Below are 55670 nucleotides of genomic sequence, written 5' to 3'. Positions count from 1 at the left end.
GGCGACCTTCCTGCTGGCGGCCTGGGTGCTGCTGGCCGGCGTCCGCGACATCCTCGACAAGACCCGCAACAAGGGCCTGATCAAGGGCCTGCAGAGCCTGACCCGCAGCTATTGGGGCATGCAGCTGGCGCACCTGGGTATCGCGGTCTGCGCCCTGGGCGTGGTGCTGTCGAGCCAGGAGAGCGCCGAGCGTGACCTGCGCATGGCGCCGGGCGAGTCCATGGAACTGGGCGGCTATCACTTCATCTTCGAAGGCGCCAAGCATGTCGAGGGGCCGAACTTCACCTCGGACAGAGGCACGATCCGGGTCATTGAAAACGGCAAGGAAGTGGCGTTGCTGCACCCGGAGAAACGCTTGTACACCGTGCAGCAATCGATGATGACCGAAGCCGGGATCGACGCCGGTTTCACCCGTGACCTCTACGTCGCCCTCGGCGAGCCGCTGGAAAACGGCGCCTGGGCGGTGCGGGTGCACGTCAAGCCGTTCGTCCGCTGGATCTGGTTCGGCGGCCTGCTGACCGCCTTGGGCGGTGCCCTGGCGGCGCTGGACCGGCGTTATCGGGTCAAGGTGAAAAGCCGCGTGCGTGAAGCACTGGGCCTGAGTGGAGCGACGGCATGAAGCGTTGGTTGATGGTATTGCCGCTGGCGGCGTTTCTGCTGATGGCTGTATTCCTTTATCGTGGTTTGTACCTGGATCCCTCCGAGCTGCCGTCGGCGATGATCGGCAAGCCGTTCCCGGCGTTCGCGTTGCCCAGCGTGCAGGGTGACAAGCAACTGAGCGTGGCCGACCTGCAAGGCAAGCCGGCGCTGGTGAATGTCTGGGGCACCTGGTGCATTTCCTGCCGGGTCGAGCACCCGGTGCTGAACAAACTGGCCCAGCAGGGCGTGCTGATCTATGGCGTCAACTACAAGGATGACAATGCCGAGGCATTGAAGTGGCTGAAGGATTTCCATAATCCCTACCAGCTGAATATCCGTGACGATCAAGGCTCCCTGGGCCTGGACCTGGGGGTGTATGGTGCGCCGGAGACCTTCTTCATCGATGCCAAGGGCGTGATTCGCCACAAGTACGTCGGGGTCATCGACGAGACGGTCTGGCGCGAGCAACTGGCGAGTGTGTATCAGTCGCTGGTGGACGAGGCCCGGCCATGAAGCGCTGGTTAGCCGCGGTCGCCCTGGGCCTGGCCGGCATGGCCCATGCCGCCATCGACACCTATGAGTTCGCCAACGACGCCGAGCGTGAACGCTTTCGCGACCTGACCAAGGAACTGCGCTGCCCCAAGTGCCAGAACCAGGACATCGCCGATTCCAATGCGCCGATTGCCGCTGACCTGCGCCGGGAGATTTTCCGCATGCTCGGCGAGGGCAAGGACAATCAGCAGATCATCGATTTCATGGTCGATCGTTATGGCGACTTCGTGCGCTACAAGCCGGCCCTGAGCGGCAAGACCGCCTTGCTCTGGTTCGGCCCGGCCGGCCTGCTGCTGGGTGGCTTCGGCGTGATTGCGCTGATCATCCGCCGCCGTCGTGTCGAGGGCGCCGCCGCCCCGGACGCGCTTTCCGCCGAGGAGCGCCAGCGCCTCGACCACCTGCTGGATAAGAAAACCGAATGATTGATTTCTGGCTCGCTACAGGTCTGTTGTTACTGATTGCCCTGAGTTTCCTGTTGATCCCGATCCTGCGCGAGCGTCGCGTGCAGCGCGAGGAAGACCGCACCGCATTGAACGTCGCGCTCTACCAGGAGCGTGTCGCCGAGTTGCAGGCGCAACAGGTTGAAGGCGTGCTCAGCGCCGAACAGATGGACAGCGGTCGGGCGGAAGCGGCCCGCGAGCTGCTGGCCGATACCGAAGGTGTAGCGCCGGCTCGCGTCTCGCGGCTGGGCAAGCCGCTGCCGCTGCTGGCGGCGTTGCTGGTGCCGGTGCTGGGCCTGGTGCTGTATTTGCATTTTGGTGCCAGCGACAAGGTCGAGTTGACCCGTGAATTCGCCCAGGCACCGCAATCCGTGGAAGAGATGACCCGGCGCCTGGAACGGGCGGTGGCGGCCCAGCCGGACTCCGCCGAGGGCCTGTATTTCCTCGGGCGGGCCTATATGGCCCAGGATCGCGCGGCCGATGCGGCGAAGGCTTTCGAGCGGGCGGTCAAGGTGGCCGGACGCCAGCCGGAGTTGCTCGGGCAGTGGGCTCAGGCGCAGTACTTTGCCGACGGCAAGCGCTGGTCGCCGCAGGTCCAGGCGCTGACCGACGAAGCCCTCAAGATCGACCCGAAGGAAGTCACCAGCCTCGGGCTGTTGGGGATCGCGGCGTTTGAAGGGGAACGTTACCAGGAGGCCATCGACTACTGGAAGCGCCTGTTGGTGCAATTGCCGCCGGACGACAACTCCCGGGCGGCGTTGCAGGGCGGTATCGACCGCGCCAGTGAAAAGCTGGTGGCGAGCGGTGGCAAGGTCAAGGTCGCCGAGGTGCCTGTGGTCAAGGCCGCGCTGTTGAAAGTGCGGGTGGATCTGGCGGCGGAGCTGAAAGCCAAGGTCCAGCCGGGCGACAGTGTCTTCATCTTTGCCCGGGCCACCCAGGGGCCGCCCGCGCCGCTGGCGGCCAAGCGCCTGACTGTCGCCGACCTGCCGGCCACCGTCGAACTGGGGGATGCGGACGCAATGATGCCGCAATTGAAACTGTCGAACTTTCCTGAAGTCCAACTGGTTGCACGGGTATCCCGCGCCGGCCAACCGACGGCGGGCGAGTGGATCGGGCGCAGCCGGCCGTTGGCCAGCAGCACCGCCGCGCAACAGAACCTGACCATCGACAGCCCGGACAAATAGAGAATTCGCCATGACCGCCATCGCTCGCTTCACCCTGTTAACGCTGGTCCTGGGGTTGAGCGCTTGTGCGGTGCATCGCCCGCCGCCGGAGGGGCCGACGATCCCGCCTGCCGGTCCGACGACCCAACCTTATCCATCGGGTACGCCGGGCAGGCCGATCCCACCGAGCAAACCACGTCCGAGCTTCTCGCCGACTTTTGCCCCACCGCCGGGTGGTAACAGTCATTGGGACGGGCAGATGGGCGTCTATGTCCTCGACAATCAGTCCAACACCTTTTATCGCCAGCGCACCTACTACCGCTGGAGCAACGGCTGGAGCCGCGCCATCAGCCCCAACGGGCCCTGGGAGGACACCGATATCCATGGCGTGCCGCCGGGGTTGAGCAAGCAGTTCGGGCAGTGAGTGAGAACGGTTTATCTCCCATCCAAGGAACCTGGTACCCCATGAATTCGATTTTCGGCAAGTTGGCCCGCCGTAGTGCGTTGGCCTCGGCGATGAGCCTGGCGGTATTGATCTCTGCTGGCCTTGCCCAGGCCGCCGATGCCCCGGCCCAGCGGGTGGCGGTGCGCGGTGAAATCACGGCGCTCGACGGCGATGCCCTCAAGGTCCATACCATTGGCAATGAAGATGTCACGGTAGGCCTGAGCAAGGACACCCAGGTACGCGCTGTGACCCTCGCCAAGCTCTCGGATATCAAACCCGGCAGCTACATCGGCACGGCAGCGATGCCTGGCCCGGATGGCACGCTGACGGCGATGGAAGTGCATGTATTCCCGCCGGAGCTGGCCGGTACCGGGGACGGTCACCGGCCATTCGATCTGGCGCAGGGCAGCACCATGACCAATGGCCGGGTGGGTGAGTTGAAGGTCGCCAATGGGCGGACCCTGACCCTGAGCTACAAAGGCGGGGAGAAGAAGGTCGTGGTGCCGGACGATGTGCCCGTGGTCAATCTGCTGCCAGGCGATCGCAGCTTGCTCAAGCCGGGGGTGAAGGTGGTGCTGTTTGCCCAGCAGGGCGCGGATGGCAAGTTGACAGCGGCGGGGATTTCGGCAGGCAAGGATGGGCTCAAGCCGCCGATGTAGCGGCCGTTCCATTGTCTCGAACACACCGCCCCCCCTGTAGGAGCCGGCAAGCCGGCTCCTACAGGGGGGGCGGTGTGTTCAATGCCGCGTGGTATCAGTTACTTGCCGTTGTAGATCTGATCGAACACGCCACCATCATTGAAGTGGGTCTTTTGCACTGTGCGCCAGTCTCCGAAGGTCTTTTCCACCGAGAGGAAGTCGACTTTCGGGAAGCGGTCGGTGAACTTGGCCAGCACCTGCGGATCACGCGGGCGCAGGTAGTTGTTGGCGGCGATTTCCTGGCCTTCCGGCGACCACAGGTACTTCAGGTATTCCTCGGCCGCCGCGCGGCTGCCTTTCTTGTCGACCACCTTGTCGACCACGCTCACCGGTGGCTCGGCCTCGGCGGACACGCTCGGATAGACCACTTCGAACTGGTCGCGGCCGAACTCGCGGGCAATCATTTCCGCTTCGTTCTCGAAGGTCACCAGCACGTCGCCGATCTGGTTGGTCATGAAGGTGGTGGTTGCCGCGCGACCGCCGGTATCGAGCACCGGGGCCTGCTTGAACAGCTTGCCGACAAACTCCTTGGCCTTGTTCTCGTCACCGCCGTTCTTCAGTACATAGCCCCAGGCCGACAGGTAGGTATAGCGGCCGTTACCCGAAGTCTTGGGGTTCGGCACGATTACCTGGACACCGTCCTTGAGCAGGTCCGGCCAGTCTTTCAGGGCCTTGGGGTTGCCCTTGCGGACGATGAACACGGTGGCGGAAGTGAACGGTGCGCTGTTGTTCGGCAGGCGCGTGACCCAGTTGTCCGGCACCAGCTTGCCGTTGTCCACCAGGGCGTTGATGTCGGTGGCCATGTTCATGGTGATCACGTCCGCCGGCAGGCCGTCGATGACCGAGCGCGCCTGTTTGCTGGAGCCGCCGAAGGACATCTGCAAGGTGATGTTTTCATTGTGTTCGGCCTGCCAGTGCTTCTGGAACGCCGCGTTGTAGTCCTTGTAGAAGTCACGCATCACGTCGTAGGAAACGTTCAGCAAGGTCGGTGCGGCCTGGGCCAGGCTGGCAAAGGCCAAGCCAGCGGCCAAAAGTGAGGCGCCAAAGAGTTTTTTCACTGCGCAGTCCTTGTTTCAGCTGAGAGAGGGGCAATTTGCCAGCAACTATAACGGCGCTGACATAGTCATTTAAAGATTAAAAAATACTTTGCTTATTCTATTTTATTGTATAGAGCATTGCCGCAGCGAGAGCAGAAAGAGGCTTCCGGCTCGTGGCTGTTTTTCCCGCAGACCGGGCAGTCGTGCTTGTGCGAGTCACCGCGCATGGCGCTGGCCAATTCGGCGGTGAAGATCCCGGTGGGCACGGCGATAATCGAGTAACCGGTGATCATCACCAGGGATGAAATTACCTGGCCCAGCACGGTCTTGGGCACGATATCGCCATAACCCACGGTGGTGAGGGTAACGATAGCCCAGTAGATCCCCTTGGGAATGCTGGTAAAGCCATGTTCCGGGCCTTCGACCACGTACATCAGGGTGCCGAACACGATCACCAGGGTGCAGACGCTGAGCAGGAATACCAGGATCTTCTGCTTGCTGCCGCGCAGGGCGTCGAGCAGGTAATGCGCCTGTTTCAGGTATGGGCCGAGCTTGAGTACCCGGAAGATCCGCAGCATGCGGATGATGCGGATGATCAGCAGGTACTGGGCGTCGCTGTAGTAGAGCGCGAGGATCCCCGGCACGATGGCCAGCAGGTCCACCAGCCCGTAGAAGCTGAAGGCATAGCGCAGCGGCCGTGGCGAGCAGTACAGGCGCAGCAGGTACTCGATGGCGAAGATGACGGTGAAGCCCCATTCGATATAGGCCAGGGCGTCGGCGAAGGTCTGGTGGAAACTCTCGATGCTGTCGAGGATCACGATCACCAGGCTGGCGAGGATGATCAACAGGAGGATTTTGTCGAAGCGCCTGCCGGCGATGGTGTCGGTCTGGAAAACCATGACGTAGAGCCGCTGGCGCCAGTCGTTGTTGCTGTTCATGAGGTGTTGCCCAAGCTTATGGATGCGGGAAGCGTGGGGGATTGCCGGTCAATGCGCAAGCCGGGGGGCTTTGGCGGGAGCATTGGGTGCACTTCCACAGGGCTTTGCGGCGTTTTCAGGATTCCGTTTCCTTTGCCGGCCAGCATTGGGTTTGCTGTCTGCTGTTGCTTGTCTGGTGCAAGACACGGGCCCCGGCCTGAACCAGCCAGGAGGCGAGGATAAAGGGCGCGGTCAGCGGCGCCAGGCCGAGGGCGGAAAAACCGGGTGTCAGCAGGCTCGCCAGGAGTATGCCGATCAGCGCGGGCCAGGGTGTTCGCTGCCGTTGGCTCAGGGCGAGGGCGACCAGCGCCGGGTTGTAGCCGGCCAGTCCGAGCTGGGTGTGGGACGCCGGATCGTGCAGGAGGGTCAAGGCCAGTCCGACGGTGCTGCCGAGGAGCGCCCAGAAGGCGGCGCGGCGATTGGCGAGCAGCAGTCCGATGAGGATCGACAAGGCCGCCAGGGGCTGGTCGAGGAACATGATCTGGCCCAGGCTGATAAAGACGGCGTTGGCGTAGGCAATGGTGTTATCGAGGGCGGGTGGCAGGCTGTTCGGTTGGGCGACGGTTATGCAGGCCAGCAGCAACCAGCCCAGGCCGACGAAGGGCGCGGTGTAGGCGGGCAGGCTCTGGGCGTCGCCGGCATGTTTGAGCCATTGCCGGACCAGGATCGCGCTCAGGCCGGAGGCGGCGATGATCAGCGGCGGGAGCCATGTCGACCAGGGCAATTGCTGGCTGAGCAGCAGGCCCAGCAGCACGCCGTTGTAGCTGTAGAGACCGGCCTGGCGTTCGGCCTTGGGGTAGTCGCGACGTTGGGCGGTGAGCAGGCCGGCAAGACCGCCGAGCAGCGCGCCGCCGAGCAGGGCCGGTGCGCTCAGGAGTATCGCCAGCAGGCAGCACAGGCCGCAGAGCGGATGGCACTGCAGGAATATCTGGCTGAAGCCGTTGAGCAGGGCGGTTGCCCAGTCCGGGCAGTGGGGTGTGTTGGGCGTCTTCGGCATGCTGATGTGTCAGGGGGATTCTTTGGGGGCGCAAGACCGCTTTCGCGAGCAAGCTCTGCTCCTACAGGATCTGCGCTCGACGCAACATTCTGGGAGCCGGCTTGCCGGCGATGGCGACCGAGCAGGCAATGCACGGCTCACGGGCCTCAGCGCGGCAAGCTCGCTCCTACAGTTGAGCGCGTGCAGCCGGGAGGGGGCTAGCGCTCGCGAATCGAGAAATTCGCCATATGCTCCAGGCCCTTGATCAGCGCCGAATGGTCCCACTGGCTGCCGCCGATGGCCGCGCAAGTGTTGAACACCTGCTGGGCATTCGCGGTGTTGGGCAGGTTGATATTCAACTCGCGGGCACCGGCCAGGGCCAGATTCAGGTCCTTCTGGTGCAGGCTGATGCGGAAGCCCGGGTCGAAGGTACCCTTGATCATGCGCTCGCCATGCACTTCGAGGATCTTCGACGAGGCAAAGCCGCCCATCAGGGCCTCACGTACCTTGGCCGGGTCGGCGCCGTTCTTCGCGGCGAACAACAGCGCTTCGGCCACTGCCTGGATATTCAGGGCGACGATGATCTGGTTCGCCACCTTGGCGGTCTGGCCGTCACCGTTGCCGCCCACCAGGGTGATGTTCTTGCCCATGTGCTGGAACAGCGGCAGGGCGCGGGCGAAGGCCTGGGCGTCGCCGCCGACCATGATGCTCAGGGTCGCGGCCTTGGCGCCGACTTCACCGCCGGACACCGGGGCGTCGAGGTACTGCGCGCCCTGCTCGTTGATCCTGGCCGCGAACGCCTTGGTGGCAGTGGGCGAGATCGAACTCATATCGATGACGATTTTGCCCGGACCGACGCCGGCGGCAATCCCGTCGGCACGCAACAGCACGTCTTCGACCTGCGGCGTGTCCGGCACCATGACGATGATGAACTCGGCTTCCCGGGCCACTTCCTTCGGGCTCGCCAGAGCTACCGCGCCGGCATTGATCAGGTCGACCGGGGCGGCGTCGTGGTGGTTGGACAGGAACAGGCTGTGACCTGCCTTTTGCAGATTGGCGGCCATGGGATGGCCCATGATGCCGGTGCCGATAAAACCGATTTTAGCCATGATAAGGTCCTCTTTTTCTTATATCGCGTTATGGGTTTTCAGCCAGCCCAGCCCGGCTTCGGTGCTGGTCAGCGGCTTGTATTCGCAGCCGACCCAGCCCTGGTAACCGATGCGCTCCAGGTGCTCGAACAGGAACCGGTAGTTGATTTCCCCGGTTCCCGGTTCATGCCGCCCGGGGTTGTCGGCCAGTTGCACATGGTTGATCTCGGCCAGGTGCTCGGACAGGCGCCGCGCCAGGTCACCTTCCATGATCTGCATGTGGTAGATGTCGTATTGCAGGAACAGGTTGGCGCTGCCCACCTGATGGCGGATCGACAGGGCCTGTGCCGTGGTGTTCAGGTAGAAGCCGGGGATGTCGCGGGTGTTGATCGCTTCCATCACCAGGCGGATGCCGACGGCTTCAAGCTTGTCGGCGGCATACTTGAGGTTGGCGACGAAGGTCTTTTCCAGCACAGCCTCGTCGACGCCCCGGGGGCGGATGCCGGCCAGGCAGTTGAGCTGGGTATTGCCCAGCACCTGTGCATAGGCGATGGCCAGGTCGACCCCGGCGCGGAACTCCTCGACCCGCTCCGGGTGGCAGGCAATCCCGCGTTCGCCCTTGGCCCAGTCGCCGGCCGGCAGGTTGAACAGCACCTGGGTCAGGCCATGGCTGTCGAGTTGTGCCTTGATCTCGGCTGAGCTGAAGTCGTAGGGGAACAGGTACTCCACACCGCTGAAACCGGCAGCGGCGGCGGCCTTGAAACGGGCCAGGAACTCCTGTTCGGTGAACAGCATGGACAGGTTGGCGGCAAAGCGTGGCATGGTGATCTCCTTGCGAATCGATACAAAGCATTTGGGCAGACCGCGGGCGCAACGCGTGCTCTCGGGAGGAGATCACCAGCGCCCGCGGATCGTGTTTATGCCCGGATGGATCAGTCGAGCAGCGCAATCGCCGTCGGCGCATCGTTGCCGACCAGCGCCAGGTCCTCGAACTCGTTGATAGCGTTGATCTCGGTGCCCATGGAGATATTGGTCACCCGCTCGAGGATGATCTCGACAATCACCGGCACCCTGAACTCCTCGATCATGGCCTGGGCCTGACGCAGCGCGCCCTGGATCTGCTCCGGCTCGAACACCCGCAGGGCCTTGCAACCCAGGCCCTCGGCGACGGCCACGTGGTCCACGCCATAGCCGTTGAGCTCGGGAGCATTGAGATTGTCGAAGGACAGCTGCACGCAGTAGTCCATGTCGAAGCCACGCTGGGCCTGGCGGATCAACCCCAGGTAGGAGTTGTTCACCACCACATGGATATACGGCAGCTTGAACTGCGCGCCCACCGCCAGTTCCTCGATCATGAACTGGAAGTCATAGTCGCCGGACAGTGCCACCACCTTGCGGTTCGGGTCGGCCTTGACCACCCCCAGAGCGGCCGGAATGGTCCAGCCCAGGGGGCCGGCCTGGCCGCAGTTGATCCAGTGCCGTGGCTTGTAGACGTGGAGGAATTGCGCGCCGGCAATCTGCGACAGGCCGATGGTGCTGACATAGCAGGTGTCCTTGCCGAATACCTGGTTCATCTCTTCATAGACGCGCTGGGGCTTGACCGGCACGTTGTCGAAGTGGGTCTTGCGCTGCAGGCTGGCCTTGCGTTGTTGGCAATCGTTCAGCCAGGCACTGCGATCCTTGAGCTTGCCGGCGGCCTGCCATTCATGGGCCACTTCGATAAACATGCTCAGGGCCGCGGCGGCGTCGGAAACGATGCCCAGGTCCGGGGTGAATACGCGGCCGATCTGGGTCGGTTCGATGTCCACGTGAATGAACTTGCGCCCTTCGGTGTAGACCTCGACGGAACCGGTGTGCCGGTTGGCCCAGCGGTTGCCGAGGCCCAGCACCACATCGGATTTGAGCAGCGTGGCGTTGCCGTAGCGGTGGGAGGTTTGCAGCCCGACCATGCCGACCATCAGCGGGTGATCGTCGGGAATCGTGCCCCAGCCCATCAGGGTCGGGATCACCGGAATGCCGGTCAGTTCGGCGAACTCCACCAGCAACGCGCTGGCATCGGCATTGATGATGCCGCCACCGGCCACCAGCAACGGACGTTCGGCCTGGTCGAGCAGGGCCAGCGCCTTCTCGACCTGGATGCGCGTGGCGCCTGGCTTGGCCAGGGGCAGCGGTTGGTAGGCGTCGATATCGAATTCGATCTGGGCCATCTGCACATCGAACGGCAGGTCGATCAGCACCGGGCCGGGACGACCGGAGCGCATCTCATAAAAGGCTTTCTGGAAAGCGTAGGGCACCTGGCCGGGTTCGAGCACGGTGGTCGCCCACTTGGTCACCGGCTTGACGATGTTGGTGATGTCCACGGCCTGGAAGTCTTCCTTGTGCAACCGCGCCCGCGGTGCCTGGCCGGTGATGCAGAGGATCGGGATCGAGTCGGCGCTGGCGCTGTACAGGCCGGTGACCATGTCGGTGCCGGCCGGGCCCGAAGTGCCGATGCACACGCCGATATTGCCGGCCTTGGTACGGGTATAGCCCTCGGCCATGTGCGAGGCGCCTTCGACGTGGCGAGCAAGGACGTGATCGATACCGCCGAGCTTTTGCAACGCGCTGTACAGCGGGTTGATCGCGGCACCGGGAATGCCGAAGGCGGTGTCCACCCCTTCGCGGCGCATCACCAGGACGGCAGCTTCGATTGCTCTCATTTTGCTCATTGTTTTGTGCCTCTTGCGTTTTGTAATTGTATACAAGTTGCTGTGTGGCGAGTTTATTCACGCCGGACGACGCTGGTCAATGCCTTTTCTAAAATGATTGTCAGATTGGTTCTGAGGCCGTTTGTCGGAGATTTTGGTGATTGTTGTTGTGTTTTTGTATACAAAAATATTTAACATTGTGTTCTATTTGTTTGGTCGGACGCCTTCGGAAACGGAGCGTAACGGCTCTCCCTCACTCGATAAGGACGGCACCATGAGCGCTTTAACCTTGAACGTCGCAGTCAACCTGGCCAGCCAGGCGATTTCCGCCGGCCGAGCCATTTCGGCGGCACCGCTGACCATTGCGGTGCTGGATGGCGGTGGTCACCTGGTGACACTGCAACGCGAGGACGGGGCGAGCCTGTTGCGCCCGCAGATCGCCATCGGCAAGGCCTGGGGCGCGATCGCCCTGGGCAAGGGCTCGCGCTTGCTGGCGCTGGACGCGCAGCAACGGCCGGCGTTCGTGGCGGCGTTGAACAGCCTGGGGCAGGGCTGCGTGGTGCCAGCGCCGGGTGGGGTGTTGATTCGTGATCAGGAGGGGCGGGTGATCGGCGCCATCGGGATCACCGGGGATACTTCGGATATCGACGAGCAGTGCGCGATCAGTGCGGTCGAGGCGTTGGGGCTCGTGGCGGACGCCGGGGTGTCAGTCGGATAGGCGGCGATTGCACTGACGCCTTCGCGGGCAAGCTCCGCTCCCACAGTAATTCGCCTCGAACCTCAACTTTGTGTGCGACCGAGAACCTGTGGGAGCGGAGCTTGTCGGGTCGCCGCACCGCCGCGAATGTCGCGAAGCGGTCTATCGATCCGGCTCACAACCTTTGAGCACCAGGCGCACGATGGTCTGCGCCGCCGCCTCATAGTCGGCGTCTTCCAGCTTGGCCTTGCCGGTGATCGAGGAGATCTGCCAGTCGAAATCGGCATAGGTCTGGGTCGCGGCCCAGATGCTGAACATCAGGTGATGGGGATCGAGCGGGGCGATCAGGCCGCGGTCGATCCAGGTCTGGATGCAGGCGATATTGTGCCGGGCCTGGGCGTTGAGCTGTTCCACCTGCTCGGGACTCAGGTGCGGCGCGCCGTGCATGATTTCACTGGCGAAGACCTTGGAGGCGAACGGCAGGTCGCGGGAGATACGGATCTTCGAACGGATATAGCCGGCCAGTACCTCGGCGGGCACGCCCGCCGGGTTGAACGGCGTCGAGGCCCGGAGGATCGGCTCGATAATGCTTTCCAGCACCTCGCGGTAGAGGTTGTCCTTGGATTTGAAGTAGTAGTAGACGTTGGGCTTGGGCAGGCCGGCCTTGGCCGCGATATCGCTGGTTTTGGTGGCGGCGAAGCCCTTGTCGGCGAACTCTTCGCTGGCGGCGCGCAGGATCAGTTCTCGGTTGCGTTCGCGGATGGTGCTCATAAACCAGGTTTTTCCTTGCCGGCCCGGGCGGTTGGGCATGGTAGCACCGGGGTTGCGCAAGGCTCAAGAATGGCCCTTCCACACGTCTGAATGAGCAAAGTCGGTCAGGCCCTTGAGCCCTGCGCTGTCCTCTCGGCCGCCATCGTCGGCAAGCCGGCTCCTACAGGGGATTTGAGCATGACCACGAAATGTGGTGGTGCGCACAACTGTATGAGCCGGCTTGCCGGCGATAGCGCTCGACCCGGCGCCACAGGACTTACGGCAGCATCAGAAGTGGTACTTGATCAACAGGCTCGCGGTGTCCTGGTTGGTCTTGAACTCCCCGCTGCTCTCAAGGCCGTACTTGTTCTTCCAGTAGTCGTACTCGATCCCTACGTACAACTGCTTCTCGCCCCAATGCAGGGCCTTGCCCAGGTCGTACTTGATCTGTGGGTTGAAGTGCAGGTTGGCGTGGTAGGTCCCCCGGGCATTGCGGTCGTTGTCCACCACCCAGTCCATATAGCCGTCGATCAGCACATCGGAGCCGCCCACCGGCAAGGTATAGGACCACACCGGGGTGATCTGCCAGATATTGCTGCCCGGGCGGTTGCTGTCGGTATGGCGCTGGTAGAAGTTCAACTGGAAGTAGTCGAACCCGGGGACGTCCAGGTCGAAGCCGGGGCCGAACAGGTAGGCGTTGGTATCACCTTCGCCGAACTCGTAGGTCATGGCCAGCAGCACGTCCTTGACCGGGCCGAAGGCGAACGAACGGTCGAAGATCTTGCCCATGGACAGGCGCGGGGTGAACTCGCCGTAGTAGGTGTTCGGGCCGAGGCGGGTATCGGCCTTGCCGTTGTAGAAGATCCGGTCGAGGAAGAAGAAGTTGTCGCCGTACTTCCAGGCGTCGGCGTGCTCGAAGGTGACGGTCTGCTGGATCTGCGGGTTGACGGTGAAATTCTTGCCGTACAGGTAGGTCAGGCTGTTGTTCTGCCATTGCAGCAGGTCGCCTGCGCAGGCGGCTCCCGTGCCCAGCAGGGTGGCGGACAATATCAGGCTCGTACAAGTGCGCTTCATGGGTGTGTTCCCTAAGGTCAGTGGTTCGACGAATCCGTCGTTCGGCACTCCGGGTCTGGCGCCGTTTTTCGTTGTTGGCCACCACCGGCTCGCCAGCCGGCCTGCTCCTGGCAAGGGCTGGATCAAGGCAAAAAGAGTCAAAGGCTCCTCGTCCGGCTGTCCGTGAGACAGTCGAGCACGGGGGGCTTCGATGGGCCTTGGGGGTGTCCCGCGCCGGGATAGGCCGGCGCTTGGCTCAGGTGTCGGTGGCGATGGCTGATTCGAGCGGATTCGAGCGGGCGCGCAGCATACTGGCTCGCGCCCAAGGGCTCAAGCACCCCGTGCCAGAGCGCTCGGATCCGCCGGCAAGGGGGTCAGTGCGGCTGCACATGTCCGCTGAGTGCCGCCCGTTCGGCGCCCCCCAGCACGTTGAACAGCAGGTTCAGCGACACCGCGCTCAAGGTCGCCATGGCGATGCCGCTGTGGGTGATCGGGCCCATCCACAGTGGCAGGTGGGCGAAGAACTCCGGTCGCACCACGGGGGATCAGGCCCATGCCGATGCTCACCGCCACCAGCAACTGGTTGCGCCGGTCGGCGATGTCGGCTTCCTGGAGGATCTTGATCCCGGTGGCGGCGACCATGCCGAACATGGCGATGGCCGCGCCGCCCAGCACCGCCGGTGGAATCGAGGCGACCAGGTACGCGGCCTTGGGCAGCAGGCTGAGGACGATCAGGAAGATCCCGGCGACGACGGTCACCGAGCGGCAGCGCACGCCGGTCATCTGCACCAGGCCGATGTTCTGGGCGAAGGAGGAGTGGGTGAAGGTGTTGAAGAAGCCGGCGAGGAACGACGCGCCGGCGTCGCAGAGCAAGCCGCGCCGGAGCATGCGCGGGGTGACATGCTGGCCGGTGATCTTGCCCAGGGCGAGGAACATCCCGGTGGACTCGACGAAGATGATCACCACCACCAGGCACATGGACAGGATCGGTGCCAGGTGAAACTGCGGCAGGCCGAAATGCAGCGGCGTGACCACTTTCAGCCAGGGTGCCTGGGCCAGGCCGCTGAGGTCGACCATGCCGATGGCGCCGGACAGTACATAGCCCAGGAGCATGCCGATCAGTACCGAGATATTCACCCAGAAACCGCGCATGAAGCGGTTGATCAGCAGGATGGTGAGCAGCACCAACGCGGCCACCGTGAGGTAGAGCGGCGAGCCGAATTGGCTCGCGGCACTGCCGCCGCCGGCCCAGTTCACCGCGACCGGGAACAGCGAGAGGCCGATGGCGGTAATCACGGTGCCGGTGACCAGGGGCGGAAAGAAACGCACGATCCTGGACATGAACGGAGCGATCAGCAGGCCGAAGAAACCGGCGGCGATGGTCGCGCCGAAGATCCCGGGCAGGCCGATGCCGGGCATCCCGGCCATGGCCACCATGCTGCCGACGGCGGCGAAACTGGCGCCCATCATGACCGGCATGCGGATGCCCATGGGGCCGATACCGAGGGATTGCACTACGGTGGCGATACCGGCCACCAACAGGTCGGCGTTGATCAGAAAGGCGATTTCCTCACGACCCAGGCCAGCGGCCTGTCCGATGATCAGCGGTACGGCGACGGCGCCGCCATACATCAGCAGAACGTGTTGCAGGCCGACCAGGATCAACTGCAACAGGGGCAGGCGCTGGATAGCGGGTGCGGCGGGGATGCGCGGTTCGGATAACTCGGACATGCAACACCTCGGATCTTTTTTATTCTTGTGGTTTTAGCGCTGTGTGGTTGTGCACAGCGTTTTTGAAGCGGTTGCAGCGCTGTGGCGAACGCGGTCCCCTGTGGCGAGTGGGCTTGCCCACGTTGGGGCGCGAAGCGGCCCTGAAACCGATAAACGCGTGACTTCAGCCAGAGCGCAATGATCGGTTTTACGGCTGCTGCGCAGCCGAACGTGGGCAAGCCCACTCGCCACAGGCGGTCCACTTTCTAGCGATGTTCAGTTGGTGCGCGCCCCCTGGTTGATCCAGGCGGCGATCAGGTCACGCTCCTGCTGGGTCATCTGGGTGATGTTGCCCAGTGGCATGATCTGGGTGGTGATCGCCTGGGCCTGGATACGCGGGGCCAGTTGCTGGATCTGCTGCGCGGTATCGAAGATCACCCCCGCCGGCGCCGAACTGAACAGCGGGCTGCTGGGCTGGGCCGAATGGCACACCGCGCAACGTTCCTGGATCACGCTGTGAACCTTGTCGAAGCTGACGTCGGCGGCACTCGTTGTGGCCGCTGCCGTGGGCGCAGGCGCTGGAGCCGAAGCCGGAACGGGGGCAGCGGTCGGTTCGGTGGTCACGGCGGGCGCTGCGGGTACTGTTGGCTTGCCACCCAGCGCGGTTTCCGGCAGCGGCTGGTATTCGATCGGCACCGGGGCCTTGGCCACCGGCGGTGCGCTCGGGGTCGAGGCCGGGCCGGTGACATAAGCCAGGCAGATCATCCCCAAGGCCGCGACCGGCAAGGTCCAGGCGAACTTGTGGCTATTGTGGCGGGTGTTGAAATAGTGCCGTACCAACACCGCCAGCACCGCGATCCCGGCCAGGATCAGCCAGTTGTACGGACTGCCGTAGGTGCTCGGGAAGTGGTTGCTGATCATGATGAACAGCACCGGCAGGGTGAAATAGTTGTTGTGTCGCGAACGCAGCAGGCCCTTGGCCGGCAGGGCCGGGTCCGGTGTGCGGTTCTCGGCGATGGCCGCCACCAGCGCGCGTTGGGCCGGCATGATGATGCGGAACACGTTGCCGACCATGATGGTGCCGATGATCGCGCCGACGTGCAGGTACGCACCGCGACCGCTGAACACCTTGCTGAAACCGTAGGCGGCGGCAATCAGCAGCACGAACAGGATAAGGCCGAGCAGGGCCGGGCGCTTGCCCAGGGCCGAGTCACAGAGAAAGTCGTAGACGAACCAGCCGGCAATCAGCGCGCCGATACCGATGGCCACGCCCTCGGGGCCGCTCAGGCCGCTGCCGGGGGCGACGAGGTAGAGCAGCGGGTTGGAGTAGAACACCACGCAGAGCAGCGCGATCCCCGACAGCCAGGTGAAATAGGCTTCCCATTTGAACCAGTGCAGGTTGTCCGGCATGGTCGGTGGGGCCAGCTTGTATTTTTCCAGGTGGTAGATCCCGCCGCCGTGTATCGCCCACAGGTCGCCGGCCAGGCCGTCCTTGGGGTTGACCCGGTTGAGGTTGTTCTCCAGCCAGACGAAGTAGAACGATGCACCGATCCAGGCCACGCCCGTGATCATGTGAATCCAGCGCACGCTCAGGTTCAGCCATTCCATCAGATGTGCTTGCACAGTCTTTACCTCTCGCCTGTCACTCTTTTTCGGGAGTGATCAGACCTTCTCTTATTGGTGGGGGGCGAGGATCAGGTACTCATCCTCTTTGAAGAAATGCTCATCGCAGTTGTTGCCGGAGCCACTGCGATCAACCACCAGGAAGTCATCCCGCTTTTCGATCGTCAGCACCGGGTGGTGCCAGACGCCGCGATGGTAATTGATGCCCTGCCTGCCATTGCTGACAAAGGCGCGGACCAAGCCTGATACCGGTGCATCGCCAAGGGGCGCGACCACGATCAGAAAGGGGTTGCCGAGCAGCGGGATAAAAGCCTGGCTGCCCAGCGGATGGCGCTCGAGCATGCGCACGGTCAAGGGCATTTCCAGCGCGTCGGCGCGGAAGATGCTGATGATCGCCTGATCGTCCGGGGTGGCGGTTTGCACCGTCGCCAGACGATGGAAGCGCTGGGTCGAACCGTTGTTGATCATGAAGTGATCGCTGCCGTCGGTTTCGATCACGTCACCGAAAGGGGCGAAGGCTTCTTTGCTCAGCGGTTCAATCGTCAGTGTGCGCATGCGGGTCTTCTTGATCTCGTATTGGTGAATGGTTACGCCGCTATCCCGTGGACGCGGATTTGTGCGAGCGGTGCTTGTGTGGGAGCGGAGCTTGCCCGCGAAGGGGCCCTTGAGGCCGCTAAAAGCTTCGCGGGCAAGCTCCGCTCCCACACAAGTTCCAGTCCTATACAGGCTCCGCTCCCACAAGGTTGTGCATTACCTTTATTTTGCAATCTTGCCCAATACCCGCAGCCGGCTGACGCCGCCGTCCGGGAACACGTTCAGGCGGATATGGGTGATGGGCCCGAGCGCCTTGATCTGTTCGGCGAAGCTGTGTTCCTGGTGCATTTCCAGCTTCTGGCTCGGCAGCAATTCGCGCCAGAACAGGCTCTGGGTCTCGATCTGGCTGTCGGTGCCGCCCTTGACGAAGGCGCCCTGGATCGAGCAACTGTCCGGGTAGTTGCCCTTGAAGTGCAGGGTGTCGACGATGATCTGCTCGATCTCGCCCGGATGGCCCAGGGCGATGATCACCCAGTCATTGCCCGGGGTGCGCCGCCGCGCGGTTTCCCAGCCGTCGCCCATGTTGACGCCACGGCCCGGGTTGAGGATGTTGCTCATCCGCCCGAAATGCTCGTCGGAGCAGGCCAGGGCCCGACCGCCGTTGAGGGCGGAAGCCAGGTCGACCTGTTCGTTGTCGCCCACCGCCGACCAGTCCCGGAACGGAATGCCATGGACCCGCAGGCGTGCCACGCCACCATCCGGATAGATGTTGAAGCGCAGGTGGCTGAAGGCCTGCTCGTTGCTGATCTCGTGGTAGTGATGGCTGTTGCCTTGCAACTCGACAGCGGACAGCACTTCGACCCACTGGGTGTTCTCGTCCGGGTCGCCCTGGCTCAGGAAGCAGGCTTCCAGCGAGGCCGACGGCGGATAGTTGCCGGTGAAGAACGAGGTGTCGATGTCCACGCCCTTGATCGAGCCGGGTACGCCGAGGCGGATCACCGCGCTGTCGTAGCCTTCGAAACGCTTGCGGCGCGATTCCCAGCCGTCCATCCATTTGCCGTTGTCGTCGAACACGCCTTCCTTCCACACCGCCGGGGTCGGTTGGAACAGGCGGTTGGCGTCGGCGAACCAGTCGTCGGTGACCGAGAGGATCCTGGTACCCAGGCGCGCGTCGGCCAGGTTGACGAACTTCTCGAAAGGTGCGGCGTAAGCTTTCATGCTTTTTGTCTGCCTTTTAATAAGTGGCTGGGGAGGCTTGCCGGGTTCAGGCGCGGCTCGCTAAAGGGTCTGCAGGCGGAACAGGGCGATCTTGTTGATCTCGGCCAGCGCGCACTGGAACTCGGTGTCCACCGGGTTGTGGATGCGCACTTCGAACGCGGCCAGGATCTGATGCCGGTTGCTACCTTTTACCGCCATGATGAATGGAAACTTGAACTTGGCCTTATAGGCGTCGTTCAGCTCGGTGAAGCGTTGGAACTCCTCGTTCGAGCATTGCTGAATACCGGCGCCGGCCTGTTCATTCGTGCTGGCTTCGGTGAGCTGGCCCTGGACGGCGGCTTTGCCTGCCAGGTCCGGGTGGGCGTTGATCAGGGCCAGTTGGCTGGCGTGATCGGCACTCAGGAGGATGTCGCTCATGCGCTGGTGCAGGCTCTCGACCTCGTCGAGGTCGGCGTCCAGGCCGAGGTCGAAAGCCTTTTCGGCGACCCAGGGCGAATGTTCGTAGATGTCGGCGAAGGCCTGGACAAAGGCCTTGCGGCTCAAGGTCGAGGGCTTCAGGGTCTGGAAGGCGGTCATTTCGCGGCTCCCTGGAAAGGCTGGGTGGCGTGCCAGTGGCGGGCGATATCGACCCGGCGACTGAACCAGACCCGGTCATGGCCTTTGACATATTCGATGAAGCGCTGGAGGGCGGCCAGGCGTGCCGGGCGGCCGATCAGGCGGCAGTGCAGGCCGATGGAGAGCATTTTCGGCGCCTCTTCGCCTTCAGCGTAGAGCACGTCGAAGGCATCCTTGAGGTACTGGTAGAAATCGTCGCCGGTGTTGAAGCCCTGCACCTGGGTGAAGCGCATGTCGTTGGTGTCGAGGGTGTAGGGAATCACCAGGTGCGGCTTGCCGCTGGGGCTGTTGGGTTCCCAGTAGGGCAGGTCGTCGTCGTAGGTGTCCGAGTCATAGAGGAAGCCGCCTTCCTCCATCACCAGCTTGCGGGTGTTCGGCCCGGTGCGTCCGGTGTACCAGCCCAGCGGACGTTCGCCGCTGATTTCGCTGAGGATGCGGATGGCTTCGAGCAGGTGCTCGCGCTCCTGGGCTTCGTCCATGTACTGGTAGTCGATCCAGCGATAGCCGTGGCTGCAGATCTCGTGGCCGGCCGCGACCATGGCGCGGATCACGTCCGGATGGCGCTGGGCGGCCATGGCCACGGCGAAGACGGTGAGGGGAATATCGAAGCGCTTGAACAGCTTGAGAATCCGCCACACGCCGGCACGGCTGCCATACTCGTAGAGCGACTCCATGCTCATGTTGCGTGCACCCTGCAGGGGTTGCGCGGCGACCATTTCCGAGAGAAAGGCTTCGGATTCCGGGTCGCCATGGAGGATGTTGCGTTCGCCGCCTTCCTCGTAGTTGAGTACGAAGGACAGGGCGATGCGGGCATTACCCGGCCAGTGGGGGTGAGGCGGGTTGCTGCCGTAACCGATCAGGTCGCGTGGGTAGTCGGCGCTCACTGCAGTGTTCCTTCTTGTTCGTGGTGACGGTTGCGTGGTGCCCCGTCGAAACCGGGTGGCGTCACGGCGATGGAATTATTGTATACAACTTTATATTGATTTTGTAAGCCAGTTTTTTTGCATTTATTTCTGCTGGATGACCGCACACCTCGCTTCGGGAACCCCTGCAAGAAACCTGCCTGTTTGGTCAGTTAATGCTTCGCGGGGCTTTTGTGGTCAAGCGATTGCGCGACATTCGTGATTGGCGGGTGCAGGGCGGGTGGCTCGGAAAAAAGCTCGAATTTATTGTGTACAATATTTTGTAAAAGTGTCTTAATAATTTCCGAGTCGCGCCGGTTCGTGCTTCGCCAGGGTGCGGTTTCTCCTTTATTCACTGACTCCGGGAGGCGCGAGGCCTGATCTGCCTGAAGGGCGGGCCGGCCCGCAGAATCAATGGGACGTTTGACTACACATGTTTTGGATGCCGCACATGGCTGCCCCGGCAGTTCGATCAAGGTCGAGCTGTATCGGGTCGAAGGCGCACGGCTGGAGCTGGTTGCCAGCGCCCTGACCAACAGCGACGGACGCTGCGATGCGCCGTTGCTGCAAGGGGCCGATTACCGCTCCGGGGTCTATCAGTTGCAGTTCCATGCCGGCGACTACTATCGGGCGCGCGGGGTGACGCTGCCGGAGCCGGCGTTCCTTGACGTGGTGGTGCTGCGTTTCGGGATCAACGCCGAGCAGGAGCACTACCACGTGCCGTTGCTGATTTCGCCCTACAGTTATTCGACCTACCGAGGCAGCTAGATTCCCCAAGCATCTGCGTCAAAGCTTCCCTGGTTATTTGCCCGCGAAGAGGCCGTTACGGCACTACACATCTAACGGCTCAACAACGACACCGCGCCCGCACCACCGAACAACCCGGCGCTGATCCGGTTGAACCAGCTCTGCCCCTTGCCGCTGCGCAGATACCCCGCCGCGCCGTGGGCACCGAGGCCGTAGGCCAGTTTGCACAGCAGGTCCAGCACGGTCCAGGTAGCGATCATCACCAGCAACTGGCCGAGAAACGGCTGGTCGGCCTTGAGAAACTGCGGCAGGAAGGCGGCGAAGAACAGGATGTCCTTGGGGTTGCTGGCGCCGAGCACGAAGGCGCGCCCAAACAGGGCACGAAAGCGCGGGGCCGGCGCGGTTTCGGGCACATTTGCCGCCCGCGCCGGTTGCCGTGATTGCTGCCAGCTCTGCCAGGCGAGGTAGAACAGATACAGCGCACCGACAATCCTCAGTGCGCTGAACAACTGTTCCGAGGCCAGCAGCAACGCGCCGAGCCCCAGGGCCGAAGCGCTCAACAAACAGATCGAGGCGCTGACCCCACCGAGAAAGGCCGGGTATGAGCGACGCAATCCGTAATTCAGGCTGTTGCTGATCATCAGTAGTGACAGCGGCCCGGGGATCAGGATCACCACCAGGGCGGCACTGCTGAACAACAACCAGGTTTCCAGACTCATCAGGTTTCTCCCTTCGGACAAAAGCCCCATCGAGATGGGGCTGGTTACTACCGCTCGGGTTCTCTTACAGGAAGATGAACTTGGCGATAAAAATGGCGCACAGCACCCACAGGCTGACGGAAATATCCTTGAACTTGCCGGTTCCCGCCTTCAGCGCCACATAGGTGATAAAACCCAGGGCAATCCCATCGGCGACCGAGAACGTCAGCGGCATCATGATCGCGGTGACAATCGCCGGAATGCTGTCCGTCGCGTCGCCCCATTCGATATGCGCCATGCCGCTCATCATCAGCATCGCCACGTATATCAGCGCGCCGGCGGTCGCGTACGCAGGGATCATGCCAGCCAAAGGGGCGAAGAACATGGCTGCGACAAACAGTATGCCTACAGTAACAGCGGTCAGACCAGTCCGACCACCTGCGGCAACCCCCGCGGCACTTTCCACGTAGCTTGTGACCGGCGGCACACCGACCACCGCACCGAACACGCTGGAGACGCTGTCCGCCTTCATCGCCCGGGACAGGTTCTCGATACGACCGTCGGCATTCACCAGGCCGGCGCGCTGGGCGACCCCCATCAGGGTGCCGGCGGTGTCGAACATGTGCACGAAGAGGAAGGCCAGGACCACGCTGATCATGCTGACGTTGAACACGCCCTTCAGGTCCATGGCCATCCAGGTCGGGGCCAGGCTCGGTGGCGTGGAGAAGATGCCGTGGTATTCCACCAGGCCCAGTCCCCAGCCGGCGAGGGTCACGCTGATGATGCTGATCAGGATGGCGCCGAAGACCCGGTGATAGCTGAGGATCGCGATCATCAGGAAGCAGATCGCCGCCAGCAGTGGGCCGGGTTCATGCAGGGCACCGAGCTTGATCAGGGTGGCGGGGCTGGCAACGACGATCCCTGCGGTTTTCAGGCCGATGACCCCGAGAAACAGTCCGACCCCGGCGCCCATCGCATGGCGCAGGCTGACGGGGATGCTGTTGAGCAGCCACTCGCGGATCCTCGACAGGGTCAGGGCCATGAACAGCACGCCGGAGATGAACACCGCGCCGAGGGCGGTTTCCCAGTGGTAGCCCATGGTGCCGACCACGGTGTAGGTGAAGAACGCGTTCAGGCCCATGCCCGGTGCCAGGCCCACCGGCCAGTTGGCGTAGAGACCCATCAGCAGGCAGCCGAGGGCGGCGGCGATGCAGGTGGCGACAAACGCCGCGCCGTGATCGATGCCGGCGTCGGCCATGATGTTCGGGTTGACGAAGATGATGTAGGCCATGGTGATGAAGGTGGTCACACCAGCGATCAGTTCGGTTTTCACCGTGGTGCCATGCAACCTGAGCTTGAACAGGCGTTCCAGCAGGCCGGAACTCGAGGCTGGCGAAAGGTCGAGCAGGGGGGCTTCGGATTTGCGGCTTTCCACAGCGAGTACTCCTCAAGAGTTTTATTGTTATTTCCAGAGCCGGACGCAGGGCGGGCAGCGGCTCTTTGAGGCAGCACGGGTTTATTGACTATAAAGTCAGGAACTCGCACGAAACGAATTATGCTTTTGTATACAAATAAAGCAAATAATGTTTTTTGATTTGTGTGCGATTGACGCGATAAAAAGGTGAGAGCGGGCTGATCCCTGGTGTCGAGCGGGCTTGCCCTGATTCCTGTCAGTCAAGTAAGGAGTCTTGAAGCCAAGCGCGGTCTTGTGGCGAGCGGGCTTATCGGAACGCCGCACCGCCGCTCAGGGCTGCGAAGCGGCCCCAAAATCAGCGACGTCATTGTGTCAGGCAGAGCGTGGTCACAGGATTTACGGCTGTTTCGCAGCCGAGCGCGGGCAAGCCCGCTCGCCACGGGTGGTGGTGTTCATCAAGGAAGGGACTATCAGGAAGGACGGTATTCTCCCAGCGCCAGGTTCACCGCCAGCCAGCCATCCACCGCGGCCTCGCCGGCTTGGGCAAAAGCCTTCTGCAACAACTTGACCTGCTCACGACGCAACGACGCCTCCAACTGCTCACCCTCCGCCGTCAGGCGTAGCAGGCGCTTGCGCTTGTCGGTCGCGGACGCGAGGCTACGCACCAGGTCCATTTCGCTCAACTGGCGCAACGGCATGTTCAGCGCCTGCTTGCTGACACCCAGCAAGGCCAGCAGCTCCTTGACGCTCACGTCCGGATAACGGGCGATAAAAAACACGATGCGCTGGTGCACCCGGCTCAAGCCACGACGCTCGAGCATTTCGTCGGCCTTGGCGGTGAACGCCTGGTAACCGAAGAAAAAGGCTTGCATGGCATCTTGCTGGGCATTCGAATTTTTAAGGTCAAGCATATTGACGTATCAGCTCGCGGCGGCGTAATTTCGGTCAAGCAGTTTGACGTACTTTTCGCCCACTTAGCTACCGGTGACCTCGCATGGCCTTCTCCGAACGCGTAACCCGTCTGAAAAGCTCCCTGATTCGCGAAATCCTCGCGGCCGCCCAACGTCCGGAAGTGATGTCCTTTGCCGGTGGCCTGCCGTCCGAAGCCATGTTGCCGACATTGGACTGGGAGGGCCTGCCGCTCGCCTTCGGCCAGTACGGCATGAGCGAGGGCGAGCCGGCGCTGCGCGAGGTGCTGGCCGCCGAGGCGCGGGCGTTGGGGATCGATTGCCAGGCCAGCCAGGTACTGGTGGTCAGCGGCTCCCAGCAGACCCTGGATCTGGTGGCCAAGCTGCATATCGACCAGGGCACCGAGATCCTGCTCGAAGGGCCGACCTATCTCGCGGCCTTGCAGATCTTCCAGTTGTTCGGCGCCGAGTGCCTGACGATCCCCCAGGAACAGGACGGTCCCGACCTGGTTCAACTGCGTGCGCGCCTGGAAAACCACCAGCCGGCGTTCGTCTACCTGATCCCGACGTTCCAGAACCCGTCGGCCGTGCGTTACAGCGAAGCCAAGCGTGAGGCGGTGGCCGCCTTGCTCGACGAGTTCGGTGTGACCCTGATCGAAGATGAGCCCTATCGCGAGCTGACCTACGACGGCGGCAGCGCCCGACCGATTGCCAGTCGTTTGGCGCGCAGCAGCTGGATCTACACCGGCACCGTGTCCAAGACCCTGGCCCCCGGATTGCGGGTCGGTTACCTGATCGCCAGCCCGGACCTGTTTCCCCATCTGCTCAAGCTCAAGCAGTCGGCGGACCTGCACACCAACCGTATCGGCCAGTGGCAGGCATTGCAGTGGCTCGGCACGGAAAAATATCGCCAGCATCTGGTGCGGCTCCGTGACTTTTACCGAGTTCGCCGCGATGCATTTCAACAGGCGCTGGAACGCCACTTCGGCGACCTGGCCGATTGGCAGGTGCCGCAGGGCGGGTTGTTCTTCTGGCTGACCCTCAAACAGCCACTGGACACCCGTACCTTGCTCGCCGAGGCGCTGAGCCGGGATGTCGCGTTTATGCCCGGCGAACCTTTTTTTGCCGAACCGGAACGTAATCCGGGTAATCTTCGTCTTAATTTCAGTCACATCGCACCGGAGCGCCTGGACGAAGGTCTCAAGCGCCTGGCTGCTGTCATCCGTCATGCACAGGTCGCACAGGCGGCTTAAGGGGAGGGCCATGTACAAGGTTTATGGCGATTACCAGTCGGGCAATTGCTACAAGATCAAGCTGATGCTGCACCTGTTGGGGCAGGAATATCGCTGGCACCCGGTGGACATCCTCAAGGGTGACACCGAGACGCCGGAGTTCCTGGCGAAGAATCCCAACGGCAAGGTGCCGGTGCTGGAGCTGGAAGACGGTACCTGCCTGTGGGAGTCCAACGCGATTCTCAACTTCCTGGCCGACGGCAGCGAATTCCTGCCTACCGAGCCGCGTTTGCGCACCCAGGTGCTGCAATGGCAGTTCTTCGAGCAATACAGCCACGAACCCTATATCGCGGTGGCGCGCTTTATCGAGTTCTACCTGGGGTTGCCGGAGGAGCGTCGCGAGGAATACCTCAAGCTGCAGAAGCGTGGGCACAAGGCGCTGAAGGTCATGGAGAAGCAGCTTCAGCAAACCCCGTACCTGGTGGGCGAGCACTATTCGATCGCGGATATCGCACTGTATGCCTATACCCATGTGGCCCATCAGGGTGGTTTCGACCTGAGCGACTATCCGGGTATCCAGGCCTGGTTGCAGCGGGTGGCCAGCCATCCGAAGCATGTCGGCATGCTTGATTGACCGGCAAATTCGGAAACACTTAAACCGGCCCTGAGGGCCGGTTTATTTTTGCCTGCACAAGCACTTTTATCGTCGCCGCGGTCCTATCGAGGACTTGGTTTCTTATCCACTGAACGGGGTGCCGTCGATGAAATATCCACTCATAGCGTTTTTGACCGTCAGCCTGCTGGGCCTGGCTGCCGGTGCACAGGCGGCCGATAACTGCGATGCCAACCAGGCGTCGATGAATGAATGTGCGGGCAAGGAATTCAAGCAGGCCGACGACGACCTGAACCGATACTACAAGACCCAGATGGACTACCTGAAGACTCCGGCCAACAAGGCGGCGCTCAAGGATGCCCAGCGCAAATGGCTGGCTTTCCGCGACGCCGATTGCCTGTATCGCAACGGCAAGCCGGCGGATGGCGGTTCGATCTGGCCGCTGCTTGACCTGCAATGCAAGACTGAATTGACCAGGCAGCGGGCGGCGCAGTTGAAGGCTTATACCGAGTGCCGCGATGAAACCAACGGCTGCCGCAACTAAGGTAAGGGCGAGCGGGTTCAGGCCGTGGCGAAGCGCTTTTGCAGATAATCGATGATCACCTTGGATTCGTACATCCAGGTGGTCTGGCCGTTTTCTTCGATACGCAGGCACGGCACCTTGATCTTGCCGCCTTGTTCAAGCAGGGTCTGGCGATCCTGTTCGTTGTTCTTTGCGTCACGCAGCGCCACTGGCACGTTGAGCCGGCGCAGGGTCCGGCGGGTCTTCACGCAGAACGGGCAGGCGTGGAACTGATACAGGGTCAGGTCCTTGGCCGCGGCATCGACCTTGGCCTGGTCCGGCGCGGGGCGCTTTTGCTTGCTTGGGCGGGTGAGGAAATCGATGAAGATAATGAGTTGGCCCAGGCCGACTCGAAGTGCTTTGACGAACACGGGATAGCCTCGCGGGTGGTGGAGAAGGGGCGCAGCTTACCTGATAGGTTTGTGTGGGAGCTAAACTTGTAGGGAGCGCAGCTTGCGCGCGAAGAGGCCCTTGAGGCCGCTAAAAGCTTCGCGGGCAAGCACCGCTCCCACACAAGCACCCTCTCACAGGTACTGCATCAGGGGCTTACTTGATCAGCGCCAGGAACTCGCTGCGGGTCGCGGCGTTTTCGCGGAACTCACCGAGCATCACCGAGGTGATCATCGACGAATTCTGTTTCTCCACACCGCGCATCATCATGCACATGTGCTTGGCTTCGATCACCACTGCCACCCCCAGGGCGCCGGTCACCTGCTGGACCGCATCGGCGATCTGGCGGCTGAGGTTTTCCTGGATCTGCAGGCGGCGGGCGTACATGTCGACGATGCGCGCGACCTTGGACAGGCCCAGCACCTTGCCGCTCGGGATGTAGGCCACGTGGGCCTTGCCGATAAAGGGCAGCAGGTGGTGTTCGCACAGCGAGTAGAGCTCGATGTCCTTGACCAGCACCATTTCGCTGTTGTCGGAGCTGAACAAGGCACCGTTGGTGACTTCTTCCAGGCTCTGTTCGTAACCGCGGCAAAGGTACTGCATGGCTTTGGCGGCGCGCTTGGGGGTGTCGAGCAGCCCCTCGCGGGAGACGTCCTCGCCAAGTTGGCCGAGGATCTCGGTGTAATTCTGTTCCAGGGACATGAAGCTACCTGTGGGAGTTTACGCAAAGAACAAGGATACGGCGGCTGGCAGCCGCCTGCAAATTCGATGACAGTCCGGTTACTCGTCGCGACCTTCCATCATGGTTCGCTTGAGCATCACATACACCGCCCCCGCCCCGCCGTGTTTCGGCTGGCAGGAGGTGAAACCCAGGACCTGGGCGTGCTGGCGCAGCCAGGTGTTGACGTGGCTCTTGATCATCGGCCGCTTGCCGTCCAGCCGCACCGCCTTGCCGTGGGTGACACGCACACAGCGGATTTCGAATTTGGTCGCCTCGGCGAGAAAGGCCCAGAGGGTTTCCCGGGCTTTTTCCACGCTCATGCCGTGCAGGTCGAGGCTGCCTTCGAACGGGATCTGGCCGATCTTGAGCTTGCGCATCTGGCTTTCCTGGACCCCGTCGCGAGCCCAGTGCAGCTCGTCTTCGGGACCGACGTCAATAACGAACTGGTCGGACAGTCCGTCCACCGCGGTGTCCTGCACCCGCACCGTGGCCGCCTGGCGCAGCTTGGCCAGTTGCGCACGGTCGGCCTTGGGCTTGCCGGTGTCGGCACGATCGTGCTTGATCGGCTTGACGCCACGGATCTCGCTTTTGAACAGGGAAAAATCGTCGTCTTGCATGTCAGCCTCCGCAGGGCCTGGCAGTTTACCCAAGTCCCCCGGGTGTCGTCACAGCCGATTGCGCGCAGGTGCTTGATCAGTCGTGCTTTTTCATCAGGTGGGGAGCGATGTTCAGTCCGTGGCGGCTGCGCATCCGGCGACGGCTGCGGCGCCATAGCCAGACCCCGAACCAGAGCGTCAGCAGACCCACGCCCAGGGCCACCGCCGAACCGACCGGCGTGGCATTCAAATCCCCCAGCGCCGGCGCGTGGCCGAGCAGGCTGGCCGCGCCGGCCATGATCAGCAGCACGCCGAAAGTCGCCAGCAACGCGGCAATCGCCGCGCTCAAACGTGAGCCCCAGCTGCTTTGGCCCCGGGGGCGCAGGCGGCGAGCGTCAAAACCATCGGATATCTTCATTCCGATTTCCTCTATGAGTATCGGCCCTTCGACCGGGAGATGCCCGGCTTGTTCCTGATGCGTCCGGGAAATCGGAAAATGAGACGCAATTGACCGCGTTAATGGATGGGCGGTCGTCGGGACGGCCCATCAAAACGGCTAGCCGATCAGCTCTTTGGTCTGGGCGAGGGTGGCGAAATTGTCCGCCATGATCGCCATCTCGGTGCGCTGGACCTGGGCAGCGCTGATGATTTCACCTTTGTAAGGCAGGTCGCGGGTCGCGCAGGCATCTTCCACCAGGGTGCAGCGGAAGCCCAGGTTCTTCGCCGCCCGCACCGTGGTGCTGACACTGGAGTGGCTCATGAAGCCGCAGACGATCAGGTCCAGCGAGCCGAGGTCCTGCAGGTGTTTCTCCAGGCCGGTGCCATGAAAGGCGCTGGGCAGCAGCTTGCCGATCAGGGTTTCGTCGCCCTGGGGTTCCAGCCCGGGAATGAATTCGCCGCGCTCGCCCTGGGGATCGAACAGGCCGCCCACGGTGCCCAGGTGGCGGATATGCACAATGGGGCGTCCGGCCTGGCGGGCGGCGGCAACCAGTTGCTTGATGTTGTCGACGGCGGCATCCATGCCGGACAAGGCCAGCGGGCCGCTGAGATATTCTTTCTGGGCGTCGATGATCAACAGGCTGGCATGGCTCAGATTGGCGGCTGCATAGCCACGGCCGCTGAGTTGAAACATCGTCTTTGGAACAGGCATTCGGGGCTCCTTTGAGTGGGGCTTTTACCGCATTGTCCTCCGGCTGAGCGCGTATGTGAATCGCAACCCGTGCAGGCGGCGTGGTTATTGGGCTGTAGCCGTGTCAAGGGTTGTTTGCCGGCGCGCGAAGCGGCGACCAATGATGTCTTTTTGCCTTATTTCCACCGGGCGCCGGTTTGACTGGTAGAATCCCCCGTCGTTTTTTCAGGAGCCCTGCCCGTGATCAATTCCCGCCTGCGCACGCTGCGCGACCATATTCGTTGGGCTGTCAGCCGCTTTCATGGTGCGGATCTGTTTTTCGGTCATGGCACCGATAATGCCTGGGACGAGGCGCGTCAGTTGGTGCTGGGGGCCTTGCACCTGCCATGGGAAATCGCCGACAGCTACCTCGACTGCCGTCTGGAAGACGACGAGCTGAGTCGCTTGCAGCACCTGCTCAAGCGCCGCATCGAAGACCGCGTGCCCACCGCCTATCTGCTGGGCGAGGCCTGGTTCTGCGGCATGTCGTTTATTGTCGATGAGCGGGTGCTGATTCCGCGTTCGCCGATTGGCGAACTGATTGAGGGGCACTTCGCCCCCTGGCTGGCGAATGAGCCGGCACGGATTCTCGACCTGTGCACCGGCTCCGGCTGCATCGGTATCGCCTGTGCCTATGAGTTCCAGCAGGCGGAAGTGGTGTTGGCCGACCTGTCCTTCGAGGCGTTGGAAGTGGCCAACCAGAATATCGAGCGCCATGGCGTCGATGAACGGGTGTTCACGGTCCAGGGCGATGGTTTCGACGGTCTGCCCGGCCAGCGTTTTGACCTGATCGTTTCCAACCCTCCTTATGTCGATGCCGAGGATTTCGCCGACATGCCGGAGGAATACCAGCATGAGCCCGAACTGGGCCTGGCCTGTGGCGACGACGGCTTGAACCTGGTGCGGCGGATGCTCGCCGAGGCGGCGGACCATCTGACCGAGAAGGGCCTGCTGATTGTCGAGGTCGGTAACAGCCAGGTGCATGTCGAGGCGTTGTACCCCGAGGTGGACTTTGCCTGGCTGGACTTCGAGCGCGGCGGGCATGGCGTGTTCATGCTCACGGCCGAACAGTGCCGGGCGCATCAGGCGCTGTTCGCCGCGAAAATCTGAAGAACGACACCGGCCTGCCCCCACAAGGTCTTGTGGGGTTCCGGCGATCGCCGAACGCTTGCGCGATCCTTGCGAGCAGATTCCGACGAGTGAACCGTTTAAGTCGCCAGGCCCACCCGACAAGGAGGGCCAGAGGCAGACCTTCACTCGATTATCTGCAAAGCCCGCCATAGAGAGGCGTGCGGCGGCATTTCCAGATAAATAAATCTCCCTTTTTTCGCCAATTCCGGTATAGTGCGCGCCGGCCTTTAACCGGGCCGCGTTTAGGTAATGCAATTCCCCGAAGTCAGCTTCGGCTGCTGTCCGCCATGCGGACTATCCTTGACGATTCTTTCATTCAATCGTTTTCGCAAATCCCCGCCGACAAAGCTGCCAGGGTGACTCTCAGAGTCTTACAAGGCATGCGCAGCTTTGGAGCATGGGTCTTTGCGGATGCACTTAGAGGCAGACCCATGACCCAGGAAATCGGCGGCTTCGCCGCTTTTAATCTTAATCCGAATATTCTTGCAGCCGTCACCGCGACTGGCTACGAAGAGCCTTCGGCTATCCAGCAGCAATCGATCCCGATCATCATGGCCGGCCACGACATGATTGGCCAGGCGCAAACCGGTACGGGTAAAACCGCAGCGTTCGCCCTGCCGATCCTGCATCGTATCGATCCTGCTAAGCGCGAACCGCAAGCCCTGATCCTGGCGCCAACCCGTGAGTTGGCGTTGCAAGTAGCAACCGCTTTCGAAACCTACGCCAAGCAGATGCCGGGCGTTACCGTTGTGGCCGTTTACGGCGGCGCGCCGATGGGCCCACAACTGAAAGCAATCCGTAATGGCGCACAGATTGTCGTCGCTACTCCGGGCCGTCTGTGCGACCACCTGCGTCGTGACGAGAAAGTCCTGGCCACCGTGAACCACCTGGTTCTCGATGAAGCGGACGAAATGCTCAAGCTCGGCTTCATGGATGACCTCGAAGTCATCTTCAAGGCCTTGCCGGCAACCCGTCAGACCGTTTTGTTCTCGGCGACCCTGCCGCAGTCGATCCGTGCCATTGCCGAACGCCATCTGCGCGATCCGCAACACGTCAAGATCCAGACCAAGACCCAGACTGTTACCGCGATCGAACAGGCTCACCTGTTGGTTCACGCCGACCAGAAGACCTCGGCCGTGCTGAGCCTGCTGGAAGTCGAGGATTTCGACGCGCTGATCATGTTCGTGCGCACCAAGCAAGCGACCCTGGACCTGGCCAGTGCCCTGGAAGCCAAAGGCTACAAAGCCGCTGCGCTGAACGGTGACATCGCCCAGAACCAGCGTGAGCGCGTAATCGACTCCCTCAAGGATGGCCGTCTGGACATCGTTGTGGCGACCGACGTTGCCGCTCGTGGCCTTGACGTTCCGCGCATCACTCACGTATTCAACGTCGACATGCCGTACGACCCGGAGTCCTACGTGCACCGTATCGGCCGTACCGGCCGTGCCGGCCGCGAAGGTCGTGCACTGTTGCTGGTGACGCCACGTGAGCGCCGCATGCTGCAAGTGATCGAGCGTGTGACCGGGCAGAAAGTTGCCGAAGTCCGCCTGCCGGATGCCCAGGCTGTTCTCGATGCTCGCATCAAGAAACTGACCAACAGCTTGTCGCCGCTGGTCGCCGATGCTGAATCGACCCACGGTGAGTTGCTCGATCGCCTGACCGCCGATATCGGTTGCAGCCCGCGCGCCCTGGCCGCGGCCCTGCTGCGCAAGGCCACCAATGGCCAGGCGCTGACCCTCGCGGCGATCGAGAAAGAGCGTCCGTTGGTGCCGAACAATGCGCCGCGTGGCGATCGTCCGGAGCGTTCCGGTGACCGTCCTGAGCGTAGCGATCGCGAACGTCGTGCCCCGGTGCCATTGGCCGAAGGTCGTGCCCGCTGCCGGACCGCGCTGGGTGCGCGTGACGGTATCGCCGCCAAGAACCTGCTGGGCGCCATCCTCAACGAAGGTGGCCTGGCGCGTGAAGCGATCGGTCGCATCCAGGTGCGTGACAGCTTCAGCCTGGTGGAACTGCCGGAAGATGGTCTGGAGCGTCTGCTGACCAAACTGAAGGACACCCGCGTGGCTGGCAAGCAGCTCAAGCTGCGTCGCTACCGCGAAGATTGATCAGCCCCCCGGGTTGATTGATCGATAAAAAAATCCCCGACTGGTTCGGGGATTTTTTTTGCCTGCTTTACGGAGCCTGTGTATTCACCGGGTAATCTCCTGCTGCGCAGATTTTTGTGGGAGCCGGCTTGTGTGGTAGCGGAGCTTGCCCGCGAAGCTTTTAGCGGCCTGATGCGCCGCATCGCCGGCAAATCGGCTCCCGCAAGGATCGTGTAGCACAATATCCATAAGAGATGGTCAGCCGAAGCGATAGATATCCATGCCCAATGCGCCCATGGTGAACCCCTGGTGGGCGATGCTCATCTGGCCGCCGGCGCCACGGGCGAAGTACAGCGGCAGCAGGTGTTCGTCACTGGGGTGGTTGCGCACGGCGTAAGGCGCCTGCTTGCGGTAGTCGTGCAGGGCGGCTTCGTCATCGGTGGCGAGCTTGTCGACCATCCAGTCGCGAAAGGCCTTGGCCCACGGCTCGATGCTGTTCGGGCCGGCATGCCAGTCCAGTTCGCCGAGGTTATGAGTGATGCTGCCGGAGCCGATCAACAGGATGCCCTGGGCCCGCAGGCCGCTGAGCACATGCCCGATGCGCGTCTGCAGGGCAGGGCCCTGGCGGCTTGGCAGGGACACCTGGACCACCGGGATATCGGCTTGCGGGTACATCAGCGACAGCGGCACCCAGACGCCATGATCGAGCGGGCGTTGGTCGTCGAGCCGGGCCGGCAGGCCGGCGGCGTTCAGCAGTGCGGCGACCTCGGCGGCGAGCTTCGGCTCACCGGGTGCCGGGTATTGCACGGCGAACAGTTCCTTCGGGAAGCCACCGAAGTCGTGCCAGGTTTCCGGTTGCGGATTGCTGCTGACCCGCAGGTCCTGGCTTTCCCAGTGGGCCGAGACGATGACGATCGCCTTCGGGCGCGGCAGCTCGGCCGCCAGGCGGGCCAGGGCCGGCCCGCTGGCGCCGGGTTCGAGGGCCAGCATGGGCGAACCGTGGGAGATGAACAGGCTGGGGAGCATAATGAAAGTCCTGAGCGTCGAGTTAAGATGACGTCATCTTCAATCAGATCATTGATCTAAATCTAATATAAGTTTTAGTGCTTTTTGATCGAATTCTTCAAGGTGAGCCTATGCAACCGGAGTTTTGGCACAAGCGTTGGGAACACAATCAGATCGGCTTTCACCTGGAACAGGTCAACCCCCATTTGCAGCGGTTCTGGCCCGACCTGGCATTGCCGGTCGGGGCGCGGGTGCTGGTGCCCTTGTGTGGCAAGAGCCTCGACCTGGCCTGGCTGGCGGCCCAAGGCCTGCGGGTGCTGGGGGTGGAGTTGTCGGAGAAGGCCGTGGAGGCTTTCTTTGCCGAGCAGCAGCTCAAGCCGCTGATCCGTCAGCAGGGTGCTTTCATTATCTATGAGGCGGGTCCGCTGGAGCTCTGGTGTGGGGATTTCTTTGCCTTGACGGCAGCGGATGTTGCCGATTGTGTCGGGTTGTATGACCGGGCCGCGCTGATCGCCCTGCCGCCACCGATGCGCGAGCGCTATGCGGCGCATTTGAGCGAGATACTGGCGGTCGGCACCCAGGGGCTGTTGATCACCCTCGACTATGACCAGGCTCAGCTCGACGGACCGCCGTTCGCCTTGCTCGATGGTGAGGTCCGGCGCTTGCTGGAGCCGCGCTGGCAGCTTCAGGTCGAGGATGAGCAAGATGTGCTCGGCGAAAGCTGGAAGTTTCTCCAGGCTGGGGTGACGCGGCTCGACGAGCGGGTTTACCGGTTGGAGAAGGTTTCGTAGGAAGCAGGTAAGCCGCCGATGATTCCAAGGGTGTCGCGGATTCTGTGGGAGCGGAGCTTGCCCGCGAAGCTTTTGGCGGCCCCTGGGCCTCTTCGCGGGCAAGCTCCGCTTCCCACAACAGCACCCTTTAACCGGTGCCATCAGAGTGGTTATCAGCCGCGTCGACGCAGGGCTTCGATACGCTCTTCCAGCGGTGGGTGGCTCATGAACATCTTCGCCAGACCCTGCTTCAGGCCGCCGTTGATGCCGAAGGCATTCAGGGTGTCGGGCATGTGCACCGGCAGGCCCTGTTCGGAGCGCAGGCGTTGCAGGGCGCCGATCATCGCGGCGGTACCGGCCAGGCTGGCACCGGCTTCGTCTGCGCGGAATTCGCGCTTGCGCGAGAACCACATGACAATGGCGCTGGCCAGGAAACCCAGGACCAGTTCGGCGAAGATGGTCGCCACGTAGTAGGCGATGCCCTGGCCTTCTTCGTTCTTGAAGATGACCTTGTCGACGAAGTTGCCGATGATCCGCGCGAAGAACATCACGAAGGTGTTCACCACGCCCTGTATCAGCGCCAGGGTGACCATGTCGCCATTGGCCACGTGGCCGATCTCGTGGGCCAGCACGGCCTTCACTTCATCGGGCGAGAAGCGCTCCAGCAGGCCCTGGCTGACCGCCACCAGCGCGTCGTTCTTGTTCCAGCCGGTGGCGAAGGCGTTCGCTTCGTAGGCCGGGAAGATACCGACCTCGGGCATCTTGATCCCGGCGTCGCGGGACAGTTGCTCGACGGTTTGCAGCAGCCACTGCTCATGGCGGGTACGAGGTTGGGTAATGAGTTGGGTGCCGGTGCTCATCTTCGCCATCCACTTGGAGATGAACAGCGAGAACAGCGAACCCGCGAAACCAAAGACCGCACAGAAGACCAGCAGCTGATTGAGGTTGAGGTCAACCCCGTTGGCCGCCATGAACCCGTTGAAGCCGAAAAGGCTCAGGGTGATGCTGGCAATCAGCACGACCGCCAGGTTGGTGGCCAAGAACAGCAGGATGCGCATCATGGTTGAAAGTTTCTCCTCAGCTAAAGATGTAGCGTCATGCGGGGTATATAAGGTGCGGCTCCGACCTATTCAACCGGGTGACTATTTCAAACTGTGTCCTACAGCTTGATTCTAGCCACTTGCCAGTCATTTCCTAAGGGAGAGCTTAGGTTTTTCAGGCGTCGTAACCCTGCGCGCCCCTTTGAAGCCGGGGTATGCGCTGGCGGTGAGAGCATTCCCCTGGCCGGCGGCATGCTGACGCAAAGACATACAAAAAGAAATGGAAGGAAAGTGCCTTCCTGCGACTCGCGGATGAGTCGCAGGAGGTTGTAGGAAATTACTGGCGGTAGGTTTTCAGGAACGAGCCGATGCGCCCGATGGCCTGTTCCAGGTCATCCACCCGTGGCAGGGTGACCACGCGGAAGTGATCGGGCCATGGCCAGTTGAACGCGGTGCCCTGGACCACCAGCAGCTTCTCCGACAGCAGCAGGTCGAGGACGAACTTCTCGTCGTTGAGGATCGGGCAGACTTTCGGGTCGATCCGCGGGAAGGCGTAGAGCGCGCCCATGGGTTTCACGCAGCTGACGCCGGGAATGTCATTGAGCAGTTCCCAGGTGCGGTTGCGCTGCTCCAGCAGGCGCCCGGCCGGCAGCACCAGGTCGTTGATGCTCTGGTAGCCGCCGAGGGCGGTCTGGATCGCGTGCTGGCTCGGCACGTTGGCGCACAGGCGCATGTTGGCCAGGATGTCGAGGCCTTCGATGTAGCTCTGGGCATTGTGCTTGGGGCCGGAGATCGCCACCCAGCCGGAACGGAAACCCGCCACCCGATAGGACTTGGACAGGCCGTTGAAGGTCAGGCACAGCAGGTCCGGTGCCAGCGAGGCGGTGCAGATGTGTACGGCATCGTCGTAGAGGATCTTGTCGTAGATCTCGTCGGAAAAGACCACGAGGTTGTGCTGGCGTGCCAGTTCCAGCATGCCCAGCAGCACTTCCTTGGAATACACCGCGCCCGTCGGGTTGTTCGGGTTGATGATCACCAGGGCCTTGGTATTGGGGGTGATCTTGGCCTTGATGTCGGCCAGGTCCGGCCACCAGTTGGCCTGCTCGTCGCACAGGTAGTGCACCGGGTTGCCGCCGGCCAGGCTCACGGCGGCGGTCCACAGCGGGTAATCCGGTGCCGGGATCAGCACTTCGTCGCCATTGTTGAGCAGGGCCTGCATGGACATCACGATCAGTTCGGACACACCGTTGCCCAGGTAGATGTCCTCGATGCCGACGCCTTCGACCTGCTTCTGCTGGTAGTACTGCATGACCGCCTTGCGGGCGCTGTACAGGCCCTTGGAGTCACTGTAGCCCTGTGCGGTCGGCAGGTTGCGGATCACGTCCAGGAGGATTTCGTCCGGGGCTTCGAAACCGAAGGGCGCCGGGTTGCCGATGTTCAGCTTGAGGATGCGATGGCCTTCCTCTTCCAGGCGTTTGGCGTGCTTGAGCACTGGGCCGCGAATGTCGTAGCAGACGTTGGCGAGCTTGTTCGATTTGCTGACCTGCATGGCGATGTGATCCTGAAAATGGACGATCCAGGCGGTCTCGTCGAGGCCGCTATGGCAATACTGCGTTTCCACCTCGTCCCATGGTCCCCGGCCGCTGGCTTCTAAAATCCGTTTGAATGCGGCGGACACGGGTGCCAGACTGGCGTTTGACGAGGCGCAATCATACGTGCCACCCGATCCGTGGAAAAGATACAGATCGGGGTTTTTCAGCCGCCGAGGTGTAACGATGGAAAAGTTGGAAAAGACCCTGGAAGAATGGCGCGCCATGCTCGACCCGGAGCAGTACAACGTGTGCCGGCTCAAAGGCACCGAGCGGCCGTTCTCGGGCAAATACAACGGCACCAAGACCGATGGGGTCTATCATTGCATCTGCTGCAACGAGGCGCTGTTCGATTCCCGCGCCAAGTTCGACTCCGGCTGCGGCTGGCCGAGCTTTTACCAGCCGATCGGTGCCAGCGCGATGGTCGAGATCCGCGATATCAGCCACGGCATGATCCGTACCGAAGTGGTCTGCGCCAAATGCGATGCGCACCTGGGCCATGTCTTTCCCGACGGCCCGCCGCCGACCGGTTTGCGCTACTGCATCAACTCCGTGTGCCTGGATCTGCTGCCGCGCGAATGACTCCGGTTTTGCGCGGCGTCCCGGAGTTCCGGGCCCGCGTGAAGCCCGGCGGGGAAGGGGGGCCGTGGCTTATGGCTGACCATCAATCGGGGCAATTGAATTGTGTGCAATTCAATTGCCCGCTATCTTGTTCGACATTCATTGGAGGAACTGTCATGAGCGATAACCTGCTGAACATCCCTTGCACCACCATCAAGGGTGAGCAAAAGACCCTGGGCGACTTCGCCGGCAAGGCCATCCTGGTGGTCAACACTGCCAGCAAATGTGGTTTTACCCCGCAGTACAAAGGGCTTGAGCAACTCTGGCAGTCCTACAAGGACCGCGGGCTGGTAGTGCTCGGTTTCCCCTGCAACCAGTTCGGCAAGCAGGAGCCGGGCAACGAAGGGGCGATCTCCGAGTTCTGCGAGTTGAACTACGGCGTCAGTTTCCCGCTGTTCAAGAAGATCGATGTCAACGGCGAGGCAGCCCATCCGCTGTTCGTCCAGTTGAAGAAACGCGCGCCGGGCCTGCTCTGGTCCCAGGGCATCAAGTGGAACTTCACCAAGTTCCTGATCGGCAAGGATGGCCGCCTGGTCAAGCGTTTCGCGCCCACCACCAAGCCCGAGAGCCTGACCCGCGAGATCGAAGCCCTGCTTAAATGAATGACCTGTCCAGCGATTCGCTGCGTCTCGACAGCCAGCTCTGCTTCAAGCTCTACGCCGCTTCACGGGCGGTGATCCGGGGCTACAAGCCGATGCTCGAGCAATTGGGCCTGACCTATCCGCAGTATCTGGCGATGCTGGTGCTGTGGGAGTGGCACGACAGCGCACCGGCGCAACCGACGGTCAAGGCCCTCGGCGAGCGCCTGCTGCTCGACTCGGGGACGCTGACGCCGTTGCTCAAGCGCCTTGAGCAGATGGCCCTGGTGCAGCGGCGCCGTTCGGCCCTCGACGAGCGTGAAGTGCATCTGAGCCTGAGCCCCAGCGGGGTGGCGTTGCGCGCGCGGGTGCTGCCGATCAAGACCCGCCTGCTCTGCGACAGCGCTGTGGACCTGAGCCGCTTGGATGAACTGCGCCACGGTCTCGACCAATTGCTGGCACAGCTCAAACCGCTGTAGCGGGCACCCACTGTTCGAGCAGGGCCATCAGTTCTTCTCGGCGGAAAGGCTTGGCCAGGTAGTCGCTCATACCCGCGGCCCGGCAGCGTTCGCGCTCCTCGGGCATGGCGTTGGCCGTCAGCGCGACGATCGGCAGGTTCGGCCAGCGCCCGCTGCGGCGGATCTGCCGGCTGGCTTCGTAACCGTCCATGACCGGCATATTGCAATCCATCAGCACCAGGTCGAACACCTGCTGTTCCAGCTGGCTCAGCGCCTCGCCGCCATGGGCGGCGACCGTCACTTCGCAGCCGAGCTTGCCGAGCATGCCCTTGGCCACCAGTTGGTTGACCGGATTGTCCTCCACCAACAGGATGCGGGCGCGTCGCGAAGGCTGGTTGTCTCGCGGCTGGACGTTGAGCTCGGCCGGATCGTCGGGCAGCAGGATCCGCGCCAGCGTCTGGTACAGCGCGTTGCGCGCCAGCGGCCGGGCCTGTTGTTGCAGCGGGGCGAGGGCACTGGCCTGCTCGCTGGGCATGAAGTTGCCATAGGCGGTGACCAGCAGGATCGGCGCGCTGATCGCCGGCCGCAGGCCGAACAGGCATTCGGGGCAGTCGGTGATCAACAGGTCGGGGTTGACCCCGGCCAGGCTGTCGTCCAACCCGTAGCGCTGGTAGTCCAGGCCCCAGACCGGCAACTGGTGGCTGAGCAGTTCGCTCAGGCCGCTGGTGCTGGAGGTGACGGCGATGATTTTGCCGGTGAGCAGCTTTGGCGCTGCCGCCGGGGTGTGCGCAGGCAACGGCAGTTCGGCGCAGAACTGGCTGCCGAAGCCGACTTCGGAACTGATCGTCAGGCGGCCTTTCATGGCTTCGCAGAGGTTGTAGGTCAGGGTCAGCCCGAGGCCGGTGCCGCCGAACTGCCGGGTGATACCGGCGCCGGCCTGGGTGAAGGGCTGGAAGATCTTCGCCTGGGCCTCCTGGGCGATGCCGATGCCGGTGTCGCAGATTTCGATGCGTACGCCGTTGTCGCGGGCGCTCAGGCGCACATCGACGCGCCCGAAGCGGGTGAACTTCAGGGCGTTGGACAACAGGTTGCTGACGATCTGCCGGACCCGGGTCGGGTCGCCCACTACCAGGGCCGGGAATTGTGGGTCGATCAGGCAGGCCAGTTCGACGCTGGGGGCGGCGTTCTGCGAGAGCAGGTTGGCGGTGTCCTCGACCAGCGCGCCGAGGTCGAAGGGAATGCGTTCCAGCTCCAGTTGCCCGGCGTCGAATTTCGACAGGTCGAGGATATCGTTGAGCAGCTCGACCAGGACCTTTCCGGAGTCGTGGGCAATCGACAACTGCTGGCGTTGCTCGGCGTTCAACGGGCTGTCCAGGGACAGGGCGATCATGCCGAGCAGGCCGTTCAAGGGCGTACGGATCTCATGGCTCATGTTGGCCAGGAACGCCGAACGCGCCTGGGCCATGTTCAGCGCCGTGCTGCGCGCCACTTCCAGCTCTTCGTTGGACTGGCTCAGCCGCGCGTTGCTGGCCTTGAGCTCGGTGGTGCGGGCCGAGACAATGTTTTCCAGCTGGCCGAGGTAGTCGGTCAGACGGTTTTCGGCGCTGCGGCGCTGCTGGATCTCGGTGCTCATGTTTTCGAATTGTTGGTTGGCGACCTTGACCAGCACGCCGATTTCATCGTGTTCGTGGCCGGGCGGGAACGCCAGCCGCGCCTGTTTCGACTGGCCCGGGGTGCTGCTGCTGAGGGCCTGGATCACCCGCACCAGGGGTTTGGTCAGCATCACGTAGAACAACACCAGCAGGATAATGGTGAGGATCAGGCTGCGGACAAAACCGTTGAGCAAGGTTATTTCGGCCCGATGCAGGAAGCGGATGCCAAAGGTGTAGGTGTCGATATCCAGGTGCAGGGTGCCCAGGGATTCGTCTGGCAAATGACTGAGATAAAGCCGGTCTTCGAAGCGCCGATCGGCACCGAACAGCCAATCGCTGATCATTCGATAGCCGCCCTCCTGGCGCGGCCGTTCGACGCTGGCCAGGACCATGTTGTTGTTGTCGATCAATTGCGCGCGCAGCACCGCCGGCGAGTGCAGCAGGCCCAGGGCCAGTTCCTGCGCCAGTTCGGCGTCGATGTTGTAGGCGATCCTCGATGCCGGGTTGTGGCTGATTTCCAGCAGGGAGAGGATTTCACGGTTGATCGAGGCGCTTTCGCTGGCATAATCGATGCCGATTTGCAGCAGACTGAGCAGTGTTCCCAGAATGAAGCCGACCAGCACCGTCAACCGGGCTTGTTTGTAAGACAAGCGGTGGGTGAATTTTATATCCATGGGGTGGTGTACCACTTTCCTTTCCCTTCGCCCGGCAAGCATAGCTGATCCGACGGGCGCACCGGCAGTGGGGGATTCGATACGCGTTGCGTGCAGTCTGCCAGAGCTTGCGGGCGCCCGACGGCGCCGGTGCGACATCATCGTATGAACTTGCCTGAGGAAACGTCGTGGATTCTCGATTGAATGCCTTTCTTGAGCGTGCCGACGCGGTGCTCGCCCGTCTCGAACCGCTGTTGCCCGCGCCGCGCCAGGCCATCGATTGGAACGCCTGCCTGGCCGCGCGCTGGCAGCGCGAAGGGCGCGGCGGGTACTTGTTGCCGCTGGCGGTCAGCCTGGACATGCGCTTGTCCGACCTGATCGGTGTCGACAAGCAGCGCGAGCAGTTGGCGCGCAACACCCGGCAGTTCCTCGATGGCTTGCCGGCCAACCATGCCTTGCTCTGGGGGTCGCGCGGTACCGGCAAGTCCTCGCTGGTGCGCGCCTTGCTCGCCGAGCATGCCCAGGCCGGCTTGCGCCTGATCGAGATCGAGCGCGATCACCTGGCGGACCTGCCACGGGTGGTGGAGCAGTTGCAAAAGCTGCCGCAGCGCTTCGTGCTGTTTTGCGATGACCTGTCCTTCGAAGCCGGCGAAGGCGACTACCGGGTGCTCAAGAGTGTACTCGACGGTTCCCTCGAACAGGCCCCGGACAACGTCCTGCTCTACGCCACCTCGAACCGTCGGCACCTGGTGCCGGAGAAAGAGAGCGACAACGAAAACTGGAAGCGCGTCGACGGCGAACTGCACCCCAGCGAAGCCGTGGAGGACAAGATCGCCCTGTCCGACCGCTTCGGCCTGTGGCTGTCGTTCTACCCCTTCACCCAGGAACACTTCCTCAGCGTGGTCGAGCACTGGGTCGGCGAGCTGGCGCTCAAGGCCGGCCTGGCCTGGCAGCGCGACGAGGCGCTGGATATCCAGGCAGTGCGCTGGGCCACCGGACGCGGCAATCGCAATGGTCGCTGCGCCTATCAGTTTGCCCGCTATTGGGTGGGGTTGAAGTTGCTGGAGCAGGCACCATGATCGATTTGCAAAAAGCCGGCAGCGGCCTGGACGGCTACCGGCTGTTACACGCGCAACTGGAGTCGCTGCTGGCCGACGAGCGGGATTTCATCGCCAATGCCGCGCAGTTCTCGGCCTTCCTGTTCAATCAGTTGGAGGACCTGAACTGGGCCGGCTTCTACCTCAATCGCGAGGAGGAACTGGTGCTCGGGCCGTTCCAGGGCCAGATCGCCTGCGTGCGCATTCCCTTCGGCCGTGGCGTCTGCGGGACCGCCGCGGCGACCCGGGAAACCCAGCGGGTCGAGGATGTGCATGCGTTTGCCGGGCATATCGCCTGCGACAGCGCCTCGAACAGCGAACTGGTGGTGCCGCTGGTCAAGGATGGCCGCCTGATCGGCGTGCTCGACCTGGACAGCCCGCGCCTGGCCCGTTTCACCCTCGAAGACCAGGCCGGCATCGAGCACCTGGCGGCGATTTTCCTGCGTCTGAGCGACTGCTGAGGCGGCTCAGGCAGCCAGGCCGGCCTTCTCCAGCAGCGACTCGACATCTACCGTGTCGATCTGCAGGGGCAGGACGTGCTGCTCGGCGTAGCGCAGGTAGATTTCTTCGCGGATAAACAGCTGGAATAATTCCGGATCGATATGGGCGTCGCGGCACATGCCGGCCATGATACCCAGCGCTTCGCTCAGGGACTTGCCCTTTTTGTAGGGGCGATCGGCGGCGGTCAGTGCCTCGAAGATATCGGCGATCGCCATCATCCGCGCCGGCAGGCTCATCTGTTCACGCTTCAGGCGCTTGGGGTAACCGGTGCCATCCATTTTTTCGTGGTGGCCGCCGGCAATTTCCGGCACGGCGGCGAGGTGCCCGGGAAACGGCAGTTGATCGAGCATCAGGATGGTTTGCACCATGTGATGGTTGATGATGTAGCGCTCTTCGCGGGTCAGTGTCCCACGGCTGATGCTCAGGTTGTACAGCTCCCCTCGATTGAACTTGTAGGGCGGCACGTCGAGTTGAAAGCCCCAGCGGTTGTCGGCGGGGATCAGTTCGGCGGCGTTGCGTTCGAACAGGTGTTCGGGTTTGTCCGCGAGTAACGGCTCGATGGCCGGCAGGGGCGAGGCCGGGCGCCGTTCCTGGCGGTGTTTTTCTTCCCAGGAAACGCCGAGGCGATCATCCAGGGTGCGGGTCCAGGTGCGTTGGGCAATCCGCCCCAGGCGTTCCAGGTCGGCCTCGGCCATGGCTTCGCCGCCCAGGTTGCAGTGGGCGACAAAGGCAAAGTCCTCGTCGAGGGCGGTGAGACTGGCGTCGCGCGCCTGGCTCAAGGTCGACTCGTTGCCGCCCTGTGCCAGGCCTTGCCAATAGGCAACCCAGGCATCGCGCTTGAGTACTTCGAAACGGGTACGTATTTCGTGAATGCGGTCATACAGGGTTTCCAGCTTGGTCGCCTTGTCGACCACATATTCCGGCGTGGTGACCTTGCCGCAGTCATGCAGCCAGGCGGCGACGTGCAGGGCTTCCCATTCGTCTTCCGTGGGCTGGTAGCCCTCGAACGCCGGCATCTGGCTGGCCGCGGCAGCCTCGGCGATCATCAGCGTCAGCGCCGGGACGCGCTGGCAGTGGCCACCGGTGTAAGGACTCTTGGCATCGATGGCCCCGGCCAGCAACTGGATGAAGGCGTCCAGCAATTGCTTCTGCCGCGCTTGCAGGCGCTGGCTCTCGATGCAGGCGGCGGCGGTGCCGGAAATGGCGCTGATAAAGGCGATGCGATCCGGCTGCAGGTGCTCCATATCGGCTTCGCTACCGCTGTCCGGCAGCAGCAGGGCGAGGACGCCGACGGTTTCGCCCTGGCGGTTGTGCAGGCGAATACCGATCAGGTGAATGCGCGGGCTTTGCAGGGCGAGCAGGACCTTTTGCAAGTCGTCCGCCTGCTCGAAGCCCAGGCTGGCGACCACGTTGTCGCGCTGGTCGAGTGTCTTGAGCCAGGCCGGGCGCTGTTCGTCGGCCTCGGCGGCGTTGCGGATCTCGAATTGCCGGGGATCCTGGAGGACGCCATCGATGATCAGGGCATGGGCTTCCAACTCGCGGCTGTCGCTGTCCAGCAGGTAGATCAGGCCGGCGCGGGCCTGGGCGATTTTCAGCGTTTCCTCGAGCAGCCGTTGCAGCAACGGGTCGAAGCGGGTCTGCGCCGAGAGGCTGGAAGCGATTTCGAAGAAGCTGGCCAGGGTCTGTTTCATGCGGGTCATCGAGATCGCCAGGCGGTCGACTTCCAGCACCGGCGAACGTGGTGTCGCCGGGTGGTTGAAGTTGAAGCTGCGAATCGCATCGGCCTCCTGCACCAGGGCGTGTAGCGGCTTGACCAGGAGCCTGGAGGTCAACCAGCCGAGGGGCAGGCACAGCAGCAGGGTGGCCAGGGTGATCAGCGCGCCTTGCCAGCGGATCCGGTAGGCGTCCGCCAGGAGTTCGTCTTCCGGCACCAGCAGGGCCAGTTGCAGGCCCTTGGGGCCGCCTTCGGCGAGTGGTGTGCGGGAGACTATCCATTGCCGTTGCGCGGTCGCCATATGATGCTCGGTGCTGCTGTCCGGTTCCATGAAGCGCCGCAGGATCGGGCTCAGGTCCTCTACCCGGGGCAGGCGCGCGTCGCTGCCGCCGCCGATCAGCCGGGCGTAGTCGGGGTACGCCACGGCATTGGCGTTTTCATCGAACAGGACGATTTCGGTCGAGGGCGTGACCTTGTGCCTGTCCAGGGTCGCGGACAGGTCGGCGAGGGTCAGGTCGGCGGCGATCACCACGTTCGCGCTGCTGCGCCGGGCGAGTGTGGTGCCGACATTGTGGGTGGAGAAAAACAGGTAGGGCGCGGTGGTGATCTGGTCGCTGTCGTTCAGTGCGCTGTTGAACCAGGCCCTGACGCGGGGATCGTAGGCTTCGCGATGATTATCCTGGCGGCCGATCAACTGCAATGCCGCGTCGAAGAACAGCGATTCGGATTTGGCCCCTTGGGCGCCGGGGTCGCGCTCGATGCTCCAGACCTGGAAGGCGGCATTCTCCGGCGCCTTGAAGTAGGCGCGCAGGGCGCTGTCGCGCAGCGGCCGGACCATGAAGAAATCGCCATCGGCGTAGCCGAGGTAAAGCGAGGCCAGGTTCGGATTGTCGTTCAGCGCCTGGGTGAAGGGCTTGAGCAGGGCCAGCCGTTGCGCAAGCGTTAGGGCCTGGGTGCGTTCGTCGATGGCCAGCAGGCTCAGCAGATGGCGAATCGGCTGGTAGGTGTTGTGTAGATCCAGCTGTACATCGTCGCGGACCCTGGCGAAGAGCTTTTCACTGCTGGAGAGAATGATCTGTGTGGTTTGCCGGTAGTTGAACAGCCCCAGCAGGATCCCGGTCAACAGCAGCAGGCAGGTGAACAGGATACTGATGTGCACGTGCAGCGCCAGCCGGCGTCTTTCGCGTTGCATGGGGCCGATCTCCCTGGGTGATGAGGTGCACTGCTCAGCGCCCAAGGATAGTCAATGTCCGCTGTCAGGTGTTGTCCTCGGCCGGCAATTTTTCCGGTGGCGGGTCGGTGTGTTTGCGCAGCGCTGTTTCGAGTTCGAGCAGCGCCTGCACGATGGCCTGCCGGGCAGCTTCGAGCCGCGGCGTCGGCGCCTGTTCCTGGCAGAGCTTTTCCAGGGTTTCGCAGTGCTCCACCAACTCGCTGGCCTGGGCGATCCGCGCCGCGCCCTTGATCTTGTGGGCCATGTCGATCAGCTCAAGCAGGTCACCATTGACCGGCACCGCGCGCAGTTCCTCGCGGTCCGCCTGGCAACTGCTCAGCAGCTCGTCGAGCAAGCGACGCATCAGCAGCGGTTCGCCTCCGGTCAGGGCGTGCAGGCTGTCGAGGCTGAAGGGGGCCGGGCGCGGGCGCGGCGTGACAGCGGCGAGCTTCTGGTTGAGGGTGGTCAGGCTGATGGGTTTGAACAGGCAGTCGTCCATGCCGGCTTCCTTGCAGCGGGTGCGTTCCTCGGGCTGGGCGTTGGCGGTGAAGCCGAACACCGTACAGGGTGGCAGATCATGGCTGGCTTCATGTTCGCGCAGGCGCCGGGTCATCTCGTAGCCGTTCAGCACCGGCATGTTGCAGTCGACGATCACCAGGTCGAAGTGCCCGTCTTTCCAAGCCTGCAAGCCGCTTGCGCCGTTCTGCGCGGTGCTGAATGAGTGGCCCAGAAAGCCCAGCTGCTGACACATCAGCAGGCGGTTGGCCGGGTGGTCGTCCACCACCAGGACATTCAAGGCCTGTAGCGCCGGAGCCAGTTCAGGGTCGCGCTGGGCGCTGCCTTGCGTCGCCGCGAGACTGTCCAGTTCCAGGCTCACCACCACGCGGGTGCCTTCACCGGGCACGCTGGACAAGGTCAGGGTGCCGCCCATCATTTCGCACAGGCTGCGGCAGATCACCAGGCCCAGGCCGGCGCCGCTACGGGCCAGGTGCCCGGAGTTGTCGGCCTGGACGAAGGGTTCGAACAGCCGGGCCTGGTCGGCGGCGCTGATGCCGATGCCGCTGTCCTGGACGGTCAGGGTCATGTTCGTCCGTTGCGCGCCGGCGGCGGGTTGCATCAGCAGCGAGATGGTGACCTGGCCCTGCTCGGTGAACTTGATGGCATTGCTGATCAGGTTGGACAGGATCTGCTTGAAGCGCAGCGGATCGATCAGGATGTCGCCGATGTCGTGGCGTTCGGGCAGCCGGACCACCAGGTCCAGCTGCTTCTGGCGCGCCAGGCCATCGAAGACCCTGACCACCGAATCCACCAGCTCGCTGAGGTTGACCCGCTCGGGGGACAGGCTCAGGCGTCCGGATTCGATGCGGGCGATATCGAGGATATCGCCGATCAGTTCCAGCAGGTCCTTGGCCGAGTTGTAGGCGACTTCGATGGCGGGGCGATCCAGATGGCCCTGGTCCGCGCGCTTGAGGGTCAGTTCGAGCATGCCGATCACCGCGTTCATCGGCGTGCGGATTTCGTGGCTCATGGTCGCCAGGAACGTGCTCTTGGCCCGGTTGGCGCTGTCAGCCTGATCCTTGGCCGCGCGCAACTCGTCGAACAGTTCGCGGCGTTCGCTGATATCGATCCAGCCGCCGATGATGCCTTGTACTTCGCCCAGGGAATTACGGTAGGGCAGGATCCAGTGATAGATGGTCATCCGGCGGTCGCCGATATGCAGTGTGCGGTCGCAGATCTGCGCCGTGCCTTCGTCCATCACCCGCTGGTAATCGGCCTGGTACTCGCGGGCCTCGAAGGCGTTGCCCTGGTAGGCGTCCATGACCCGCTTGCCGATCACATCTTCAAGCCTGGTCGAGAAGGCTTGCAGGTAGCTGTCGTTGCAGGTCTGCAACAGGCCTTCGCGATCACGCACGTAGATCGGGTGCGGGGTGCCGTTGACCAGCGCGCGCATGAATTCGAACTGGTCGCTCAGGGCCCGTTCGGCCAGTTGTCGTTGGCGGATCTGCCGGCGCATGTAGGCGTTCCAGCCGAGGGACAGCAGCAGCAGCGCGCCGGCGCCCATGACGATCTGCAGGATCAGCCGGTGGTAGTTGCGCCAGTAGCTGTCGGAGGCCGGCGTGTAGCCGCGCCAGCGATTGTTGATGATACCCAGTTCGTCCGGGGCGATGCTCAGCAGCGCCTTGTCGAGAATCGAGCCCAGCTCGGTGGCACCGCGGGCGGTGGCCAGGGCGAAGATCGCCTGTTGGGTGCCGATGGTCGCGCTGATCTGCAACTGGTCGTCGAAGGTTTGCGAGGCGATCAGGTAGTTGGCAATCACCAGCGAGCTGACCGCACCGTCCGCCTGGCCCTGGGCGAGCAGTTCGACCGCCTTGAGGCTGTCGTCGGTTTCAATCAGCTTGATTTGCGGGAAGTCCCTGCGCAGATAGTCGATCAGCGGGTTGCCGCGGATAACCGCCAGGCGCCGGCCTTGCATTTGATCGAGGTTGCTGGCGCCGTCACGGCCCTTGGCGGTCAGCAGCACGAAGGAGTTTTCCATGTAGGGCCGGCTGAAGTGCAGGACGTTCTCGCGCTCATTGGTCGGGCTGACGGCGGCGATGATATCGGCCTGGTGGTTTTGCACCCGATTGATCATGTCGTCCAGGCTGCGCGAGCGCTGCACCTCGAAACGCAGGCCGGTGCGCAGGCGGATCAGTTCCAGCAGGTCGGCGGTAACGCCGCGGAAGCTGTTGTCGGCGTCGAAGAAGGTGATGGGCGCCAGGGCCTCGTTGACCACCACGCGGACCACCGGGTGCTCCTTGATCCAGCGCTCTTCGCGGGCGGTCAGTTGCAGCTTGTGGTCGGTCAGCAGGATGTCGCTGCCGGCGCTCCAGCGCCGGGCGATATTCTCGCGCTCGCTGGTGGGGATCGCCTTGAGAGTCGCGTTGACGGCGCCCAGCAGGGCGGCATTGTCGCCGCGTACGGCAAAGCTGAAACCGTAGGCCTCGTGTTTGCCGAAGTTGGCCATTTTCACATTGCGCAAATAGCCCTTGTTGATCAGGTAGTGGGTCGAGATGGTGTCGCCGAGGAACACGTCGGCCTGGTCGAACGCCACGGCGTTGAGCGCGTTCAGGTAGGACGGGTAGAACTGCAGCGTGGCGTTGGGATAAAGGCTCTTGATCTCGTCCAGCGGCAGGTAGTGGTAGACCATGCTCAGGCGCATCCCCGCCAGGCCATCGTTCAGGGCGCGGGTTTCGTCCTCGCGGGTGACCAGCACCGGCTGGTCGATGGCATAGGGGGTCGAGAGGGCGATGTTCTTGTTCACCGCCTCGAAGCCGTTGGCGCTGCCGAGCAGGTCGATCCGGCCCTGTTCGAGGGCGCTGATGGCGGCCTCGCGGGTAGCAAAGCTCTGCACCTTGACGGGCAAGCCCAGGGCTCGGCCCAGGATGCCGGCGTAGTCGGCGGTGATGCCTTCGTAGTCACGCCCGCTGACGGTCATGTCGAAGGGCGGGTAGTCCGGGGCGGAGGTGCCGAGCAGCAGTTCACGCTTGTCCTGGACCCAGCGCCGTTGTTCCTTGTCCAGCGCGACCTCCATGTGGCTGGTGCTCGAGCGGCTGAGTAATGAGAAGTGGGTGACACTTGGGGGCTCTGCAAGCGCTGACAGGCACAGGCACAAGCCTGTGATCACCATCAGATAGTCCTTTATGCGCATGGGCATTGGTTTTCTCACACTACCGCGTTGCGTTTGGCCATCTCGATAAGCTCTACCAAGGATTTGGCCTTGAGTTTTTGCATGAGTCTTTTCTTGTAGGTACTGACGGTCTTGTTACTGAGAAACATACCCTTGGCGATTTCCTTGTTGGTCCGGCCCTGGGCAAACAATTGCAGGACCATCAGTTCCCGGTCGTTCACCAGTTTGAACAGTTCGATTTCCGGATTTTCCGGTCCTTCTTTTCGCGCCCCGATCAACGCCTGGCTCGGGAAGTAATTGTAGCCGGACAGTACCGCCTTGATCGCACTCAGGAGTTCGCTCAAGTCTTCGGCCTTGCAGACATAACCCGAGGCACCGGACTGCATGCAGCGCATTGCGAACAGGTTGGGTGTCTGCGCCGTCAGCACCAGGGTCTTGAGCGGCGAATTCATGGCATTGAAGCGGGCCAGTACCTCCAGGCCGTCCAGTTTGGGGATGCTGATATCCAGGATCACCAGGTCCGGCATGCATTCACGGACCATTTGCATGGCGTCGACACCGTTATCGGTTTCCCCAACTATTTCATAACAATCCTCCTGTTCCAACAATATCCTGATGGCCAGGCGAACAACGGGGTGGTCGTCGACGATAAAAACCGAGTTCATAATAAAGTCCCATACGAGCTGCTTGGAAAGCGCGAACCTTAGCTCAGTTGGACAAGCGGGCGCATGAAGGGAAGACCCTACAGAGGTAGTATAGGAATATTCCTACTTCAAATAGGGTTTCGACTTACGGATAGCGCCAGTTTGAACAGGAAGTGCTATCCAGTATTGAAGTGTGCGGTTATACGGAATGCTTAATGATTTATGAGATCTTATGATCTTTTGGGAAGTGTCCTACTTGTATATAGGCGTGTTTTTGCCGGTGACAACCCCGGGAAGGAAGTGGGGGCTGGCGGCCGGGAATCATGCCGAGGGGCTGGGGCAAGACTCGTGGTCGGGCTCGGCGCGGCCGGCCTTCTGCGTGTGCCGGTCCAGGCCCAGCGCGCTCCGCAGGGCGAGCCCGTTCAGCGGTTTGCTCAGGCAGCCGAGCAATGGCAGCCGCCGCTCCCGCGCGAGGGTGCTGAGGGCATCGAGCTCCTCGCTGCTGAGGCTGCTGAGCAGGATTGCCTGCTTGATCATGCCGCCGCGGCAGGCGGTTTCGATCAGGTCCAGCCCGAGCACGTCCGGCAGGCACTGGTCGCAGAGCATCAGGTCGAACGGCGTGTGTGCCGAACTCAAGGCGCTCAAGGCTTCCCGGGCATTGAGCGCCGGTGTCAGGGCATGGAAGCCATAGCTGTTGAGCAGGCTCTGGGTTGCGGCCAGTTGAAAGGGATGATCCTCTACCAGCAACATGCGTAAGTTGTGTTTGGGCATGGTGTTTTCCGGGCGACCTGTCGACTCGGGACAAGGCTACATAGGTAGGCGCTCTGTAGGAAAATATGCCTGGAATCGGGCGCTTGTTGAATGGCAGGTCAGCTTGAGTGTGGGCGGCAGACATAAGAGGAAAGCAATTATTTCAGTGGGCCGGAGCCATGATCAATCAGTTGATTCTCTCACCTGCGTAGGCTTTATCCCGCCAGGCGGCCCGCCCTGACCGGGGGCGGGCCGCCGGGTGTTAAACCGGGCTGGAGCGGCCAGTCATTTCCCGGGCCATTTCGCTGGCATAGCTGTCGGTCATGCCGGCGATAAAGTCGATCACCCGCAGGAACGAACTGTGCAACGGCCACTCGGGCTGCGGCGCGCTGTTACCGAGCAGGTCGAGGATGCGTCGATGCTTGAACGATGGCGTGCGCCCGCCGTGTTGTTCCAGGGCCGCGCCACAGAAGGCGTTCAAGAGGATTTCCAGGGTGGTGTAGGCGCCGATCTCATGCAGCGTCTTGCGCTTGTCTTGGAAGATTTTCTTGCGCGCGATGTCCTTGGCATTGAGCACGCAGCGTTTCGCCGGACCGTGCATGTGTTCCACCAGATCCCCCGGCAGCGTCCCGGCCAGCAGTGCATCCTGCTGCTCGACGAAGGCCCGGGCGGCGGCGTTGGTCAGGTGTTCGATGGCCTTGCCGCGCAAGATCGCCAGCTTGCGGCGCCGGGAGTCCCGTGGCCCGAGTTGCCGGTAGGTTTCCGGCAGATCGTCGCCCACCAGGCCGAGCAGCAGCGACTCGACCTCGGCATAGTCGAGCAGCTCCATTTCCAGGCCGTCCTCGAGGTCGATCAGGGCGTAGCAGATATCGTCGGCGGCCTCCATCAGGTAGACCAGCGGGTGGCGCGCCCAGCGTTGTTCCTCCAATTGCGGCAGGCCGAGCTTGTGGGCGATCTGTTCGAGGATCGGTAGCTCGCTCTGGTAGCAGCCGAACTTGTGCTTCTTGTAACCCAGGGAGTCGGCGTGCCGCGCCGTCCACGGGTACTTGAGGTAGGTGCCGAGGGTGGCGTAGGTCAGTCGGGTACCGCCTTCGAACTGGTGATATTCCAGCTGGGTGAGCACCCGGAAGCCCTGGGCGTTGCCTTCGAAGTTTAGGAAGTCATTGCCTTCGGCCACGCTCATGCCGTCCAGCCAGCCGCGTCCCGCCGCCTGTTGGAACCAGTGGCGAATGGCGTCCTCGCCGGAGTGGCCGAACGGCGGATTGCCGATGTCGTGGGCCAGGCAGGCCGATTGCACGACCATGCCCAGGTCGCTCGGTTCGCACCAGTCCGGCAGGGCGTCGCGCAGGGTTTCGCCGACGCGCATGCCCAGGGAACGACCGACGCAACTGACTTCCAGCGAGTGCGTCAGGCGGGTGTGGATATGGTCGTTGCTGGTCACCGGGTGGACCTGGGTCTTGCGCCCCAGGCGCCGGAAGGCGCCGGAGAAAATGATGCGGTCGTGGTCTTTGTGGAAGGGGCTGCGACCCAGTTCTTCAGGGCTGTGCAGCGATTTCCCGAGGCGTTCGCGGGTAAGCAGGGTGTGCCAATCCAAGGCGCGGCTCTCCGTTGGTGACTGATCCCCCAGCTTCCCGTTTAGCGGGCCGGCCTGCAAGCAAAACCATGCAAGCAAATTTATAAGCCGGCGGCATCGATATCGATCAGCAGCAGCCGTTGGCCGTTGTCGAAGAATTGCCCGGCGGTCAGGCAATACTGGTTGCTGGTGGCGTCACGGTAGGTGCTGGAGAGGATCAGTCGGCGCTCGTCCCAGCCTTCGGCCAGCAAGTGATAGAAGTAGGGCCGCCAGGACCAGTTGTGCCCCAGGTAGCTGCTGTCGGCCTGCCAGGCGTTGTGGCGCCATTCCAGGTTGGGGGTGAGCTGGGTGCCGTGGCGATCGCACTGGTAGAAGCGCAACAGCCAGGGATAGCCGTCGGGTTGCGGCAACTGGCTGAGCGGCGCCTGGCCCTGGGCCCAGCTCTGCAGCGTGGCCATGAGTCCGCCCAGTTGCTGGCGCAGGCTCATCAGGCGCGCGCGTTCGGCCAGCTTCTGCTGCACGTAGCGCTCGCGCAGTTCGGCAAAACGGGCGACAAAGGCGTCGGTGGCGAAGAACTCCAGCTCGGCCTTGGCGAACAGGTAGCCCTGTACGTAGCGCGAGCCGCATTCCAGGGCGAAATTCAGCTCGGCCTCGGTTTCCACGCCTTCGGCGATGATCCAGCAGCCGGTCTTTTCCGCCATTTGCGCCAGGGCCTTGACCACTTCGCTGCTGGGACCGCCACGGGCGGCGGCCTGGAACAGGCGCATGTCGAGCTTGAGAATGTCCGGCTGCAAGGCCAGGACCCGATCGAGCTGGGAATACCCGGCGCCGAAATCATCGATGGCGATGCGCGCACCGGCGGCGCGATAGCGGCTGACCACTTCCGCCAGGCGCAGGCTGTCGCCGCCCAGTTCGGTGATTTCGAAGACGATGCGCCGCGGGTCGACATCGTATTGCGCCAGTTGCTTGAGGCTCGGCAAAGCCTGGCCGTTGCTCAGGCGGCTGATCCAGCGCGGCGACATGTTCAGGCTCAGGAACCAGTCCCGGGGCGCTTCATGCAGCCGGCTCAGGGCGTTGTCGCGGATCTGTCGATCCAGGCGGCGCAGCGCGGCCGAAGGCGTTCGCGGATCGGCGAACAGCGGTCCCACGGAGGTCAGTTGCCCGTTGGCCTGGCGCAGTCGGCCAAGGGCCTCGACACCGGCGATACGGCCGGTGGCGGTATCGATGAACGGCTGAAAGCAGGCGAGCGGTTGCCCGTCGATCACGGTGCCTCCTTGGGCTGGGTCTTATAGGTCTGGCTGCGGCGGGCAAGGCAGATTGGACGCGAACCCGAAGGGTCGCGCCCAGTCCGATGGCTACTGCAAGAATGCAGCCAGCTTTTCTGGCGTCAGGGTTTGGACGCGCCGCCTCGCAGTGCCAGCCGAATCAGCGGTAGCAGGCTGGCGCCCAGGCGCGCCCAGCGCGACAGGCTGTCCACGCCGCTACCCTTGGCGCCCCTGCCGCTCATGAAGCCCAGTAGCGTGACGATACCGATCCCCCACAAGGGCGCATGCTTGATCCCCAGGTTGGCCTGCCAGTTCTGGCCCAGGCCACGCAAGCGCTGCAAGGGTTGCAGCAGTTCCCGGGACTCATGGCGGATTTCCTGGCGATGCATCTCCATGCGCAGGCGGATCAGTGCCTTGCGCATGTCGCGGCGGGTATGGATGTGCGTCAGTTCGGGCAGGCTCATGGCAGCAGTCGCTCGCGATCGTTGGCCAACTCTTCAAGGGTGGCGTGGAACGGCGACGACTCATCGAAGAGTGCCGCCCTCAGGCGCAGGGCGCAGAACAGCGCGGCCAGGCTGTAAAAGACGCACAGGCCGATGATTGCGCCCAGGCGCCAGCTGTCCCAGAACAGGATCAGCACCAGCGCCGACAGCCCCACCAGCAGCAGCAGGCCGAACACCAGGGTCAACCCGGCGAACAGCAACAGGCTGACGGTGCGGGCTTTCTGCTCCTGGAGCTCGATGCCGAACAATTCCACATGGCTGTGCAACAGGCCGAGGAAAGCCGCGCCCAGGCGGCGGGTCGAGGCGCCGCTGCCGCTCGATTCGTCCCCAGCCATATCAGCGCCGCGTCGCCAGCAGGCCGACGATAAAGCCGATACCGGCGGCAATCCCGATGGACTGCCAGGGCTTGGCCTGGACATAGGCTTCGGTCGCGTCGACTGCCGCCTGGCTGTGATCGCGCAGCGAAGCTTCGGTCATTTGCAGGCTTTCCCGGGCCTTGAGCAGGCTTTCCCGAATCTGTGCACGCAACTCATCGGCCTGGTCGCCGGCCAGGCTGGCAGTGTGTTCAAGCAGGCGTTCGGTGTCGCTGACCAGGGTCTGGAAATCCGCCATCAGTATTTCTTGAGGCGTCTGTGTCGTCTTGAGGGCCATCAGGTGTTCTCCGTGAAAAAAATGTCGGTGAAAAGTCTGTGCAGGTTTCGAGTGCGGGCCTCGGTTGAAGGTTCACTGCGATTGGCTGGTACAGCTTTTGCTTTGTGCTGGTGCGTTGTGCCGGGCGGGTGCGCTGTATTTGGGCGCTTTAGAGCCCTGGCCTGCGAAAACCATACCTCAAATAATCGAAAAACGCGGAAAAAACCCAAGGGTTGCTCGCGCTTCGTGTTTCACCCTGCGCCAAAGCGGTTCGCTCTTGGCTCGGGTGGCGCCAATATGGTGCGAAATGCACGGTGATCGAACTGCTTTGGTGCTTTTCCCTGACTTCAGGTCTGCCGTCTCCATGGAAAATTTGCAAAGCGCTGTGGACACTCTGGTCCATGGTTCCAACACCCTGTTCATTCTGATCGGTGCTGTCATGGTTCTGGCCATGCACGCCGGTTTCGCCTTTCTCGAGGTCGGCACCGTTCGGCAAAAAAACCAAGTCAACGCCTTGTCGAAAATCCTCAGCGACTTCGCGATTTCGACCCTGGCCTACTTCTTTATAGGCTATTGGGTTTCCTATGGCGTCAGCTTTTTGCAGCCGGCGGCGCAAATCAGCGGCGATCATGGTTATGGCCTGGTGAAGTTCTTCTTCCTGCTGACTTTCGCGGCGGCGATTCCGGCGATCATTTCCGGCGGGATTGCCGAGCGCGCGCGGTTTGCCCCGCAGTTGTGCGCCACTGCCCTGATCGTCGCCTTCGTCTATCCGTTTTTCGAAGGCCTGGTCTGGAACGGCAATTTTGGCCTGCAGGCGTGGCTGCTGGCACGCTTTGGCGCGAGCTTTCATGACTTCGCCGGCTCCGTGGTGGTGCATGCCATGGGCGGCTGGCTGGCGCTGGCGGCGGTGCTGTTGCTGGGGCCGCGCCAGGGGCGTTATCGCGAGGGCCGGCTGGTGGCGTTCGCGCCGTCGAGCATTCCTTTCCTGGCCCTGGGTTCGTGGATTCTGATCGTCGGCTGGTTCGGCTTCAACGTCATGAGCGCGCAGACCCTGCAAGGGGTTAGCGGACTGGTGGCGGTCAATTCGTTGATGGCCATGGTCGGCGGCACGGTGGCGGCATTGATCATCGGGCGCAATGACCCGGGCTTCCTGCACAACGGCCCGTTGGCCGGGCTGGTGGCGATCTGTGCCGGTTCCGACCTGATGCATCCGGTGGGCGCGCTGGTCACCGGCGTGGTGGCGGGCGGGTTGTTCGTCTGGTGCTTTATCGCGGCCCAGAGCCAGTGGAAGATCGACGATGTACTCGGCGTCTGGCCGTTGCACGGCCTGTGCGGGGTCTGGGGCGGGATTGCCTGCGGGATCTTCGGGCAGCAGGCGTTGGGCGGCCTGGGTGGGGTCAGCCTGGTCAGCCAGTTGATCGGTACCGCGCTGGGGGTGGTGGTGGCACTGCTCGGCGGCTTTGCCGTGTATGGCGCGATCAAGGCGCTGCATGGCCTGCGGCTGAGCCAGGAAGAGGAGTACTACGGTGCCGACCTGTCGATTCACAAGATCGGCGCGGTGAGCCAGGACTGATCCGCCTCGTTTCGTCATGTTCAAGCCCAAGTCGGGGGCGCGGTCCGGTTTTCCGTCGTCAGCGGCTTGCGTCGCGGCGCCGCTGCCGGTCCGCGCCGGCCGGCCGGCG

At 62.7% G+C, this 55670-nt stretch carries 54 protein-coding genes and 1 pseudogene (1 of these 55 running past the window's edge); 20 read left to right on the top strand and 35 right to left on the bottom strand.

Annotated features, from left to right (window positions below):
• The 6 genes in view from M5B96_RS11035 to M5B96_RS11010 are tightly spaced (at most 41 nt apart) and all read left to right on the top strand, a layout consistent with a single transcriptional unit that may run on beyond the window.
• Window positions 1–619, top strand: partial view of a heme lyase CcmF/NrfE family subunit gene (locus M5B96_RS11035; protein ID WP_248796742.1) — the end only. Its footprint begins 1355 nt before the window's first position; the window shows 619 of its 1974 coding nt (coding positions 1356–1974); its start codon lies beyond the left edge, outside the window; the stop codon is at window positions 617–619.
• Window positions 616–1152 (top strand): DsbE family thiol:disulfide interchange protein, encoded by a 537-nt coding sequence (locus M5B96_RS11030; RefSeq protein ID WP_248796741.1) that lies wholly within the window; start codon window positions 616–618, stop codon window positions 1150–1152. Before M5B96_RS11035 ends, M5B96_RS11030 begins: the two co-directional genes overlap by 4 nt.
• The gene (locus tag M5B96_RS11025) at window positions 1149–1613 is read left to right on the top strand and encodes a cytochrome c-type biogenesis protein CcmH (protein WP_248796740.1); all 465 of its coding nucleotides are present in this window, start codon (window positions 1149–1151) and stop codon (window positions 1611–1613) included. The genes M5B96_RS11030 and M5B96_RS11025 overlap by 4 nt, the downstream gene beginning before the upstream one ends.
• Window positions 1610–2815, top strand: coding sequence for a c-type cytochrome biogenesis protein CcmI (gene ccmI, locus M5B96_RS11020; protein WP_248796739.1), 1206 nt, complete (start codon window positions 1610–1612; stop codon window positions 2813–2815). The genes M5B96_RS11025 and ccmI overlap by 4 nt, the downstream gene beginning before the upstream one ends.
• 10 nt (window positions 2816–2825) lie before the next feature.
• On the top strand, window positions 2826–3218 hold the full coding sequence (locus M5B96_RS11015; RefSeq protein WP_248796738.1) for a hypothetical protein: 393 nt from the start codon (window positions 2826–2828) through the stop codon (window positions 3216–3218).
• Window positions 3219–3259: 41 nt separating this feature from the next.
• The gene (locus M5B96_RS11010) at window positions 3260–3898 is read left to right on the top strand and encodes a DUF5666 domain-containing protein (RefSeq protein WP_248796737.1); all 639 of its coding nucleotides are present in this window, start codon (window positions 3260–3262) and stop codon (window positions 3896–3898) included.
• A 98-nt stretch (window positions 3899–3996) separates the two neighbouring features.
• On the opposite strand, the gene M5B96_RS11005 is transcribed toward M5B96_RS11010, so the two are convergent.
• From M5B96_RS11005 to gcl, 6 genes are all read right to left on the bottom strand, one after another.
• The gene (locus M5B96_RS11005; RefSeq protein WP_248796736.1) at window positions 3997–4995 is read right to left on the bottom strand and encodes a sulfate ABC transporter substrate-binding protein; all 999 of its coding nucleotides are present in this window, start codon (window positions 4993–4995) and stop codon (window positions 3997–3999) included.
• Window positions 4996–5087: 92 nt separating this feature from the next.
• Window positions 5088–5912: an ion transporter gene (locus M5B96_RS11000; RefSeq protein ID WP_248796735.1), complete on the bottom strand. Its 825-nt coding sequence runs from the start codon at window positions 5910–5912 to the stop codon at window positions 5088–5090.
• Between the two features lie 115 nt (window positions 5913–6027).
• A complete protein-coding gene (locus M5B96_RS10995; protein WP_248796734.1) occupies window positions 6028–6948 on the bottom strand; it encodes an urea transporter in 921 nt (306 codons plus the stop codon).
• Between the two features lie 197 nt (window positions 6949–7145).
• Window positions 7146–8036 carry a 2-hydroxy-3-oxopropionate reductase gene (locus tag M5B96_RS10990; RefSeq protein WP_248796733.1) on the bottom strand — a complete coding sequence of 297 codons (891 nt, stop codon included), beginning with the start codon at window positions 8034–8036 and terminating at the stop codon, window positions 7146–7148.
• An 18-nt stretch (window positions 8037–8054) separates the two neighbouring features.
• Window positions 8055–8837 carry a hydroxypyruvate isomerase gene (gene hyi / locus M5B96_RS10985; RefSeq protein WP_248796732.1) on the bottom strand — a complete coding sequence of 261 codons (783 nt, stop codon included), beginning with the start codon at window positions 8835–8837 and terminating at the stop codon, window positions 8055–8057.
• 110 nt (window positions 8838–8947) lie between these two features.
• Entirely contained in the window at window positions 8948–10723 is a 1776-nt protein-coding gene (gene gcl, locus M5B96_RS10980; protein WP_248796731.1) for a glyoxylate carboligase, read from the bottom strand.
• A gap of 253 nt (window positions 10724–10976) precedes the next feature.
• On the opposite strand from gcl, the gene M5B96_RS10975 reads away from it, so the two are divergent.
• Window positions 10977–11420 carry a GlcG/HbpS family heme-binding protein gene (locus tag M5B96_RS10975; RefSeq protein WP_248796730.1) on the top strand — a complete coding sequence of 148 codons (444 nt, stop codon included), beginning with the start codon at window positions 10977–10979 and terminating at the stop codon, window positions 11418–11420.
• 141 nt (window positions 11421–11561) lie between these two features.
• On the opposite strand, the gene M5B96_RS10970 is transcribed toward M5B96_RS10975, so the two are convergent.
• The 8 genes and pseudogenes from M5B96_RS10970 to puuE form a co-directional block, all read right to left on the bottom strand.
• Window positions 11562–12170 carry a TetR/AcrR family transcriptional regulator gene (locus M5B96_RS10970; RefSeq protein ID WP_248796729.1) on the bottom strand — a complete coding sequence of 203 codons (609 nt, stop codon included), beginning with the start codon at window positions 12168–12170 and terminating at the stop codon, window positions 11562–11564.
• Window positions 12171–12437: 267 nt separating this feature from the next.
• Window positions 12438–13223 (bottom strand): outer membrane protein OmpK, encoded by a 786-nt coding sequence (locus tag M5B96_RS10965; RefSeq protein WP_248796728.1) that lies wholly within the window; start codon window positions 13221–13223, stop codon window positions 12438–12440.
• A gap of 353 nt (window positions 13224–13576) precedes the next feature.
• Window positions 13577–14933, bottom strand: a pseudogene (locus M5B96_RS10960) (nucleobase:cation symporter-2 family protein).
• A gap of 255 nt (window positions 14934–15188) precedes the next feature.
• A complete protein-coding gene (locus M5B96_RS10955) occupies window positions 15189–16535 on the bottom strand; it encodes a urate hydroxylase PuuD (RefSeq protein WP_248796727.1) in 1347 nt (448 codons plus the stop codon).
• Between the two features lie 51 nt (window positions 16536–16586).
• Entirely contained in the window at window positions 16587–17090 is a 504-nt protein-coding gene (locus M5B96_RS10950; protein ID WP_177105590.1) for an ureidoglycolate lyase, read from the bottom strand.
• 201 nt (window positions 17091–17291) lie between these two features.
• Window positions 17292–18287 (bottom strand): allantoicase, encoded by a 996-nt coding sequence (gene alc / locus M5B96_RS10945; RefSeq protein ID WP_248796726.1) that lies wholly within the window; start codon window positions 18285–18287, stop codon window positions 17292–17294.
• Between the two features lie 60 nt (window positions 18288–18347).
• A complete protein-coding gene (gene uraD, locus M5B96_RS10940) occupies window positions 18348–18863 on the bottom strand; it encodes a 2-oxo-4-hydroxy-4-carboxy-5-ureidoimidazoline decarboxylase (RefSeq protein WP_248796725.1) in 516 nt (171 codons plus the stop codon).
• Complete coding sequence (gene puuE, locus M5B96_RS10935) at window positions 18860–19786, bottom strand: allantoinase PuuE (RefSeq protein WP_248796724.1); 927 nt, start codon at window positions 19784–19786, stop codon at window positions 18860–18862. The genes uraD and puuE overlap by 4 nt, the downstream gene beginning before the upstream one ends.
• 432 nt (window positions 19787–20218) lie before the next feature.
• Between puuE and uraH the strand changes: the two genes are divergently transcribed.
• Window positions 20219–20572: a hydroxyisourate hydrolase gene (gene uraH / locus M5B96_RS10930; RefSeq protein WP_248796723.1), complete on the top strand. Its 354-nt coding sequence runs from the start codon at window positions 20219–20221 to the stop codon at window positions 20570–20572.
• Between the two features lie 71 nt (window positions 20573–20643).
• Here uraH and M5B96_RS10925 read toward each other — a convergent pair whose 3' ends face one another.
• The 3 genes from M5B96_RS10925 to M5B96_RS10915 all read right to left on the bottom strand — a co-directional run bounded on the left by M5B96_RS10925 (window position 20644) and on the right by M5B96_RS10915 (window position 23574).
• A complete protein-coding gene (locus M5B96_RS10925) occupies window positions 20644–21270 on the bottom strand; it encodes a LysE family translocator (protein WP_248796722.1) in 627 nt (208 codons plus the stop codon).
• Window positions 21271–21334: 64 nt separating this feature from the next.
• Window positions 21335–22684, bottom strand: coding sequence for an NCS2 family permease (locus M5B96_RS10920; protein ID WP_248796721.1), 1350 nt, complete (start codon window positions 22682–22684; stop codon window positions 21335–21337).
• Window positions 22685–23133: 449 nt separating this feature from the next.
• A complete protein-coding gene (locus M5B96_RS10915; protein WP_248796720.1) occupies window positions 23134–23574 on the bottom strand; it encodes a MarR family winged helix-turn-helix transcriptional regulator in 441 nt (146 codons plus the stop codon).
• An 83-nt stretch (window positions 23575–23657) separates the two neighbouring features.
• On the opposite strand from M5B96_RS10915, the gene M5B96_RS10910 reads away from it, so the two are divergent.
• From M5B96_RS10910 to M5B96_RS10900, 3 genes are all read left to right on the top strand, one after another.
• Window positions 23658–24824: a PLP-dependent aminotransferase family protein gene (locus tag M5B96_RS10910; RefSeq protein WP_248796719.1), complete on the top strand. Its 1167-nt coding sequence runs from the start codon at window positions 23658–23660 to the stop codon at window positions 24822–24824.
• Between the two features lie 10 nt (window positions 24825–24834).
• Window positions 24835–25437: a glutathione S-transferase family protein gene (locus M5B96_RS10905; protein ID WP_248796718.1), complete on the top strand. Its 603-nt coding sequence runs from the start codon at window positions 24835–24837 to the stop codon at window positions 25435–25437.
• Window positions 25438–25564: 127 nt separating this feature from the next.
• Window positions 25565–25960: a lysozyme inhibitor LprI family protein gene (locus M5B96_RS10900; protein WP_248796717.1), complete on the top strand. Its 396-nt coding sequence runs from the start codon at window positions 25565–25567 to the stop codon at window positions 25958–25960.
• Between the two features lie 17 nt (window positions 25961–25977).
• Here the strand turns inward: M5B96_RS10900 and M5B96_RS10895 are convergent, their stop codons facing one another.
• The 5 genes from M5B96_RS10895 to M5B96_RS10875 form a co-directional block, all read right to left on the bottom strand.
• Window positions 25978–26349 carry a glutathione S-transferase N-terminal domain-containing protein gene (locus M5B96_RS10895; protein WP_248796716.1) on the bottom strand — a complete coding sequence of 124 codons (372 nt, stop codon included), beginning with the start codon at window positions 26347–26349 and terminating at the stop codon, window positions 25978–25980.
• A 175-nt stretch (window positions 26350–26524) separates the two neighbouring features.
• Window positions 26525–27070 carry a GTP cyclohydrolase I FolE gene (folE, locus tag M5B96_RS10890; RefSeq protein ID WP_100940621.1) on the bottom strand — a complete coding sequence of 182 codons (546 nt, stop codon included), beginning with the start codon at window positions 27068–27070 and terminating at the stop codon, window positions 26525–26527.
• A 78-nt stretch (window positions 27071–27148) separates the two neighbouring features.
• Complete coding sequence (locus M5B96_RS10885; RefSeq protein ID WP_248796715.1) at window positions 27149–27706, bottom strand: Smr/MutS family protein; 558 nt, start codon at window positions 27704–27706, stop codon at window positions 27149–27151.
• A 76-nt stretch (window positions 27707–27782) separates the two neighbouring features.
• Window positions 27783–28103: a hypothetical protein gene (locus M5B96_RS10880; RefSeq protein ID WP_248796714.1), complete on the bottom strand. Its 321-nt coding sequence runs from the start codon at window positions 28101–28103 to the stop codon at window positions 27783–27785.
• 138 nt (window positions 28104–28241) lie between these two features.
• Complete coding sequence (locus M5B96_RS10875) at window positions 28242–28835, bottom strand: cysteine hydrolase family protein (RefSeq protein ID WP_248796713.1); 594 nt, start codon at window positions 28833–28835, stop codon at window positions 28242–28244.
• A gap of 219 nt (window positions 28836–29054) precedes the next feature.
• Between M5B96_RS10875 and prmB the strand changes: the two genes are divergently transcribed.
• Together prmB and M5B96_RS10865 are read left to right on the top strand one after the other, a co-directional pair.
• Window positions 29055–29963, top strand: coding sequence for a 50S ribosomal protein L3 N(5)-glutamine methyltransferase (prmB, locus tag M5B96_RS10870; protein WP_248796712.1), 909 nt, complete (start codon window positions 29055–29057; stop codon window positions 29961–29963).
• 452 nt (window positions 29964–30415) lie between these two features.
• A complete protein-coding gene (locus tag M5B96_RS10865) occupies window positions 30416–32089 on the top strand; it encodes a DEAD/DEAH box helicase (RefSeq protein WP_103499836.1) in 1674 nt (557 codons plus the stop codon).
• Between the two features lie 237 nt (window positions 32090–32326).
• Here M5B96_RS10865 and M5B96_RS10860 read toward each other — a convergent pair whose 3' ends face one another.
• Window positions 32327–33094 (bottom strand): DODA-type extradiol aromatic ring-opening family dioxygenase, encoded by a 768-nt coding sequence (locus M5B96_RS10860; protein WP_248796711.1) that lies wholly within the window; start codon window positions 33092–33094, stop codon window positions 32327–32329.
• A 110-nt stretch (window positions 33095–33204) separates the two neighbouring features.
• On the opposite strand from M5B96_RS10860, the gene M5B96_RS10855 reads away from it, so the two are divergent.
• The gene (locus M5B96_RS10855; protein WP_248796710.1) at window positions 33205–33864 is read left to right on the top strand and encodes a thiopurine S-methyltransferase; all 660 of its coding nucleotides are present in this window, start codon (window positions 33205–33207) and stop codon (window positions 33862–33864) included.
• Between the two features lie 152 nt (window positions 33865–34016).
• Here the strand turns inward: M5B96_RS10855 and htpX are convergent, their stop codons facing one another.
• Together htpX and M5B96_RS10845 are read right to left on the bottom strand one after the other, a co-directional pair.
• The gene (gene htpX, locus M5B96_RS10850; RefSeq protein ID WP_103499304.1) at window positions 34017–34904 is read right to left on the bottom strand and encodes a protease HtpX; all 888 of its coding nucleotides are present in this window, start codon (window positions 34902–34904) and stop codon (window positions 34017–34019) included.
• A 316-nt stretch (window positions 34905–35220) separates the two neighbouring features.
• Entirely contained in the window at window positions 35221–36432 is a 1212-nt protein-coding gene (locus tag M5B96_RS10845; protein WP_248796709.1) for a pyridoxal phosphate-dependent aminotransferase, read from the bottom strand.
• 226 nt (window positions 36433–36658) lie between these two features.
• Between M5B96_RS10845 and msrB the strand changes: the two genes are divergently transcribed.
• The 3 genes from msrB (at window position 36659) to M5B96_RS10830 (ending at window position 38150) form a co-directional block, all read left to right on the top strand.
• On the top strand, window positions 36659–37054 hold the full coding sequence (gene msrB / locus M5B96_RS10840; protein ID WP_248796708.1) for a peptide-methionine (R)-S-oxide reductase MsrB: 396 nt from the start codon (window positions 36659–36661) through the stop codon (window positions 37052–37054).
• Between the two features lie 155 nt (window positions 37055–37209).
• Window positions 37210–37695 (top strand): glutathione peroxidase, encoded by a 486-nt coding sequence (locus tag M5B96_RS10835; protein WP_248796707.1) that lies wholly within the window; start codon window positions 37210–37212, stop codon window positions 37693–37695.
• Window positions 37692–38150, top strand: a complete 459-nt coding sequence (locus M5B96_RS10830) for a MarR family winged helix-turn-helix transcriptional regulator (protein ID WP_248796706.1) — start codon at window positions 37692–37694, stop codon at window positions 38148–38150. The genes M5B96_RS10835 and M5B96_RS10830 overlap by 4 nt, the downstream gene beginning before the upstream one ends.
• Here the strand turns inward: M5B96_RS10830 and M5B96_RS10825 are convergent.
• Window positions 38137–40455: a response regulator gene (locus M5B96_RS10825; protein WP_318654833.1), complete on the bottom strand. Its 2319-nt coding sequence runs from the start codon at window positions 40453–40455 to the stop codon at window positions 38137–38139. The two genes, M5B96_RS10830 and M5B96_RS10825, sit on opposite strands and share 14 nt — an antisense overlap.
• A gap of 167 nt (window positions 40456–40622) precedes the next feature.
• Here M5B96_RS10825 and M5B96_RS10820 point away from each other — a divergent pair, with 167 nt between their 5' ends.
• Together M5B96_RS10820 and M5B96_RS10815 are read left to right on the top strand one after the other, a co-directional pair.
• On the top strand, window positions 40623–41513 hold the full coding sequence (locus M5B96_RS10820; RefSeq protein ID WP_248796704.1) for an ATP-binding protein: 891 nt from the start codon (window positions 40623–40625) through the stop codon (window positions 41511–41513).
• Window positions 41510–41992, top strand: coding sequence for a GAF domain-containing protein (locus tag M5B96_RS10815; protein WP_248796703.1), 483 nt, complete (start codon window positions 41510–41512; stop codon window positions 41990–41992). The genes M5B96_RS10820 and M5B96_RS10815 overlap by 4 nt, the downstream gene beginning before the upstream one ends.
• 6 nt (window positions 41993–41998) lie before the next feature.
• On the opposite strand, the gene M5B96_RS10810 is transcribed toward M5B96_RS10815, so the two are convergent.
• The 9 genes from M5B96_RS10810 to M5B96_RS10770 form a co-directional block, all read right to left on the bottom strand.
• Window positions 41999–44938, bottom strand: coding sequence for an HD-GYP domain-containing protein (locus M5B96_RS10810; protein ID WP_248796702.1), 2940 nt, complete (start codon window positions 44936–44938; stop codon window positions 41999–42001).
• Window positions 44939–45002: 64 nt separating this feature from the next.
• A complete protein-coding gene (locus M5B96_RS10805; protein ID WP_248796701.1) occupies window positions 45003–48650 on the bottom strand; it encodes a transporter substrate-binding domain-containing protein in 3648 nt (1215 codons plus the stop codon).
• Between the two features lie 8 nt (window positions 48651–48658).
• Complete coding sequence (locus M5B96_RS10800; RefSeq protein WP_040064687.1) at window positions 48659–49288, bottom strand: response regulator transcription factor; 630 nt, start codon at window positions 49286–49288, stop codon at window positions 48659–48661.
• Between the two features lie 300 nt (window positions 49289–49588).
• On the bottom strand, window positions 49589–50038 hold the full coding sequence (locus M5B96_RS10795; protein WP_248796700.1) for a response regulator: 450 nt from the start codon (window positions 50036–50038) through the stop codon (window positions 49589–49591).
• A gap of 241 nt (window positions 50039–50279) precedes the next feature.
• Window positions 50280–51611: a deoxyguanosinetriphosphate triphosphohydrolase gene (locus M5B96_RS10790; protein WP_248796699.1), complete on the bottom strand. Its 1332-nt coding sequence runs from the start codon at window positions 51609–51611 to the stop codon at window positions 50280–50282.
• A gap of 80 nt (window positions 51612–51691) precedes the next feature.
• Complete coding sequence (locus tag M5B96_RS10785) at window positions 51692–52855, bottom strand: EAL domain-containing protein (protein ID WP_248796698.1); 1164 nt, start codon at window positions 52853–52855, stop codon at window positions 51692–51694.
• Window positions 52856–52977: 122 nt separating this feature from the next.
• Window positions 52978–53319 carry a hypothetical protein gene (locus tag M5B96_RS10780; protein ID WP_248796697.1) on the bottom strand — a complete coding sequence of 114 codons (342 nt, stop codon included), beginning with the start codon at window positions 53317–53319 and terminating at the stop codon, window positions 52978–52980.
• On the bottom strand, window positions 53316–53693 hold the full coding sequence (locus M5B96_RS10775) for a phage holin family protein (protein WP_248796696.1): 378 nt from the start codon (window positions 53691–53693) through the stop codon (window positions 53316–53318). Before M5B96_RS10775 ends, M5B96_RS10780 begins: the two co-directional genes overlap by 4 nt.
• 1 nt (window position 53694) lies before the next feature.
• Entirely contained in the window at window positions 53695–54009 is a 315-nt protein-coding gene (locus tag M5B96_RS10770; protein WP_248796695.1) for a DUF883 family protein, read from the bottom strand.
• Between the two features lie 343 nt (window positions 54010–54352).
• Between M5B96_RS10770 and M5B96_RS10765 the strand changes: the two genes are divergently transcribed.
• Entirely contained in the window at window positions 54353–55561 is a 1209-nt protein-coding gene (locus M5B96_RS10765) for an ammonium transporter (RefSeq protein WP_248796694.1), read from the top strand.
• The last annotated feature ends 109 nt before the right edge of the window (window positions 55562–55670 follow it).

The organism is Pseudomonas sp. MWU13-2105 (assembly GCF_023242315.1).
Taxonomy (GTDB): Bacteria; Pseudomonadota; Gammaproteobacteria; order Pseudomonadales; family Pseudomonadaceae; genus Aquipseudomonas.
Note: the sequence above shows the minus strand (reverse complement) of the source record. Positions and strands in the feature narration are given on the sequence as shown.

Excerpts from the sequence above, each read along its gene's own strand:
- M5B96_RS11000 (WP_248796735.1), bottom strand. The coding sequence starts at position 5,912 with ATGAACAGCAACAACGACTGGCGCCAGCGGCTCTACGTCATGGTTTTC.
- M5B96_RS10905 (WP_248796718.1), top strand. The coding sequence starts at position 24,835 with ATGTACAAGGTTTATGGCGATTACCAGTCGGGCAATTGCTACAAGATC.
- M5B96_RS10900 (WP_248796717.1), top strand. The coding sequence starts at position 25,565 with ATGAAATATCCACTCATAGCGTTTTTGACCGTCAGCCTGCTGGGCCTG.
- M5B96_RS10915 (WP_248796720.1), bottom strand. The coding sequence starts at position 23,574 with ATGCTTGACCTTAAAAATTCGAATGCCCAGCAAGATGCCATGCAAGCC.
- hyi (WP_248796732.1), bottom strand. The coding sequence starts at position 8,837 with ATGCCACGCTTTGCCGCCAACCTGTCCATGCTGTTCACCGAACAGGAG.
- M5B96_RS10855 (WP_248796710.1), top strand. The coding sequence starts at position 33,205 with ATGCAACCGGAGTTTTGGCACAAGCGTTGGGAACACAATCAGATCGGC.
- M5B96_RS10965 (WP_248796728.1), bottom strand. The coding sequence starts at position 13,223 with ATGAAGCGCACTTGTACGAGCCTGATATTGTCCGCCACCCTGCTGGGC.
- M5B96_RS10875 (WP_248796713.1), bottom strand. The coding sequence starts at position 28,835 with ATGCCTGTTCCAAAGACGATGTTTCAACTCAGCGGCCGTGGCTATGCA.
- msrB (WP_248796708.1), top strand. The coding sequence starts at position 36,659 with ATGGAAAAGTTGGAAAAGACCCTGGAAGAATGGCGCGCCATGCTCGAC.
- M5B96_RS10825 (WP_318654833.1), bottom strand. The coding sequence starts at position 40,455 with ATGGATATAAAATTCACCCACCGCTTGTCTTACAAACAAGCCCGGTTG.
- M5B96_RS10970 (WP_248796729.1), bottom strand. The coding sequence starts at position 12,170 with ATGAGCACCATCCGCGAACGCAACCGAGAACTGATCCTGCGCGCCGCC.
- M5B96_RS10880 (WP_248796714.1), bottom strand. The coding sequence starts at position 28,103 with ATGAAGATATCCGATGGTTTTGACGCTCGCCGCCTGCGCCCCCGGGGC.
- ccmI (WP_248796739.1), top strand. The coding sequence starts at position 1,610 with ATGATTGATTTCTGGCTCGCTACAGGTCTGTTGTTACTGATTGCCCTG.
- M5B96_RS10805 (WP_248796701.1), bottom strand. The coding sequence starts at position 48,650 with ATGCCCATGCGCATAAAGGACTATCTGATGGTGATCACAGGCTTGTGC.
- M5B96_RS10830 (WP_248796706.1), top strand. The coding sequence starts at position 37,692 with ATGAATGACCTGTCCAGCGATTCGCTGCGTCTCGACAGCCAGCTCTGC.
- M5B96_RS10775 (WP_248796696.1), bottom strand. The coding sequence starts at position 53,693 with ATGGCTGGGGACGAATCGAGCGGCAGCGGCGCCTCGACCCGCCGCCTG.
- M5B96_RS10885 (WP_248796715.1), bottom strand. The coding sequence starts at position 27,706 with ATGCAAGACGACGATTTTTCCCTGTTCAAAAGCGAGATCCGTGGCGTC.
- M5B96_RS10835 (WP_248796707.1), top strand. The coding sequence starts at position 37,210 with ATGAGCGATAACCTGCTGAACATCCCTTGCACCACCATCAAGGGTGAG.
- M5B96_RS10810 (WP_248796702.1), bottom strand. The coding sequence starts at position 44,938 with ATGCAACGCGAAAGACGCCGGCTGGCGCTGCACGTGCACATCAGTATC.
- uraD (WP_248796725.1), bottom strand. The coding sequence starts at position 18,863 with ATGACCGCCTTCCAGACCCTGAAGCCCTCGACCTTGAGCCGCAAGGCC.
- M5B96_RS10780 (WP_248796697.1), bottom strand. The coding sequence starts at position 53,319 with ATGAGCCTGCCCGAACTGACGCACATCCATACCCGCCGCGACATGCGC.
- M5B96_RS10800 (WP_040064687.1), bottom strand. The coding sequence starts at position 49,288 with ATGAACTCGGTTTTTATCGTCGACGACCACCCCGTTGTTCGCCTGGCC.
- M5B96_RS10770 (WP_248796695.1), bottom strand. The coding sequence starts at position 54,009 with ATGGCCCTCAAGACGACACAGACGCCTCAAGAAATACTGATGGCGGAT.
- M5B96_RS11015 (WP_248796738.1), top strand. The coding sequence starts at position 2,826 with ATGACCGCCATCGCTCGCTTCACCCTGTTAACGCTGGTCCTGGGGTTG.
- M5B96_RS10845 (WP_248796709.1), bottom strand. The coding sequence starts at position 36,432 with ATGCAGGTCAGCAAATCGAACAAGCTCGCCAACGTCTGCTACGACATT.
- M5B96_RS10910 (WP_248796719.1), top strand. The coding sequence starts at position 23,658 with ATGGCCTTCTCCGAACGCGTAACCCGTCTGAAAAGCTCCCTGATTCGC.
- M5B96_RS11025 (WP_248796740.1), top strand. The coding sequence starts at position 1,149 with ATGAAGCGCTGGTTAGCCGCGGTCGCCCTGGGCCTGGCCGGCATGGCC.
- htpX (WP_103499304.1), bottom strand. The coding sequence starts at position 34,904 with ATGATGCGCATCCTGCTGTTCTTGGCCACCAACCTGGCGGTCGTGCTG.
- gcl (WP_248796731.1), bottom strand. The coding sequence starts at position 10,723 with ATGAGCAAAATGAGAGCAATCGAAGCTGCCGTCCTGGTGATGCGCCGC.
- M5B96_RS10995 (WP_248796734.1), bottom strand. The coding sequence starts at position 6,948 with ATGCCGAAGACGCCCAACACACCCCACTGCCCGGACTGGGCAACCGCC.
- uraH (WP_248796723.1), top strand. The coding sequence starts at position 20,219 with ATGGGACGTTTGACTACACATGTTTTGGATGCCGCACATGGCTGCCCC.
- M5B96_RS10795 (WP_248796700.1), bottom strand. The coding sequence starts at position 50,038 with ATGCCCAAACACAACTTACGCATGTTGCTGGTAGAGGATCATCCCTTT.
- folE (WP_100940621.1), bottom strand. The coding sequence starts at position 27,070 with ATGTCCCTGGAACAGAATTACACCGAGATCCTCGGCCAACTTGGCGAG.
- M5B96_RS11030 (WP_248796741.1), top strand. The coding sequence starts at position 616 with ATGAAGCGTTGGTTGATGGTATTGCCGCTGGCGGCGTTTCTGCTGATG.
- M5B96_RS10950 (WP_177105590.1), bottom strand. The coding sequence starts at position 17,090 with ATGCGCACACTGACGATTGAACCGCTGAGCAAAGAAGCCTTCGCCCCT.
- M5B96_RS10765 (WP_248796694.1), top strand. The coding sequence starts at position 54,353 with ATGGAAAATTTGCAAAGCGCTGTGGACACTCTGGTCCATGGTTCCAAC.
- M5B96_RS10975 (WP_248796730.1), top strand. The coding sequence starts at position 10,977 with ATGAGCGCTTTAACCTTGAACGTCGCAGTCAACCTGGCCAGCCAGGCG.
- M5B96_RS10990 (WP_248796733.1), bottom strand. The coding sequence starts at position 8,036 with ATGGCTAAAATCGGTTTTATCGGCACCGGCATCATGGGCCATCCCATG.
- M5B96_RS10815 (WP_248796703.1), top strand. The coding sequence starts at position 41,510 with ATGATCGATTTGCAAAAAGCCGGCAGCGGCCTGGACGGCTACCGGCTG.
- alc (WP_248796726.1), bottom strand. The coding sequence starts at position 18,287 with ATGAAAGCTTACGCCGCACCTTTCGAGAAGTTCGTCAACCTGGCCGAC.
- M5B96_RS11010 (WP_248796737.1), top strand. The coding sequence starts at position 3,260 with ATGAATTCGATTTTCGGCAAGTTGGCCCGCCGTAGTGCGTTGGCCTCG.
- M5B96_RS10860 (WP_248796711.1), bottom strand. The coding sequence starts at position 33,094 with ATGCTCCCCAGCCTGTTCATCTCCCACGGTTCGCCCATGCTGGCCCTC.
- M5B96_RS10865 (WP_103499836.1), top strand. The coding sequence starts at position 30,416 with ATGACCCAGGAAATCGGCGGCTTCGCCGCTTTTAATCTTAATCCGAAT.
- M5B96_RS10925 (WP_248796722.1), bottom strand. The coding sequence starts at position 21,270 with ATGAGTCTGGAAACCTGGTTGTTGTTCAGCAGTGCCGCCCTGGTGGTG.